Annotated in this window: 53 protein-coding genes and 1 pseudogene (2 of these 54 cut by a window edge); 16 read left to right on the forward strand and 38 right to left on the reverse strand. The window is 69.3% G+C overall.

The genetic code is table 11. The features are described 5' to 3' along the window. The 9 genes from OSC30_RS12600 to tviB all read right to left on the reverse strand — a co-directional run. On the reverse strand, positions 1–2,230 hold the 5' end (the start) of the coding sequence (locus OSC30_RS12600) for a non-ribosomal peptide synthetase (RefSeq protein ID WP_267172211.1). The gene continues 2,756 nt to the left of window position 1, outside the view; the window shows 2,230 of its 4,986 coding nt (coding positions 1–2,230); the start codon lies at positions 2,228–2,230; the stop codon falls past the left edge of the window. Positions 2,231–2,541: 311 nt separating this feature from the next. Further along, entirely contained in the window at positions 2,542–8,997 is a 6,456-nt protein-coding gene (locus OSC30_RS12605) for a non-ribosomal peptide synthetase (RefSeq protein ID WP_267172212.1), read from the reverse strand. Then, positions 8,994–16,283 carry a hybrid non-ribosomal peptide synthetase/type I polyketide synthase gene (locus tag OSC30_RS12610; protein ID WP_267172213.1) on the reverse strand — a complete coding sequence of 2,430 codons (7,290 nt, stop codon included), beginning with the start codon at positions 16,281–16,283 and terminating at the stop codon, positions 8,994–8,996. The genes OSC30_RS12605 and OSC30_RS12610 overlap by 4 nt, the downstream gene beginning before the upstream one ends. A gap of 222 nt (positions 16,284–16,505) precedes the next feature. Continuing rightward, a complete protein-coding gene (locus OSC30_RS12615; RefSeq protein ID WP_267172214.1) occupies positions 16,506–17,333 on the reverse strand; it encodes a hypothetical protein in 828 nt (275 codons plus the stop codon). Positions 17,334–17,433: 100 nt separating this feature from the next. Further along, positions 17,434–18,225 (reverse strand): TIGR04325 family methyltransferase, encoded by a 792-nt coding sequence (locus tag OSC30_RS12620; RefSeq protein ID WP_267172215.1) that lies wholly within the window; start codon positions 18,223–18,225, stop codon positions 17,434–17,436. 140 nt (positions 18,226–18,365) lie between these two features. Beyond that, positions 18,366–19,763, reverse strand: a complete 1,398-nt coding sequence (locus OSC30_RS12625; protein WP_267172216.1) for a TIGR03013 family XrtA/PEP-CTERM system glycosyltransferase — start codon at positions 19,761–19,763, stop codon at positions 18,366–18,368. A gap of 141 nt (positions 19,764–19,904) precedes the next feature. Then, a complete protein-coding gene (locus OSC30_RS12630; protein WP_267172217.1) occupies positions 19,905–20,705 on the reverse strand; it encodes a 4'-phosphopantetheinyl transferase family protein in 801 nt (266 codons plus the stop codon). Between the two features lie 16 nt (positions 20,706–20,721). Continuing rightward, positions 20,722–21,783 carry an SDR family oxidoreductase gene (locus tag OSC30_RS12635; protein WP_267172218.1) on the reverse strand — a complete coding sequence of 354 codons (1,062 nt, stop codon included), beginning with the start codon at positions 21,781–21,783 and terminating at the stop codon, positions 20,722–20,724. Continuing rightward, complete coding sequence (gene tviB, locus OSC30_RS12640) at positions 21,783–23,060, reverse strand: Vi polysaccharide biosynthesis UDP-N-acetylglucosamine C-6 dehydrogenase TviB (RefSeq protein WP_267172219.1); 1,278 nt, start codon at positions 23,058–23,060, stop codon at positions 21,783–21,785. The genes OSC30_RS12635 and tviB overlap by 1 nt, the downstream gene beginning before the upstream one ends. Before the next feature lie 332 nt (positions 23,061–23,392). Between tviB and OSC30_RS12645 the strand changes: the two genes are divergently transcribed. From OSC30_RS12645 to OSC30_RS12665, 5 genes are all read left to right on the forward strand, one after another. Further along, on the forward strand, positions 23,393–24,169 hold the full coding sequence (locus OSC30_RS12645) for a ferredoxin--NADP reductase (protein ID WP_267172220.1): 777 nt from the start codon (positions 23,393–23,395) through the stop codon (positions 24,167–24,169). A 328-nt stretch (positions 24,170–24,497) separates the two neighbouring features. Then, complete coding sequence (locus OSC30_RS12650; RefSeq protein WP_267172221.1) at positions 24,498–25,589, forward strand: DUF3182 family protein; 1,092 nt, start codon at positions 24,498–24,500, stop codon at positions 25,587–25,589. Then, the gene (locus OSC30_RS12655; protein WP_267172222.1) at positions 25,576–26,349 is read left to right on the forward strand and encodes an alpha/beta hydrolase family protein; all 774 of its coding nucleotides are present in this window, start codon (positions 25,576–25,578) and stop codon (positions 26,347–26,349) included. The genes OSC30_RS12650 and OSC30_RS12655 overlap by 14 nt, the downstream gene beginning before the upstream one ends. Positions 26,350–26,535: 186 nt before the next feature. Further along, the gene (locus tag OSC30_RS12660) at positions 26,536–27,015 is read left to right on the forward strand and encodes a DUF456 domain-containing protein (protein ID WP_267172223.1); all 480 of its coding nucleotides are present in this window, start codon (positions 26,536–26,538) and stop codon (positions 27,013–27,015) included. Between the two features lie 69 nt (positions 27,016–27,084). Next, a complete protein-coding gene (locus OSC30_RS12665) occupies positions 27,085–28,860 on the forward strand; it encodes a DUF885 domain-containing protein (RefSeq protein ID WP_267172224.1) in 1,776 nt (591 codons plus the stop codon). Between the two features lie 452 nt (positions 28,861–29,312). Here OSC30_RS12665 and trhA read toward each other — a convergent pair whose 3' ends face one another. Both trhA and OSC30_RS12675 read right to left on the reverse strand, forming a co-directional pair. Then, positions 29,313–29,978 carry a PAQR family membrane homeostasis protein TrhA gene (gene trhA, locus OSC30_RS12670; RefSeq protein ID WP_267172225.1) on the reverse strand — a complete coding sequence of 222 codons (666 nt, stop codon included), beginning with the start codon at positions 29,976–29,978 and terminating at the stop codon, positions 29,313–29,315. An 88-nt stretch (positions 29,979–30,066) separates the two neighbouring features. Continuing rightward, the gene (locus OSC30_RS12675) at positions 30,067–30,507 is read right to left on the reverse strand and encodes a hypothetical protein (RefSeq protein ID WP_267172226.1); all 441 of its coding nucleotides are present in this window, start codon (positions 30,505–30,507) and stop codon (positions 30,067–30,069) included. Positions 30,508–30,680: 173 nt separating this feature from the next. Between OSC30_RS12675 and OSC30_RS12680 the strand changes: the two genes are divergently transcribed. The 3 genes from OSC30_RS12680 (at position 30,681) to OSC30_RS12690 (ending at position 33,438) form a co-directional block, all read left to right on the forward strand. Beyond that, positions 30,681–31,349 carry an energy transducer TonB gene (locus OSC30_RS12680; RefSeq protein WP_267172227.1) on the forward strand — a complete coding sequence of 223 codons (669 nt, stop codon included), beginning with the start codon at positions 30,681–30,683 and terminating at the stop codon, positions 31,347–31,349. A gap of 89 nt (positions 31,350–31,438) precedes the next feature. Continuing rightward, the gene (locus tag OSC30_RS12685) at positions 31,439–32,011 is read left to right on the forward strand and encodes a cupin domain-containing protein (protein WP_267172228.1); all 573 of its coding nucleotides are present in this window, start codon (positions 31,439–31,441) and stop codon (positions 32,009–32,011) included. A gap of 23 nt (positions 32,012–32,034) precedes the next feature. Continuing rightward, positions 32,035–33,438, forward strand: a complete 1,404-nt coding sequence (locus OSC30_RS12690; protein WP_267172229.1) for an FAD/NAD(P)-binding protein — start codon at positions 32,035–32,037, stop codon at positions 33,436–33,438. A gap of 49 nt (positions 33,439–33,487) precedes the next feature. Here OSC30_RS12690 and OSC30_RS12695 read toward each other — a convergent pair whose 3' ends face one another. Then, positions 33,488–33,856 carry a hypothetical protein gene (locus OSC30_RS12695; RefSeq protein ID WP_267172230.1) on the reverse strand — a complete coding sequence of 123 codons (369 nt, stop codon included), beginning with the start codon at positions 33,854–33,856 and terminating at the stop codon, positions 33,488–33,490. 93 nt (positions 33,857–33,949) lie between these two features. Between OSC30_RS12695 and pncA the strand changes: the two genes are divergently transcribed. After that, a complete protein-coding gene (gene pncA / locus OSC30_RS12700; RefSeq protein WP_267172231.1) occupies positions 33,950–34,564 on the forward strand; it encodes a bifunctional nicotinamidase/pyrazinamidase in 615 nt (204 codons plus the stop codon). A gap of 85 nt (positions 34,565–34,649) precedes the next feature. Here pncA and OSC30_RS12705 read toward each other — a convergent pair whose 3' ends face one another. Beyond that, positions 34,650–34,838: a CPXCG motif-containing cysteine-rich protein gene (locus OSC30_RS12705; RefSeq protein ID WP_267172232.1), complete on the reverse strand. Its 189-nt coding sequence runs from the start codon at positions 34,836–34,838 to the stop codon at positions 34,650–34,652. Between the two features lie 90 nt (positions 34,839–34,928). On the opposite strand from OSC30_RS12705, the gene OSC30_RS12710 reads away from it, so the two are divergent. Next, the gene (locus tag OSC30_RS12710; protein WP_267172233.1) at positions 34,929–35,192 is read left to right on the forward strand and encodes a hypothetical protein; all 264 of its coding nucleotides are present in this window, start codon (positions 34,929–34,931) and stop codon (positions 35,190–35,192) included. On the opposite strand, the gene OSC30_RS12715 is transcribed toward OSC30_RS12710, so the two are convergent. The 7 genes from OSC30_RS12715 to OSC30_RS12745 all read right to left on the reverse strand — a co-directional run bounded on the left by OSC30_RS12715 (position 35,165) and on the right by OSC30_RS12745 (position 39,939). Beyond that, a complete protein-coding gene (locus OSC30_RS12715) occupies positions 35,165–35,689 on the reverse strand; it encodes a putative toxin-antitoxin system toxin component, PIN family (protein ID WP_267172234.1) in 525 nt (174 codons plus the stop codon). The two genes, OSC30_RS12710 and OSC30_RS12715, sit on opposite strands and share 28 nt — an antisense overlap. A gap of 22 nt (positions 35,690–35,711) precedes the next feature. Beyond that, positions 35,712–36,443, reverse strand: a complete 732-nt coding sequence (locus OSC30_RS12720; RefSeq protein WP_267172235.1) for an HAD family hydrolase — start codon at positions 36,441–36,443, stop codon at positions 35,712–35,714. Positions 36,444–36,530: 87 nt separating this feature from the next. Next, complete coding sequence (locus OSC30_RS12725; RefSeq protein ID WP_425474752.1) at positions 36,531–36,686, reverse strand: DUF3309 domain-containing protein; 156 nt, start codon at positions 36,684–36,686, stop codon at positions 36,531–36,533. A gap of 571 nt (positions 36,687–37,257) precedes the next feature. After that, positions 37,258–37,632, reverse strand: coding sequence for a YciI family protein (locus OSC30_RS12730; RefSeq protein WP_267172236.1), 375 nt, complete (start codon positions 37,630–37,632; stop codon positions 37,258–37,260). A 161-nt stretch (positions 37,633–37,793) separates the two neighbouring features. Then, on the reverse strand, positions 37,794–37,985 hold the full coding sequence (locus tag OSC30_RS12735; RefSeq protein ID WP_267172237.1) for a KGG domain-containing protein: 192 nt from the start codon (positions 37,983–37,985) through the stop codon (positions 37,794–37,796). 558 nt (positions 37,986–38,543) lie between these two features. Continuing rightward, positions 38,544–39,119 (reverse strand): OmpA family protein, encoded by a 576-nt coding sequence (locus OSC30_RS12740; protein ID WP_267172238.1) that lies wholly within the window; start codon positions 39,117–39,119, stop codon positions 38,544–38,546. 283 nt (positions 39,120–39,402) lie between these two features. Continuing rightward, a complete protein-coding gene (locus OSC30_RS12745; protein WP_267172239.1) occupies positions 39,403–39,939 on the reverse strand; it encodes a hypothetical protein in 537 nt (178 codons plus the stop codon). 196 nt (positions 39,940–40,135) lie between these two features. On the opposite strand from OSC30_RS12745, the gene OSC30_RS12750 reads away from it, so the two are divergent. Next, complete coding sequence (locus OSC30_RS12750; RefSeq protein ID WP_267172240.1) at positions 40,136–40,345, forward strand: hypothetical protein; 210 nt, start codon at positions 40,136–40,138, stop codon at positions 40,343–40,345. 13 nt (positions 40,346–40,358) lie between these two features. Here OSC30_RS12750 and OSC30_RS12755 read toward each other — a convergent pair whose 3' ends face one another. After that, the gene (locus OSC30_RS12755) at positions 40,359–40,580 is read right to left on the reverse strand and encodes a hypothetical protein (RefSeq protein WP_267172241.1); all 222 of its coding nucleotides are present in this window, start codon (positions 40,578–40,580) and stop codon (positions 40,359–40,361) included. Between the two features lie 255 nt (positions 40,581–40,835). Between OSC30_RS12755 and OSC30_RS12760 the strand changes: the two genes are divergently transcribed. Then, positions 40,836–42,983, forward strand: a complete 2,148-nt coding sequence (locus OSC30_RS12760; RefSeq protein WP_267172242.1) for a hybrid sensor histidine kinase/response regulator — start codon at positions 40,836–40,838, stop codon at positions 42,981–42,983. Between the two features lie 30 nt (positions 42,984–43,013). On the opposite strand, the gene OSC30_RS12765 is transcribed toward OSC30_RS12760, so the two are convergent. The 5 genes from OSC30_RS12765 to OSC30_RS12785 all read right to left on the reverse strand — a co-directional run bounded on the left by OSC30_RS12765 (position 43,014) and on the right by OSC30_RS12785 (position 45,226). Further along, positions 43,014–43,568, reverse strand: coding sequence for a GNAT family N-acetyltransferase (locus OSC30_RS12765; protein ID WP_267172243.1), 555 nt, complete (start codon positions 43,566–43,568; stop codon positions 43,014–43,016). After that, positions 43,565–43,765, reverse strand: coding sequence for a hypothetical protein (locus OSC30_RS12770; RefSeq protein WP_267172244.1), 201 nt, complete (start codon positions 43,763–43,765; stop codon positions 43,565–43,567). Before OSC30_RS12770 ends, OSC30_RS12765 begins: the two co-directional genes overlap by 4 nt. Further along, positions 43,743–44,231 (reverse strand): hypothetical protein, encoded by a 489-nt coding sequence (locus tag OSC30_RS12775; protein ID WP_425474753.1) that lies wholly within the window; start codon positions 44,229–44,231, stop codon positions 43,743–43,745. Before OSC30_RS12775 ends, OSC30_RS12770 begins: the two co-directional genes overlap by 23 nt. A 59-nt stretch (positions 44,232–44,290) precedes the next feature. Beyond that, positions 44,291–44,500, reverse strand: a complete 210-nt coding sequence (locus OSC30_RS12780) for a hypothetical protein (RefSeq protein ID WP_267172245.1) — start codon at positions 44,498–44,500, stop codon at positions 44,291–44,293. Between the two features lie 258 nt (positions 44,501–44,758). After that, on the reverse strand, positions 44,759–45,226 hold the full coding sequence (locus OSC30_RS12785) for a DUF1203 domain-containing protein (RefSeq protein WP_267172246.1): 468 nt from the start codon (positions 45,224–45,226) through the stop codon (positions 44,759–44,761). Positions 45,227–45,408: 182 nt separating this feature from the next. On the opposite strand from OSC30_RS12785, the gene OSC30_RS12790 reads away from it, so the two are divergent. Then, on the forward strand, positions 45,409–45,597 hold the full coding sequence (locus tag OSC30_RS12790; RefSeq protein ID WP_267172247.1) for a hypothetical protein: 189 nt from the start codon (positions 45,409–45,411) through the stop codon (positions 45,595–45,597). 120 nt (positions 45,598–45,717) lie between these two features. Here the strand turns inward: OSC30_RS12790 and OSC30_RS12795 are convergent, their stop codons facing one another. Continuing rightward, positions 45,718–46,113 (reverse strand): hypothetical protein, encoded by a 396-nt coding sequence (locus OSC30_RS12795; RefSeq protein WP_267172248.1) that lies wholly within the window; start codon positions 46,111–46,113, stop codon positions 45,718–45,720. A 221-nt stretch (positions 46,114–46,334) separates the two neighbouring features. Between OSC30_RS12795 and bla the strand changes: the two genes are divergently transcribed. Continuing rightward, positions 46,335–47,210 (forward strand): class A beta-lactamase, encoded by an 876-nt coding sequence (bla, locus tag OSC30_RS12800; protein WP_267172249.1) that lies wholly within the window; start codon positions 46,335–46,337, stop codon positions 47,208–47,210. Here the strand turns inward: bla and OSC30_RS12805 are convergent. Then, positions 47,207–48,130 (reverse strand): M14 family metallopeptidase, encoded by a 924-nt coding sequence (locus tag OSC30_RS12805; protein ID WP_267172250.1) that lies wholly within the window; start codon positions 48,128–48,130, stop codon positions 47,207–47,209. The genes bla and OSC30_RS12805 overlap by 4 nt on opposite strands. Before the next feature lie 228 nt (positions 48,131–48,358). Here OSC30_RS12805 and OSC30_RS12810 point away from each other — a divergent pair. Continuing rightward, positions 48,359–48,514: pseudogene (locus tag OSC30_RS12810) on the forward strand (HupB); the annotation flags it as partial. Here OSC30_RS12810 and OSC30_RS12815 read toward each other — a convergent pair. Both OSC30_RS12815 and OSC30_RS12820 read right to left on the reverse strand, forming a co-directional pair. Continuing rightward, the gene (locus OSC30_RS12815; RefSeq protein ID WP_267172251.1) at positions 48,514–48,933 is read right to left on the reverse strand and encodes a hypothetical protein; all 420 of its coding nucleotides are present in this window, start codon (positions 48,931–48,933) and stop codon (positions 48,514–48,516) included. The pseudogene OSC30_RS12810 and the gene OSC30_RS12815 sit on opposite strands and share 1 nt — an antisense overlap. 65 nt (positions 48,934–48,998) lie before the next feature. Continuing rightward, positions 48,999–49,397 carry a hypothetical protein gene (locus OSC30_RS12820; RefSeq protein WP_267172252.1) on the reverse strand — a complete coding sequence of 133 codons (399 nt, stop codon included), beginning with the start codon at positions 49,395–49,397 and terminating at the stop codon, positions 48,999–49,001. A gap of 136 nt (positions 49,398–49,533) precedes the next feature. Between OSC30_RS12820 and OSC30_RS12825 the strand changes: the two genes are divergently transcribed. Next, positions 49,534–50,061 (forward strand): DUF4405 domain-containing protein, encoded by a 528-nt coding sequence (locus OSC30_RS12825; RefSeq protein WP_267172253.1) that lies wholly within the window; start codon positions 49,534–49,536, stop codon positions 50,059–50,061. A gap of 54 nt (positions 50,062–50,115) precedes the next feature. Here OSC30_RS12825 and OSC30_RS12830 read toward each other — a convergent pair whose 3' ends face one another. The 8 genes from OSC30_RS12830 to pspF all read right to left on the reverse strand — a co-directional run. Beyond that, a complete protein-coding gene (locus OSC30_RS12830; protein WP_267172254.1) occupies positions 50,116–50,904 on the reverse strand; it encodes a hypothetical protein in 789 nt (262 codons plus the stop codon). Between the two features lie 98 nt (positions 50,905–51,002). Continuing rightward, positions 51,003–51,599: an OmpH/Skp family outer membrane protein gene (locus OSC30_RS12835; RefSeq protein WP_267172255.1), complete on the reverse strand. Its 597-nt coding sequence runs from the start codon at positions 51,597–51,599 to the stop codon at positions 51,003–51,005. 251 nt (positions 51,600–51,850) lie between these two features. Then, positions 51,851–52,330, reverse strand: a complete 480-nt coding sequence (locus OSC30_RS12840; protein ID WP_267172256.1) for a hypothetical protein — start codon at positions 52,328–52,330, stop codon at positions 51,851–51,853. Between the two features lie 73 nt (positions 52,331–52,403). Continuing rightward, on the reverse strand, positions 52,404–53,165 hold the full coding sequence (locus OSC30_RS12845; protein WP_267172257.1) for an ABC transporter permease: 762 nt from the start codon (positions 53,163–53,165) through the stop codon (positions 52,404–52,406). After that, on the reverse strand, positions 53,165–54,127 hold the full coding sequence (locus tag OSC30_RS12850; protein WP_267172258.1) for an ABC transporter ATP-binding protein: 963 nt from the start codon (positions 54,125–54,127) through the stop codon (positions 53,165–53,167). The genes OSC30_RS12845 and OSC30_RS12850 overlap by 1 nt, the downstream gene beginning before the upstream one ends. 205 nt (positions 54,128–54,332) lie before the next feature. Beyond that, entirely contained in the window at positions 54,333–55,244 is a 912-nt protein-coding gene (locus OSC30_RS12855; RefSeq protein ID WP_267172259.1) for an alpha/beta hydrolase family protein, read from the reverse strand. Positions 55,245–55,462: 218 nt separating this feature from the next. Continuing rightward, positions 55,463–56,353 carry an acyltransferase gene (locus tag OSC30_RS12860; RefSeq protein WP_267172260.1) on the reverse strand — a complete coding sequence of 297 codons (891 nt, stop codon included), beginning with the start codon at positions 56,351–56,353 and terminating at the stop codon, positions 55,463–55,465. 108 nt (positions 56,354–56,461) lie between these two features. Then, positions 56,462–56,507, reverse strand: the 3' end of a protein-coding gene (gene pspF / locus OSC30_RS12865) for a phage shock protein operon transcriptional activator (protein WP_267172261.1). It continues 1,004 nt past the right edge of the window; only the last 46 of its 1,050 coding nucleotides appear in the window; the start codon falls outside the window, past its right edge — the gene reads right to left on this strand; it ends in the stop codon at positions 56,462–56,464.

The following is a 56,507-nucleotide window of genomic DNA, read 5'->3' on the forward strand; positions in this document are numbered from 1 at the left end:
AGGCCATCGACCAGCCGTCCATGACCAGATGATGGGCGATCACGTGCAGCGCATGATCCGCCTCGCCAAGCCGTACGAGGGCGAACCGCACCAGCGGCGCCGCCGTCAGGTCGAACGGCCGGCCGGCCTGTTGTTCGCAGAACTCCCGCAGTCGTTCTTCGGCCTGCCCGTCGGCATAGTCCAGCAGTGCCAGCGGCAGGGTTGCCCCGGCCTCGAATCGCTGGCTGCTGCCGTCGCCGGCAACACTGAAGCGAAGCGCTTCATGGCGCTGCCAGACCGTGGCAAGCGCGCGCTCCAGCGCCGTCCTGTCCAGCGTGCCGCGCAGGCGGAGCAAGGACGATTCGTTGAAGGCGAGCGACGCCGTTTCGCCAAACTGGCACGCGAACCATTTCTCCATCTGTGCTTCGCTGAGCGGCAGCGCGAGGGGAAGATCCATGACCGGATCGTTTTGCGCCACCGGCGTTGGTGCATCGGGCGCGGATACCGTGCCGAGCGCGCGCGCCTGCTGTCGCGGCGTCGGCAGGTCGTACACCGTTTGTGCGGCCAGCGTCGCGCCGGCCAGTGCGCGCAGCCGGGTGACGAAAATCATGACCTGCAGCGAGTCGGCACCCAGATCGAACACGTTGGCGTCGACATCCACCGCGGGCACGCCCAGCAGTTGGGCCCAGAGGTCGGCGATGCGCACCTCGACCGCTTCGTCGCCTGGCGTGCCGACCGCCGCCATGGCAATGGTGGACTCGGCTTCCAGCCGGCGGCGGTCGATCTTGCCGTTCGGCGTGCGCGGCAACGTTCGGCGTACCACAACGCGATGAGGCCGGGCGAAGGCGGGCAGCCGCTCAGCCAGGTGTCGCCCGAGCTCGGCCTGGACCGATTCGGTGGAGACTGCGAGGTCATCCAGCAGGACATGAGCGACCAGACGCCGTCCGGCGGAGCCCGCGGGAGCCACCACCGCCACCTGGCTTACCGCCGCGTGAGTGGCCAGGACGCCTTCCACCTCTGCCAGCTCGACACGATGTCCGGCAATCTTCACCTGATCGTCCGTCCGGCCGAGAAACGTGAGATGGCCATCAGCCGCGCGGCGCACCCGGTCGCCGGAGCGGTACACCCGCTCTGGCGCGGCGCCCGCGGCTTCCAGGTGCACGAAGCAACCGGCACTCGGGATGGGGCGGTTGATGTAACCGTCGGCCAGGCACGCACCTGCGATCAGCAACTCGCCGTCGGCGCCGACTGGTACCGGTTGCATCGCTTCGTCCACCACATGCAACCGCACGGTCGGTCGCGGTTGGCCCAACGGCGGACGGTCCGGCCATTGTGCCGGATCACCGGCGAGCGAATGGCTGGTAACGAATACGCTGGCTTCGGTGGGGCCGTACTCGTTGTGGAGAACGGCTCCAGGCATGGCGGCAAACAACTGGCGGATGGCCGGCGTGATCACCAGCGCTTCGCCACCGGTAGTCACATCGCGCAGCGCCTGCGGTCGTGCGCCGCCCTCGGCGTGGGCCTGCGCCATGGCAAACAGCGAGACATAAGGCAGCGATATCCGCTCGATGCGCAGCCTGCGCAGGTGTTCCAGCAGGCCGAAAGGGTCTTGGCGAAGTGTTTCGGGCGCGATCATCAGCGTCCCGCCGGTCGCCAGAGTCGCGAAGACATCGCGCACGGCCGGATCGAAGCCAAGGGGCACGTACTGTAGTACGCGCGCTGGCCGGCCCAGGCGCGGATGGTTCACGTGCCAGGCCACCAGGTCATCGAGCGCACGGCGCGGCAGCACCGCGCCCTTGGGCTGCCCGGTCGAACCCGAGGTGAAGATCACATAAGCCGGCTGATCGGCCGCCGCGGCCACGGCATCGATCGGGGCGCCGGCGACGGTCGACTCCAGCACGGGCAGCCCCAAGGCCTGCAATGCCCCACCATGCATGTCGGGCCCGGCCACGATCAGCCGAGGCCGCGCGTCTCGCACCATGCTGGCCAGGCGGGCAGGCGGGTGGGACAGGTCCAGCGGCAGCCAGGCCGCGCCGGCGCAGTACACCGCCAACATGCTCACGATGCTTTCGACCGAACGGTCGCAGGCCACGCCGACGATGTCTCCCGGTGCGGCCCCCTCCCTCCGCAGGCGCCCCGCTAGCGCCAGCGTGCGCGTACGTAGCGTGGCGTAGTCGAGTTCGCACTGGTCGTCCGACAAAGCCAGGCGCGCGGGATCCATCTCGGCCCAATGCAGAAAGCCGAGCGCCATGTGATCAGCTTGCATCCTTCCCCCTAACGATCGAATTCCCGTTCGTTCAAAGCAGCAAAGCAGTCATTGCACAGCCTGGATCCGGAAAGTACCGCAATTGCCAAATGCGTACCAATGCGCGTCATCGCGGCCATTTTTTTGATAGGAGCGCGCGCGATCCCGTGCGGACAAGGAGTGCCGTTCCCGCTGGGCAAATGCGGCGACCGGACGGCGTACATGCGGCCCGTTCAAATGGCGCGGACGGGGCACGTCACGCCACCTGCGCCGCGGCGACGACCCGCGGAGGCGTCCAACACCGCGAACCATCGCCCTCAATCGGACCTGCCAATGCCCAGCAGACGGCGCAGCCGTGAACCTATCGCCGTCCGCGAATCCGCCGGCGGCTGTGGCACCGAGGCGCCCCCTTCGGGAAGCGCAGCGGCGAGCGCGGCCAGCGTGCCGGTGGCGATATCCAGCAGATTGATGCGCACGCCGGTTTCCCTGCGCACGCGCGCCGTCAGCTCCATCGCCAGCAGCGAATGCCCACCCACGTCGAAGAAATTGTCGCTTGGCTGGACCTGGGCCACTCCGATGAGTTCGCACCACAGCGTCGCCAGATATCGCTCGCGCGGCTCGGCATCGGCCAACCAGCCGGCACGGTCTTCTGCGGGCGTCACCCCGGTGCGCAACTGCGGCATGGGCAACGCCTTGCGGTCGACCTTGCCGTTGGGTGTGCGCGGCAACGCCGGCAGTGCCACCAGGTACTGCGGCTGCATGTAGCCTGGCAGTTGCGCGGCGAGCCGGCCGCGCAGGCGCGGCAGCAGGCTGGTTTCGGCTTCGCCGGAGGCGACGTACAGCAGCAGCCGGCGGTCCTGCGCATCGACGTCGTGGATGGCCGCGACACATTCGTCGACCGCCGGATCCTCCCGCGCGATCGATTCGATCTCGCCCAGCTCGATGCGGAAACCGCGCAGCTTGATCTGGAAATCGAGCCGGCCCAAATGTTCCAGCGTGCCGTCGCTGCACCAGCGTCCGCGGTCGCCGGTGCGATACATGCGCGCGCCCGGGAGCCCCGCGTATGGATCGGCGACGAAACGTTCGGCGGTCAGGTCGGGCCGATGGCGATAGCCCAGCGCGACGCCGGCACCGCCGATCCAGATTTCGCCGGGCACGCCCACGGGACAACGCTGCCCTTGCTCGTCGCGGATCCACACTGTGGTGTTGGCGATCGGCTTGCCGATGGCGATGCGCTCGCGCGGGTGCTCGACGCGCCAGCAGGTCGACCACACCGTGGTCTCGGTCGGGCCGTACAGATTCCACACTTCGCTGCAGCGGGCCAGCAATTGGGCAGCCAGTTCCGGCGACAGCGCCTCGCCGCCGCACAAGGCGCGGAAGCCCGGGGTGCCGCACCAGCCCGCCTGCAACAGCGCCTGCCAGGTGGCCGGCGTCGCCTGCATCACGGTGGCGTGGCTCGCCATGAGCAAGCCCTTGAGCGCCTCGCCGTCCATCGCGTCATCGCGCCGGGCCACCACGACCTCACCACCGACGCTCAACGGGCCGAACAGCTCCAGCACGGCGATATCGAAAGACAACGTGGTCACCGCCAGCAGCCGGTCGTCCTCGCGCAGGCCGGGACGGGCCGCCATGGCGGTAAGGAAATTCACCGCCGCCCGGTGCGCAATCTCCACGCCTTTGGGCTTGCCGGTGGAACCGGAGGTGTAGATCACGTAGGCGATCGCATCGGGAGAGACCTGCGCTTCGACCGGCAGCGGCATCGCGGGCAGATCCTCCATCGCCGCCGATTCGTCGAGCAGCAGCACCTCGCACTCGCAGGCCGGGAAACGCGAGAACAGCCGCTGCTCGGTCACCAGCACCGCCAGCCCGGCGTCCTCGAGCATGAAGGCCAGCCGCCCGGCCGGGAACGACGGGTCCAGCGGCACATAGCCCGCGCCGGTCTTGAGCGCGCCCAGCAGCGCGGCGACCATGTCGAAGCCGCGGTCCAGCGCGATGCCGACCAGCGCGCCCGACCCCGCGCCGCGCGCGCGCAACGCATGCGCGATGCGGTTGGCGCGGGCATCCAGTTCGGCGTAGGTGAGTCGCGCATTGGCGCCGCGCAGGGCGATGCGTTGCGGGGTCCGCCGGGCCTGGGCCTCGACCAGGCCATGCAGGCTCTGCGCGGGAATCTCCGCGGCAGTGGCATTCCAGCGTTCCAGTTGCGCGATCTCGTCCGGCGGCAGCAGCGCCAGCCGGCACACCGGCTGGTCCGGCTCGGCCAGCGCCGAGGCCAGCAGCGCTTCGTAGTTCCTGCGCAGGCGCGCGGCGGCCTCGGTATCGAAAAGATCGGTGCTGTAGGTCAGTCCACCAAGCAGGCCGTGGTCCTGTTCGATGAACCACAAGCCCAGGTCGTCGGCGGCGCCGCGCTGGAACACCGGCAGGTGCTCGTGCCTGAGCTGCGCCCAGCACAGGTTGCGGTGGCGCACGTCCTGGAACGAGAAGCTGGCCTGGTAGATCGGCGAGCGGCTTTCGTCGCGCGGCACGCGAAGGTCCCTGACCAGTCGTTCGAATGGCACGTCCGGGCAGGCGAAGGCATCGAGCACCACGCCGCGCACCTGTTGCAGGACGGTGTTGAACGAGGCCTGCGGATCGATCTGCAGCCGCAACGGCAGGGCGTTGACGAAGAAGCCCATCACCGATTCGAGCTCGGCCGTCTCCCGCCCGCGCACGGGCACGCCGACGATCAGGTCGCGCTGGCCGCCGCTGCGGTGCAGGAACACGTAATAGGCCGCCAGCAACACCATGAACGAAGTGGTGCCGGTGCGCTGGCCCAGCCCGCGCACCGCTTCCATGCCCTCGGTCGACAGCCGGATCCACTCGGTGGCGCCGGCGCCCGACGGCCGTGGCGGGCGTGGGCGGGCCGCGGGCAGCTCCAGCGGTTCGAGCGGGCCGGCCAGGCGTTCGCGCCAGTGCGCAAGCTGGCGCTCCAGTTCCGGGCCCTGCATCCAGTCGCGCTGCCAGGCGGCAAAGTCGCCGTACTCGACCGCCGGCGGCGGCAAGGCCATCGGCCGGCCTTCGCAGGAAGCGGTATAGGCCTCCGACAGCTCCGCGTACAGCAGATCGAATGACCAGCCGTCCCAGATGATGTGATGGGCCATGAAGAAGAACACGTGGTCCTGCTCGGCGAGCTTGAACAGCCGCACGCGGAACAGCGGCGCAGCGGCCAGGTCGAAGGGCTCGGCGATCATTGCATCGAGCCGCTGCATGAGTGCCGCCTCGCGTTCCCGCAGCGACGCGCCCGGCAGCGTCTCGACGGGCAGCAGGCGCACCTTCAGCGTCTCGTGGATGCGCTGCACGGCCGCGCTGTCATCCTGCTCGATCGACGTGCGCAGGATGGCCTGGCGATCGACCACCTGCTGTAGCGCACGCTCGAACGCGGCCTCGTCCATCGGCCCGCGCAGGCGATGCGCCGAGGGCGTGTTGTAGACCACCCGCCCCGGGTGCAGTTGTTCCAGGTACCAGAGCCGCTGCTGCATCAACGACAGCGGGGCGCGTTGGCGGTCGGGCAGCCGCGGGATGCGCCTGCGATCGGTGGCCGCGCCGCCCTGCCCTGCGGCGCGGATGGCCTCGGCCAACCGCGCCGCGGTCTGCGCTTCGAACACCGTGCGCATCGGCAGTGCCAGCTCCAGCTCGCGATTGAGCCGGGCGACCAGTTGCGCCGCCAGCAGCGAATGCCCGCCGCGTTCGAAGAAGTTGTCTTCGACGCCCGGCTCGCTGCCGAGGACGGCCGCCATGGCCGTCACCACGCGCTGCTCGAGCGCGTCGCGCGGGGCGACGCGGCCGGCTTCTGCGGGAGATCCCTCCTCCGGGACCGGCAGCCGTGCGCGGTCGATCTTGCCGTTGGGCAGCCGCGGCAGCGCCGCCAGCACGACGAGGTGCTGCGGGATCATGTAATCGGGCAACGCCTCGCGCAGGTGTGCGCGGAGCGCCGCTTCGTCGACGGTGGCACCGGGGGCCGCCACCACGTGCGCGAGCAGGCGCACGTCGCCGGGACGGAGTTCGCGCGTGGTGGCCAGGGCATCGGCGACGCCGGGCAGGCTCAGCAGGCGCGCCTCGATCTCGCCCAGTTCGATGCGAAAACCGCGCAGCTTGACCTGGAAATCGAGCCGGCCCAGGTGCTCAAGCGTGCCGTCCGGACGCCAGCGGCCGCGATCGCCGGTGCGGTACATGCGGGCATCCGGCGTTGACGCGAACGGATCGGCGAGGAAGCGTTCGGCGGTCAGTTCCGGCCGATGGCGATAGCCCAGTGCGACGCCGGTTCCGCCAATCCAGATCTCGCCCGGCACCCCCAACGGGCAAAGCTGGCGCTGCTCGTCGAGGATCCACACCACCGTGTTGGCGACCGGCGTGCCGATGGCGATGCCCTCGCGCGGATGCTCGACGCGCCAGCAGGTCGACCACACCGTGGTTTCGGTCGGGCCGTACAGGTTCCACACCTCGCCGCAACGGGCAAGCAATTGCTCCGCCAGGTCCGGCGCCAGCGCCTCGCCGCCACACAGTGCGCGGAAGCCGGGCGCCGGCGCCCAGCCGGTTTCCAGCAGCATGCGCCAGGTGGCCGGCGTGGCCTGCATCACGGTGGCCTGGCTCGACTCGAGCAGGCGTTTGAGTGCTTCGCCGTCCATCGCCTGCTCGCGTCGGGCCATCACCACCTCGCCACCGACGGCGAGCGGCCCGAACAGTTCCAGCACCGCGATGTCGAAGGACAGCGTGGTGACGGCCAGCAGCCGGTCGTCCGCGTGCAGCCCCGGTCGCCCCGCCATGCTGGCGAGGAAGTTCGCCGCCGCCCGATGGGGAATCTCCACGCCCTTGGGCTGGCCGGTGGAACCGGAGGTGTAGATCACGTAGGCGACCGCCGTGGCATCCACATCGGCATCGTCAGGGCGGGACGCCGGTGCTGCCGCGAGCGCATCGCCGGCCTGGTCAAGCGCCAGCACCGGGCGACCGCGCAGATCGAAGCGCCCGGCATGCCGCGCCTGGGTGACCAGCACGGCCAGGCTGGCATCGCTGACCATGTAGTTGAGCCGCTCGGTGGGAAAGCCCGGATCGAGCGGCACGTAGCCTGCACCGGCCTTGAGCACGCCGAGCACGGCCGCGAGCATGCCCACGCCCCGGTCCAGCGCGATGCCGACCAGCGCGCCGGCACGCACGCCATGGCCGCGCAGCACGTGCGCGATGCGATTGGCAAGCGCGTCCAGTTCGGCGTAGGTCAATGCCTGTTTGCCGAAGTGCACGGCGGTCCGCCCGGGATGGCGATCGCACTGCGCTTCGAACAGTTCGTGCATCCGCTGCGTCGCGACCGGCGTGGGCGCCGGCTGCAGCGCGAGCAGGGCGCGGCGCGCGGCCTCGTCGACCAGCGGCAATGCGCCCAGCAGCGCTTCCGGTTGCTCGGCCGCGGCACGCAGCAGCGTTTCGTAGGCGCCCAGCCAACGCGCCACCGTGGCCCGGTCGAACAGGTCGCGGTTGTACTGGCACTCCAGCCGCAGCCGGCCTTGCTCCTGCACCGCGTTGATGAACAGCTCGAAGTTCTCGAAGCTGCGCGGCGTGCTGGCGAAATCCATCGCCAGGCCCGGGAAGGCGGTGGCCTCGTGGTCGAGCGCCTGGTCGATGTTGAACAGCACGCTGACCAGCGGCAGCCGGCTGGGGTCACGCGGCACGCCGAGCTTCTTGAGCAGGGTGCCGAAGGTGTAGCGCTGGTGGTCCAGTGCGTCCAGCAGAGTGGCTTGGGTGGCGTCGAGCAGTTGCGCCAGGGGCGCGGCCGGGTCCGGCGCGCAGCGCAACGGCAGCAGGTTGACGCAGTGGCCGACCAGGCCGTCGTGGCCGTCGACCGATTGCGCGGCGGCCGGGATACCCACGACCACCTCGTGCTGCCCGGCGAGCCGGGCCAGCACCGCGGCAAAACCGCCAAGCAGGGTCGCGAACAGGCTGGCGCCGCGTTGCGCGCCCAGGCGCTTGATGGCGCTCACCAGCGTGGCGTCCAGGACGTGGTCGATCCGCGCCGAGGCGAAACTGCGCCGCAGGGGGCGGGCGCGGTCGGTCGGCAGATCCAGCGGTGCCGGCGGGTCCGCAAAGCGCGCCAGCCAGTACGACTCGTCGGCGGCGAGTGTCTTGCGGTCGGGCTGGCGTGCCGCCGCCAGGGCGTAGTCGGCAAACGATTCGGCCGGCGGCAGCGGCTCGCCCTGCGCGCCGGTGCGCGCGCCGTAAAGCGCCGCCAGTTCGCGCACCATCACCCACCACGACCAGCCGTCGCAGATGATGTGGTGCGCGGTCAGCAGCAGGCGGTGGTCGTCCATGCCAAGCCGTAACAGTTCGGCGCGCAACAGCGGCCCCTGTTCCAGTTCGAAGGGCATTTCCACCACCGCGCGCAGCCGCTGGGCCAGGGCCGCCTCGCGCACGGCATCGTCCAGCGTGCCGAGGTCGGCCAGCGGCAGCGGCAACTCGAGCCGCTCCTGCACGCACAGGGTCTCGCCATCGGGCCCGAAGGTCGCGCGCAAGGCATCGTGGCGCCCGGCCAGGTCGCGCAGTGCGCCATGCAGCGCGTCGACGTCGAGCGGGCCGCGCAGGTGCAGGCTGACCGACTCGTTGTAGGCCAGCGAGGCATCGCTGCCCAGCTGCGCGGCGAGCCAGATTTCGCGCTGCGCTTCGGTGCTGGGCACCACGCGCGACAGCGCCACGGTCGCGAACGGATCGTAATCGACGGCCGTCAAGGCGGCCGGCGCGTGCAGGTCAGTGTTCATGCGCCCACCTTCAGGTACTTGCCCGGTTGCTCGGGGTTGGGCACGAACCAGCACGGGTTGCCCTGGGGATCGCGGCCCAGCCGCGCGTCGGGGCGCGGCGGGCGACCGGCCTCCATCACCGTGCGCGAGGTCGCCGCGCGGCGCGGCAGGAAATCGCACTCCTGAAGCTCGACCACCGATTCCTTGTAGGCCTGGGCGATCGCCGCGAAATCCGCTTCGCTGTGCGCGCTGGTGAAGAAGCAGGGGAAGTTGTCCAGGATGTGGATGCCGCGGCTGCGCATCATCGCGAACAGCAGGTCCTGCAGCGGATGGTCCTCGAGGAACTGGGTCTTCCACACCGAGGCGAACTGCTTGACCAGGATCGGCGCGCCGCGCTCGTCGCAGAACGCGTTGAGTTCGGCCGCCAGCGCCGCGGTGCGCTGGTTGAGGCGCTCCTGCAACGCGGGTCCTTCGCGTTTCATGTGTTCCAGCGCCGCCTTGGCCGCGGCCAGGGCGAGGGGATGGCGCACGAAGGTGCCGGCGAAATAGGTCACGCCCACGGTCGGCTGCGAATCGTCGCCGAACTGCCACGCGCCGCCATCCAGGGCGTCCATGTACGGGCGCTTGCCGGCGATCACGCCGATTGGATAACCGCCACCGACCACCTTGCCGTAGGTGGCGATGTCCGCCTGGATGCCGAACAGGCCCTGCACGCCGGCCGGATGGGCACGGAAGCCGGTGACGATCTCGTCGAAGATGCACAGCGTGCCGGAAGCGGCGGTGATCGCTCGGACCTCCTTGAGGAAGTCGACGGGCTGGAAGTCCGGGCGCCGGCTCTGCACCGGCTCGATCAGCACGGCGGCCAGCTCGTGCGCGCGCTCGCGGATGATCTGCAGCGATTCAGGCGTACCGTAGTCCAGCACCAGCACGTTCTCGGCGGTGTTGCGCAGGATTCCCGGCGCCGCCGGCACTGCCTTGAGCTTGCGCGTGCCGCGCACGATCACCTCGTCGATGATGCCGTGGTAGGAACCGGAGAACAGCACCACCGTCTCGCGCCCGGTGACGGTGCGTGCGATGCGCAGGGCACCCAGCACGGCTTCCGAGCCGGTATTGCACAGCGCCGCGCGACCGTGTCCGGTGAGCTCGCAGACCAGCCTGGCCACTTCGCCGGCCAGCGGATGTTGCGGGCCGATCTCGTAGCCCAGGTCGAGCTGCTCGCGCACCGCGTCCAGCACGAAGTCCGGTTGCCAACCGAACAGGCTCATGCCGAAGCCGTTGAGCGCATCGACGTACTCGTTGCCGTCCAGGTCCCACAGGTGCGCGCCCTTGGAGCGGCCGATCACGATCTGATAGACGATTTCCTTGAGCATTGGCCGGAAGCCGTTGACCACGCGCGGGTCGGCCATGTGCGGCCGGTGCGCCTCGGTGTACTCCTTCGATTTGCGCGTGCGCGCCACGTAGCGCTGCGCGAAGCGGTCGAGCCGGGCCTGCTGGTGCGCCGACAGTTCGCAGGCGCCGGTGTCGATGCGGGCGATCGCACCGAAGGCCTTCTTGACGTCGTAGCGGGTGTGGGCGAGCGCGGCCTCTTCATCCGTGGCCGCCACGCTTGCCGCCGCCGGGCTGGCCGGCGAGGAGGACGCCGGCGATGGCGCGGCGGGCGCGACGGCGGGGATGGCCGCCACCGGTGCCGGGGCGACGGCCTGCCCGGAGAGCAACGCCAGTTGCTGCGCCATCAGCTGCATCTGCTGCGCGATCACCTGCTGCATGTAGCCGCCCGTAGTGGAGGCCTGCGGCGCCATCGCCGTCAGCGAGGTCGCCGCGGGCACCGGCGCCGGAACGGGGACGACCGTGGCGAGGGCGACCGTGGCCGCTGCCGCCGGCGGCGCCTCGGCCGGCAGTTGCCCGTCGATCAGTTCGGCCAGCCGGTCCAGCGTCGAGTAGTCGGCCATCAACTGGCGGAAGGTGACCTTGACCGGGAATACCTTGGACAGGTGCAGCGCCATCTGCGTCAGCATCAGACTGTCCAGCCCCAGTTCCATGAAATGGGTGGTGCCGTCGGCATCGGCCAGGTCCATGCCTGCGACGTCCTCGAAAGCGCTCTTCAGTTGCTCGACGATGGCCGGCCGGCGGTCGGCGCTGGGGGCTGCAACGGTCGACATCGGAAGCTCCTCGTTCTGGGATGGGGCGATCGGTTGAATGACGGATGGAACAGGCGCGGCCTCGGCCGCCGCCGGTGCATCGGCGGCGCGCGCCTCGACCCAGTAGCGCTGGCGTTCGAACGGATAGGTCGGCAACCGCAGGCGGCGACGCACGCTGCGCCGGTCGAAACGGGCCGGGTCGATGGCGATGCCGCGGCACCACAGCTGGCCCACGGCAAGGCGCACCGCCGCCGGTTCTGCCGCTGGCGTGTCCGAGAGCGAGGCCAGTGCGACGGTGTGGCTGCGTTGCGCGCCCGGATGCTGGCGTGCCAGCGTGCCCAGCGTTGCGCGCGGCCCCACTTCCAGCAGCACCCGCGCCGGCGCGTCGAGCACCCGGCCGAGCGCGGTGGAGAAGCGCACCGGACGGCGCATGTGCTCGCTCCAGTAATCCGCGGAAGTGGCTTGCGCCTCATCGAGCCAGTCGCCGGTGGCGGTCGACACCAGCGGCAGCCGCGGCGCCCGCAAGGCGATCTTCTCGACCTCGGCGTGGAACGGCGCCAGAGCCGGATCCATCATGGCCGAGTGGAACGCATGCGAGGTACGCAGCGGCCGGCAGGCGGTTCCCTCGGCCTCGAGCCGGGCCCGGAACCGCTCGATGGCCGCATGCGTGCCGGCCACGACGCAGGCGCCCGGCGCGTTCTCCGCGGCCAGCGACAGGTCCGACGGCAGGCGCGGCCCCAGCGCGGCCAGCGGCAGGCGCACCGACAGCATGCCGCCCGAGGGCAACGCCTGCATCAGCGCGCCGCGCCGGGCCACCAGCCGCAGGGCGTCGTCGAGCTCGAACACCCCGGCCAGCGTGGCGGCCACGAACTCGCCCACGCTGTGGCCAATCATCGCCGCGGGCACGATACCCGTGTCCATCCACAGTCGCGCCAGCGCGTACTCCAGCGCGAATGTGGCCGGCTGCGTCACCGCGGTCTGCCGCAGCGCCTCGGCATCGTCGGCGAAGACCTTTTCGCGCAGGTCGAAACCCAGCGTCGCGCGCAGCGTCTCGGCGCAGGCATCGAATGTCTCGCGGAACACCGGCTCGCCGGCGTACAGCGCCCGTCCCATGCCCGGGTACTGTGCGCCCTGGCCGGGAAACAGGAAGACCACGTCGCCCGGGCGGGCGGGATGGCTGCGCGCGGTCGCCGCGGCGGTCTCCAGGCTGGCCAGCTTTGCAACGGCCTCCGGCACGTCGCTGGCGACCACCGCGATCCGGTGGGCGAAGGCCTTGCGTCCGGCCGCCAGCGTCCAGCCGACATCAGCCAGGTTGATCTGCGGCTGGACGGCCAGGTGTTCGGCCAGGCGGGTGGCGGCGGCGCCGAGCGCGCTCGACGTGCGCGCCGACAGCACCAGCAGTTGCGGTCCCTCGGCCGGTTCCGACGGCGCGCGCGGCGGCGGCTCCTCCATCACCACGTGCGCGTTGGTGCCACCGACGCCGAACGAACTCACCCCGGCGCGCAGCGGCGCCTCGCCGGCGGTCCAGTCGCACAATCGGTCGTTGACCACGAACGGCGAGTTGGCCAGGTCGATCGACGGGTTGGGCGCGCGGTAGTGCAGCGTCGCCGGCAAGCGCCGCTCGGCCAGCGCCAGCGCGGTCTTGATCACCCCCGCCGCACCGGCGGCCATCACCGTGTGGCCGAGGTTGCTCTTGACCGAACCGAGGCGGCAGAAGCCGACGTCGGTGGTGGTGTGGCGGAAGGCCCGGGTCAGCCCCTCCAGCTCGATCGGATCGCCGATCGGGGTGGCAGTGCCGTGCGCTTCCACGTAGGAAATGCTGCGCGCCTCGACGCCCGCGTCGGCGTGCGCCATCGCGATCACCGCGGCCTGGCCGGCGCTGCTGGGCGCCATGAAGCTGGCCTTGGTGCCGCCGTCGTTGTTGACCGCGCCGCCGCGGATCAGCGCGTACACCGGGTCGCCGTCGGCCAGCGCGTCGGACAGGCGCTTGAGCAGCACCACCGCCGCGCCGTCGCTGAACACCGTGCCGCTGGCATCATCGCTGAAGCTACGCGTGTGCCCGTCGGCCGAGAGCATGGTGCCTTCCTGCGCCAGGTAGCCGCTGCGCGGCGGGCAGGTGATCGACGCGCCGCCGGCCAGCGCCATGTGGCAACGTCCCGCGCGCAGTGCGTCGAGCGCCTGGCAGATCGCCACCAGCGAGGTCGAGCAGGCGGTGTTGAGACTCACCGCCGGGCCGGTCAGGTTGAGTTTGTGCGCCACGCGGGTGGCGAGGAAATCCTTCTCGTTGGCGAGCATCACCTGGAACGCGCCGAGCTTGTCGATCAGGTCCGGCCGCGGCTGCAGGTGGTGCTGGAAATAGGTGGCGTTGTACATGCCGCCGAACACGCCCACCGGCATCGCGTGCGCATCCGGCACGTGCCCGGCGCGCTCCATGCACTCCCAGCACAGCTCGAGGAAGATGCGCTGCTGCGGATCCATCAGTTCGGCTTCGCGCGGCGGGATGCCGAAGAACGCCGCGTCGAACTGTTCGGCTCCGTCGATCACTCCGCGCGCCGGCACGTAGGCCGGATCGTCGCGCTGCAGCGCCGGGATCGAGCGGTCCAGTTCCTCCGGCGCGAAGAACGTGATCGAGTCCTGGCCGGCACAGAGGTTGCGCCAGAAGGTCTCGACGTCGCCGGCGCCGGGGAAGCGCCCGGCCATGGCGATGATCGCTACCGGTTCCTGCGCGGCGTTCGGGTCGCGCGGCCGGACGAGGCGCTCGGCCGCGAGCGCATGGCTGGGGCCGCCCTCGATGCCGGCGGCCACCGCGGCAGGCGTCGGGTCGCCGAAAAAGCCGGTGATGGTCGGCAGCGGCGAGAGTTCGGCATGGATGCGCGCGACCAGCTGCATCGCCAGCAGCGAGTTGCCGCCCAGCTCGAAGAAGTTGTCAGCACGGCCGATCTGGTCGAGTCCCAGCAGGTTGGCGAACAGATCGCAGACGGTCTGCTCGAGCGCGCCCACGGGCGCGGCGTAGGGATGGGCCAGCTCCGGCCGGCGGCGGTCCGGCGCCGGCAACGCGCGGCGGTCGAGCTTGCCGTTGGCGGTCACCGGCAGCGCGTCCAGCTGCAGGTAGCTCACCGGTACCATGAATTCGGGCAGGTGCCGCGCAAGCCGGGCACGCAGCGACTTCGGCGTCGGTGCCGGCTCGTCGGCCACGTAGTAGGCGACCAGGCGCTTCTGGCCCGGCCGATCCTCGCGCGCCAGCACCGCGCAGGCGCGGATGCCCTCGATACGCTGCAGGGCGGCAGCGATCTCGCCGAGCTCGATGCGGTAGCCGCGGATCTTCACCTGGTCGTCCAGCCGGCCGACGAAATCGATCCGGCCGTCGGGCAACCGGTGTACCAGGTCGCCAGTGCGGTACAGCCGCGCGGCGGAATCGTCCCAAGGATGGACGACGAAACGCTCGGCCGTCAGTTGCGGCTGCCCCAGGTAGCCGCGGGCCAGGCCCAGGCCGCCGATATACAGTTCGCCGATCACGCCGGCCGGCACCGGCTCGCCGCGCGCGTTGAGCACCTCGAGCGTGGTATTGGCGATCGGCCGACCGATCGGAATCGAGCGCTGCGTTGCGGGCAGGTCGCGCGGGATCGGGTAATGGGTGGCGAAGGTGGTGCATTCGGTCGGGCCGTAGACGCTGCTGAGCGCCAGTTCCGGCAGCGCCGCCTGCGCCCGGCGCACATGCGGCACCGACAGCGCTTCGCCGCCGGTCAGCAATTGCCGCAGGCCGCCAAGATGGCGCGCGTCGTCATCGACGATGGCGTTGAACAGGGCCGTTGTGAGAAAGGCGACGCGGACCTCGTGCCGGTCGATGGTGCGGGCCAGGCCCTTGCCGCTGGGAATGCGCTCGTCGTGCACCACGCAGGTACCGCCGTTGAGCAGCGCGCCCCAGATTTCGAAGGTCGCCGCGTCGAAGCCCAGCGGGGCGGTATGCAGCACGCGCGGGCTCGCCAACAGGTCGACGTAGTCCACCTCGCGCACGAGCCGGATGATCGCCTGGTGCGCGATCTCCACGCCCTTGGGCGTGCCGGTCGAGCCTGAGGTGTACATGACGTAGGCCAGCGCATGGCCGTCCACCGACGAGGGTGCCGGCCCGGCGGCGTCGCCGGCGCCTTCCAGTTGCGCGAGCCCGACCACGGGCGCGGCGATGCCCGGCAGCGCGGGTGTACCGGCCGTCGCGACCACCAGCGCCGCGTGGGCGTCGTTGATCGCGAAGGCCAGCCGCTCCGGCGGGTGGGTGGGATCCAGCGGCAGGTAGGCGGCACCGGCCTTCAGGATGCCCAGCAGCGCCACGATGGCGTCGGCCGAGCGTTCCAGCAGCATGGCCACCGCCGCGCCAGCGCCCACGCCGGCGGCCTGCAGTGCCGCGGCCACCCGGTTGGCGCGCGCATCGAGCGCCGCATAGGACAGCCGTCCATCCGCCCATTCGACCGCGACTTCCTGCGGGTGCTGGCGGGCGACCTGGTCGAACAGGCCATGCACGGTATCGTGCACGTTGCGGGCGATGTCCGTGGCGTTCCATTCGCGCACCCGGCGCCGGTGTTCGGCCATGTCCATCGCCTGCACCTGCGCCAGGCGGGAGGCGCAGGCCAGCCCGCGCAGCACCTGCGCCAATCCGTTCGCCAGCACCGCGGCCATCGCCTCGTCCACCACTGGCGACAGGTAGTCCAGCTGCAGCGCGTCGCCGCCGGGCGTGATCGCCCACAGCAAAGGCCGTTCCGGCGAAGACGCCTGTGCCGGATCGACCGTCCATTGGCCGATCACGCTGCACGCGGGCGGCGACGGCAGGCCGGCGTCACTGTCCGGCGCTGGATGGGTCAGCCAATGGTCGAGCGGCCCATCCTGAGGCACCTCGAAGACCGCCATGCCATCGGGCTGGCCGGGCGCGGCGATCGCGATGCGCGGTTTGCCGGTCAGGCGCGCCTCGAGCACGGCCAGCGCGGCGGTCATGATCGATGCGGGCGGAATGCCCAGCCGCGCCGCGCGCTGCGCGATCGAGTCCTGCAGGGCGGGTTCCAGCGGGCAGGCGAAGCGCCGCCGAGCCGGCTCGCCTCTGGCCGGAGGCATGCGCACCAGCGCGTCCAGCAGCGAAGCATCCACCTGCGCAGCGCGGCAACTTTCCAGAGAGATGGTCATGTCCGTGGCTTCCCGATCAGTAGCTGAGGGAATATCAGTGGCGTCCTGCGCAGACAGGTGGCGGCGCGGCGCGCGAACCGGCGCCGGCCACGGCATGCCAGCACTCCGAACTCTGCCCATCGGCGTCGATGCAGGCCTGCGTGCATGTCCATGTCCTTCCGCCCCTTGCTGCTTGTCCCCTTGATCCCGATGGCGCCTTGGCCCGCCGCCGCAACCGCCCGCCTAGCTCCCGGCCTGGAAGGCGAACAACCACAGAATGGCCCCCTGCGCCGGCGCGCCGCGCCATGTCACCCGCCAGGTACCGGCGCGATCGACCTGCCTTACCGCCACGGCACACTGCACACCGCTGCTGGGCGGCAGGTCGAGGAACCGTTCGATCACCTTGAAGCCCTGGTCGGGCACGGCGGTCATGCGGTAGACGTAGGCGTCGCCCCACCACACGGCTACCAGCGTCGCCGGCCCGGTGGTGGTGACCTCGCCGCTGGTCAGTCCGGCTCCCGGCCAATTCCGGCCCAGCTTCCTGCCGATCCGGGCGACGGTGCCGGGAGCGGGGTAACTGGTGGCGACGTCCTGCAAGACGCCGGCATTGCGGATTTCGACGAAGGGCGCGCTTATCTCGCCGGCTGGCACGCCGGGCTTGGCCAGGCTGACCCGATGGTCGCTGCCGCCCTTTGCCGGGAGCGCGACATAGGCGGCCGTACCGAACCTGCCGCTGTATCCGCGATAGGTGATGCGCGGCCCCTGCTGCACCCAGGTGTTGCCGTAGTTGTCCGACGGAAGCGCAGCGTTGCCGTTATAGCCGCCCACCAGCACGAGCAGCGCGCTGCCCGACGCCTGCGTCCGGACCGGCCCGGCGATGGCCGGGGCGCTCCCCTGACCATCCGGCTGCGCCAGCAGTGTGTGGGCCCCCAGCGACGGGCCCTGCGCGTGCTTGGGCGCCGCCGTGGCGGCGTCCACGCACGTGCTGCCGGTTGCGATGGCCATCGTCACGGCGACGGCAACCGTCGCGCCGAAGCTGCTTGCCCTGGGCCGCCGGCGATTCTCGTACACGGGTACCCCTCCCTTCCCCTGGGTTGCCGCCTCGCTAGACCGGCGGCAACGTTGGCAACGTCAATGTTCTCCAGCGCGCTTTCCACGACGGTCCGCGCCATCAGCTGAGCTGGAAATGGAACCCGTAATAGCGGTCGATCGAGTGATCGCTTTCGAACGGAATGCGCATGTAGCGTTCGAACGATTCCCAGCGATCGATCGCGGTGTAACCGGCCGCTTCCATCTCGGCCAGGAACCCCGGCAAGGCCATGACCCGATAGGGGCAGCTGCTGAAGCCGATCTGCTGCAAGGTGAAGAAGCTGCGGCTCGGATGCAGGGGCGTCACGTTGATCAGCACGTGGCGCGGCGGTTCGCGCAACGCGCGCAACATCTCCGGCAACGGGAAGCCCAGGTACTGCAGCACGCCGCTGGCCAGCAGGATGTCGCAGCCGTCGGCATCACCGCGCGACAGGGTGAACTTCAGCCTGCCGCCCGCGTCGTGCTCGCTGGCCCACGCGCGCCCGGCAGAAACCACCTCGGGCAGGTCGTACACCGTCCATTGCAGGTCGTCGGGATAGTTCAGGTACGACTGGAAGCCGTAATAGCTGATGCCGATATGGCCGCCCAGGTCGAACACCGTCCGGTGGCCGGACATCAACAACTGGGACAGCCAGAAGACCACCGGGTAATCGCCGACCAGGATGGTGTCCAGGCGGTCGCGGTAGAGTGCTGCGGCACGCGGAAGGTCGAAGCCGGTGGGCATGGTCTTCGGCGCCTGGGCAAGCGCCTGCTCGAAGCTGGCATATACGCCGAAATAGCTGTTGTTGGGCAGCGTCCCGCGGTCGAACAACTTGCGGTACATCGGCTTGGCCAGCAACCGCAGGCCGGGCAGTTCCGCGCCGTCGTGCGCCATGCGCCGGAGGTTCCCGGAAAGGCCTTTCATCGGCATAAGCGTGGTCCCCCGCATGGGTTTCGGTTCACCGGCCCGGAAGCGCTTCGCTGGCGGGCTCCCGCAATCTCGAACATGGCGCTCGAAACGAACGGACTGCCGTCCTAGCGCGCACCCTTCCCGAACAGCACCACTTCCACGGTCTGGATCAGGATCAGCATGTCGAACAGCAGGTTGTGGTTCTTGACGTAGTACAGGTCGTACTTGAGCTTCTCGGCCGCGTCCTCCTCGGACGCGCCGTACGGGTAGCGCAGTTGCGCCCAGCCGGCCAGGCCCGGCTTGAGGCAATGGCGCAGGTTGTAATAGGTGATCTTCTTGCCGAGGTCGGCGACGAACTGCGGGCGCTCCGGACGCGGACCGATGAAGCTCATCTCGCCCTTGAACACGTTCCAGATCTGCGGCAGCTCGTCGAGCCGCACCTTGCGGATCAGCCGGCCCACGCGGGTGACACGGTCGTCGCCGGCCTTGGCCCAGCGCGCCACGCCGTCCATCTCGGCATCGGTGCGCATGCTGCGGAACTTCACCAGCCAGAACGTGCGGCCGCGCGCGCCGACGCGCTCCTGCCGGTAGAACACCGGCTGGCCGGGGCCTGATTCGATGCGGATGGCCAGCATCACCAGCAGCATCAGCGGCCAGGTCAGCAGCAATACCCAGAACGAGGCGATGAGATCGAAGCTGCGCTTGGTGAACAGGCGCACGGGGGTGGCGTTGAAGCCGCCCGAGTACACCAACCACGAGGGGTGGGTCAGTGACAGCTGCACGCGGCCGGCCTCGCGCTCGAAGAAAGTGGTCAGGTCGGTGACCAGGATGCCGAGCTGGCGGCACTCGAGCAGTTCCTCCATCAGCACGCTGCCGCGACGGTCCTCGACGCCGACCACGATCTCGTCCACTTCGTGCTGCTCGGCCCATTCGCACAGCGAAGGGCCCGGCGACACCAGCAGGCCGGCCGGTAACGCGACCGTCTCGCCCGGGCAGGGCACGAAACCGACCAGCGAAAAGCCCCGCCGATCGGACCGGCGGCGCAGGCGGCCGTGGATCTGCGCCGCCCGTTCACCGGCTCCGAGCACGAGGATGCGGCGCTTGAAGGCCTCCACTTCCACCAGCCGCAGGAACCCGGCGCGGAAGGCAGTCACGACGGCGAAGCCAAGCACCAGCGCAATGCCGAGCACGCCGCGGCCCACATACGCCTGCGGTACTACGTAGTAGGTCACGATCAGGGCGAAGCCGCCCAGCGCAAAGCCGATCGCCTGGCGCGCCAGCAGGCCGAACCAGTTGGCGCGCATGTAGGTCTGGTATTGGCCCAGGGCACCCAGGCCCAGCATGATCAGGACGGCGAAGACCACCGCCTGGGCGGGCAGGTACCGGATGAATTCGTCGACTTCCTCCGGTTCGCTGAAGCGCAGGTAGGTCGCCGCGTACATCGAGGCGACCAGCAGCAGCAGTTCGGCGATCCCCAGCAGAAGCAGCCAGCGTACGGTCTGTCGGTGCAGGAAACGAAGCATGTCCCTATCCCCGTTCGCGTTACGTACAGCGGGGAGGGAACGCTACATCCGGTTGAGGTTGCTGTCCATAGCATTAAGTAAATATTTTTTCAATACACGAAATTGGGCATTCGTTCACGTTTTGGCAACCTCGACAATGATTCACCTGCCCGGCCCGCTCCCGCCAAACCCGTCTGCGCCCGCCGCCCGGCCCGCCCCGGAGGGCAGGTAGAGCCGGTAGCGCACCGTCTCCAACGAGGTCGCGAGCGAGCCAAGCCGGTCGCCGGGAAGCGCCAGGTCGAAGGCGCGGCAGGGCGGCTCGCCGCTGTTCGACGGCGGCACCACCGGCTCCCCGGGCACCACGCCGAATGCCGCGGGCGCCTGCGCCAGCCCGGTGCCGAATGCCTTGAGCACCGCCTCCTTGCGCGTCCACAGTTGCAGCAGCGCCCGCTCACGCTGCGCGGGCGGCAGTGCGTGCATGGCTTGGGCCTCCTCCGGCGTGCAAATGGCCGGCAGCAGCCCGTCCATGGACGCCCGTGGCGGCCACCGCTCCAGATCCACGCCCAGCAACCGCGTCGCGCCCACGGCAACGAGCACGTCCGGGCCGCTGTGGCTCAGGCTGGTGGCCAGCGGCGTGCCGGGAAGGTTCGGCTGGCCGGAAGGAAGAAAGCGCAACGGGACCCCGTCCGGATTTCGCTCGAGGCAGACCGCCAGCACCACCCGCCACAGCGCATGGGCGAGCACGTAGGCGTGGCGATCGCGGTCGAAGCGGAAGCGCGCCGCACGGCTGCGCTCCCCCGGATCGAGCAGCCCGGCGGCGGCTGTTTCGAAGGCGCTCCACGCGGTGGTGTCGAAAAACACCACGCTGACGTCACTGCCCTGGCGCGGTGCCAGGCCGGAGGCCAGCAAGGCCCGCCGGGCGTGGCCGGCAAAGTCATCCGGGCCGGCGGTGGCCTGGATCATCGCCGGCAGCGTGGCGTCAGCCGGCGCGGCATGCCGCCTGCTGCGCGATGAATTCCAGGTACCACGGCATCGCCTCGCGCAAGCCTTCGGACAGGGTGTGGGTGGGCGCATAGCCCAGGCGCGTTCCGGCGCGGCCGATGTCGGCCAGCGAATGACGCACGTCGCCGGCACGGAAGTCGCGATACACCGGCCGCCGCCCGTAACGCACGCCCTCGCTCGCCAGTTGCGCCACCAGGCCATCGAAAAGCTGGTTCAGGCTGGTGCGCTGGCCGACCGCGACGTTGTAGACCCGGTCGCGATGCTCGTCGGCGGCCAGCGCGGCCAGCAGGTTGGCCTGCACCGCGTTAGCGACGTGGCAGAAATCCCGCGTGGTCTCGCCGTCGCCGTTGATGTAGACCTCCTCCTCGCAGATCATCGTGGCGATCCACTGCGGGATCACGGCGGCATAGGCGCCGTGCGAATCCTGCCGCCGGCCGAACACGTTGAAGTAGCGCAGGCCGATGGCCGAAAAGCCGTAGCAGCGGGCGAACACTTCCGCGTAAAGCTCATCGAACAGCTTGGTGGCGGCGTAGGGCGAAAGCGGCCGGCCGATCACATCCTCGACCTTGGGCAGGCTCGGCTCGTCGCCGTAGGTGGAGCTGGAGGCGGCATAGGTGAAGCTGCCGACCCCCGCGTCGCGGGCGGCCACCAGCATGTGCAGGAAACCGGTGGCGTTGGCGCCGTGGGTGGCCAGCGGATCCTCGATCGAGCGCGGCACCGAACCCAGCGCGGCCTGGTGCAACACGTGGCGCACGCCGGCGCAGGCTTCGCGGCAATCCTCCAGCTGGCGGATGTCGCCGCGGATGAAGCGGAAGCGCGACCAGGCCTCGGCCCCGACCAGCCGCTCCACTTCGTCCAGGTTGCGCTGGTATCCGGTGGCGAAATTATCCAGCCCCACCACCTGCTGGCCCAGCCCCAGCAAGGCCTCGACCAGGTTGGAACCTATGAAGCCCGCCGCGCCGGTGACCAGCCAGGTACCATCCTGTTCCCGCACGCGCGCCTGCACCTGACGCGGCAACCATGCATCCAGCGTAGCCATCAGAGCCTCCCGTCGACTGCCTCGCGCGGCAGCACGTACTTGACGTCATAGACCACCGACGCCGGCTTGCCGAACGCACGCACGCCCTCGGCCCCCAGCGCCACGAACTGTCTGTGTCCCACCGCCACGATGACCGCGTCGTAGCCGCCCGGCGTGGGCTGCTCCACCGGTACCAGGCCGTACTCGTGGTGGGCGTCGTCGGCGTTCACCCAGGGATCGTGCACGTCCACCTGCGCGTTGTAGCTGCGCAGCGCCTGCACGATGTCGACCACGCGCGTGTTGCGCAGGTCCGGGCAGTTCTCCTTGAACGCCAGCCCCAGCAGCAGCACCCGCGCGTTCACCGGATTGATGCCCTTGCGCACCATCAGCCGGATCACTTCGCTGGCGATGTACGGCCCCATGCCGTCGTTGGTGCGCCGGCCGGCCAGGATCACGTCCGGGTGGTGGCCGACCTCCTGCGCCTTGTGGGTGAGGTAATAGGGATCGACGCTGATGCAATGGCCGCCGACCAGCCCGGGCCGGAACGGCAGGAAGTTCCACTTGGTGCCGGCCGCCTGCAGCACCTCCAGCGTGTCGATGCCCAGTTTGTTGAACAGGATCGCCAAATCGTTGACCAACGCGATATTGAGATCGCGCTGGGTGTTCTCGATCACCTTGGCCGCCTCGGCCACCTTGATGCAACTGGCCCGATGGGTGCCGGCGGTGATGATCGAGCCGTACAGGCGGTTGACGAAATCGGCGGCCTCCGGGGTCGAGCCGGAGGTGACCTTGAGGATGCCGGTGACGCGGTGCTGCTTGTCGCCGGGGTTGATCCGCTCCGGGCTGTAGCCGGCGAAGAAATCGCGGTTGAAGGTCAGCCCCGACCCGCTGGCGAGGATCGGCACGCAGACCTCTTCGGTGCAGCCCGGATATACGGTCGACTCGTACACCACCACGTCGCCCGGCTTGAGTACCTGGCTCAGGGTCTGGCTGGCACGGATCAGCGGCGTGAGGTCGGGCCGCTTGGCCGTGTCGATCGGCGTGGGCACGGTGACGATGTAGACGTTGCACTCGCGCAGGTCGTCCAGCCGCGTGCTGAAATCCAACCGCGTGGAAGCGGCCAGCTCGGCCGCGTCCACCTCGAGCGTGCTGTCGCGGCCGGCGCGCAGCTCGTCCACCCGCGCGGCGTTGATGTCGAACCCCAGGGTCGCGTAGCGCTTGCCGAATTCCACCGCCAGCGGCAGCCCGACATAACCCAGTCCGACGACGGCGATCTTGCTGTCTTCCAGAGTCTGCATGCGATACGTCCCTGACGAATGCTGCACCCGACAGCCGGATGGCGTGCCGGAAAAAACGGAAGCAGGGTGATGCGATGTCCGAGGATGCGCCGGGAGCGTCCCGGCCCGGTCGCGCAAGCGCGCGACCGCTGGCGATGCGAACCCCTCGTCCCCCTGTACTGACCGCCAACGCTGGCGTCCGGTATACAGCCGCAATGAGCCGGTTATCAAGTCCTCCCGCTGACGCCGCAACGGCCCGGCTGGCATAATGGGCGGCCCGAATTCCCCCAGCGCGCCTCCGATCGACGCCGATGCGTCCGGCAGGCTGCGCTCCCAGACCGGACGGTATTTCCATGGTGGCGCTTGCAACCGAGCACGTGATCGACGTGCGGCACTGGAACGACAGCCTTTTCAGCTTCCGCACGACGCGCGACCCCGGTTTCCGCTTCGAAAGCGGCCAGTTCGTGATGATCGGCCTGGAGGTCGACGGGCGGCCGCTGATGCGCGCCTATTCCATCGCCAGCGCCAACTGGGAAGAGCACCTGGAGTTCTTCTCGATCAAGGTGCCCGACGGCCCGCTGACCTCGCGCCTGCAGCACCTGAAGGCCGGCGACCCGCTGGTAGTCAGCCGCAAGCCCACCGGCACGCTGGTGCTGGACGATCTCAAGCCCGGCAGGAACCTTTACCTGCTCGGCACCGGCACCGGCCTGGCGCCGTTCATGAGCGTGGTGCGCGACCCGGCCACCTACGAGCGCTACGAGAAGATCGTGCTGGCCCACGGCGTGCGCCGCGTCGATGACCTGGCCTACGCCCACCACATCGAGAACGAGTTGCCGCAGCACGAATACCTGGGTGAGCTGGTGCGCGAAAAACTGCTCTACTACCCCACCGTCACGCGCGAGCCGTTCCGCCATCGTGGCCGCATTACCGACGCCATCGTCGACGGCGTGATGAGCCAGGCCACCGGCCTGCCGCCGCTCAACCCCGCCACCGACCGCGTGATGCTGTGCGGCAGCCCGGCGATGCTGGACGACCTGTGCGCGCTGCTCGACGGTCGCGGGTTCCAGGCCTCGCCGCGCACGCGCGAGCCGGGGGATTACGTGATCGAGCGGGCATTCGTCGAGAAGTAGGCCGGCGCAGCGCGCCCCTCCGCCAGTTCGACGTCCGGACACTTCCAGCAACTGCAGGAGCCCGCTTGCGGGCGATGTTCCCGCTCCGGTGGACACCCTTCCAGAAGCATCGCCCGCAAGCGGGCTCCTGCAAGGATTCCGCCAGGCGGGACCGAGCGCGCTCCTGGCGGAAACGGGGGATGACCGCCGCGGCTTCAACAGCCCATCCACACCACCGCCACTAGCCTCCCTGGCGATCCGGCGTCGCCCGACCGACGCCCCTGTTCGGGAGACCCGTGTGGCATCCAGCGTCCCGCCTCATCCAACAGCAGGCCCGGCACGCGGCAATGTGGTCCTCGGTGTGGGCCGCGATGCCGCCCATTCGACGCACGAGGCCGCCACGCACGCGGCCATCGCGCGGCAACTGGCCGACCTGCTCGACTACGATTTCGCCGGCGCCTGGGTGCCCGGGCGAAGCTATCCGGGTCCGGTCTACTTCGTGCCGGGCGACGTGCTGACCGGGTTGGACGCCGCCGATGCCTGCGGCATCCGCGGCCCGGGCGATCTGTTCGGCGGCGTGGTGCCCGATCGCGTGGTGGCCTCCAAGGCGATCACCCATCCGCTGGTCGATTCGCCCACCCGCGCGCCCGAGGGCTGGTGCGGCGACTTCGCCGAGCGCGTGCGTCCGGTGGTGTTGCCGGGCTACAGCGCCTACGCAGCGGCCGATGCGCGCCGCGCCGGCCGCGCCCTGCTCCATCTCGGTCCGGTGCGCATCAAGCCGGCGCACGGCAACGCCGGCCGCGGGCAGCGCGTGGCAACCGACATCAGCGAACTGGACGCGATCGTCGAGAGTTTCGACGAGGACCTGCTGGCCAGCGACGGCATGGTGCTGGAGGCGGACCTGCTCGACCTGACCACCTGGAGCGTGGGTCAGGTGCGCGTGGACCATCACACCATCGCCTACTACGGCACGCAGTGGCTGACCCGCGACAACGCCGGCGACGTCGCCTATGGCGGCTCCAGCCTGCGCGTGCACCGCGGCGGCTTCGACGCGCTGCTGCGCGAGCCGCTGCCGCCGCCCGTGCGCGAAGCGGCGGCGCAGGCGCAGCTCTACGACGAAGCCGCGCGGCAGTGCTTCCCGCGGATGTTCGCCTCGCGCCGCAACTACGACGTGGTGCAGGGCAAGGATCACCGCGGCCAGCCGCACGCCGGCGTGCTCGAGTCGTCCTGGCGCATCGGCGGCGCCAGCGGCGCCGAGGCGGCCGCGCTGCTGCGCTTCCGCGACGACCCCGGCCGCCGCTGGCTCGACGCGCGCACCGAGGAACACTACGGCGCCGACGCCACCCCGCCCGCCGGCGCCACGGTGCTGTTCCACGGTGTCGACCCGGCCTGCGGGCCGTTGCTCAAGTGCACGCTGGTGGAGGACGATGACCACACGTAGCGAGAACATCGACATCGCCGTCGACGGCGCCCGCCTGGCCGGCACCGTGCTGGCGCCCGGCTCGACCATCCCCGGCGTGCTGTTCGTGCATGGCTGGGGCGGCTGCCAGGAACGCGACCTGGGACGCGCGCAGCAGATCGCCGCGCTGGGTTGCATCTGCCTGACCTTCGACATGCGCGGCCACGTGCGCACCGAATCCCTGCGGCAAAGCGTGACCCGCGAACAGAATCTCGCCGACGTCGTTGCCGCCTACGACCAGTTGCGCATGCAGCCGCACATCGACCCGGATTCGATCCTGGTCGTCGGCGCCAGCTACGGCGGCTACCTTGCCTCCATCCTCACCTCGCTGCGGCCGGTGAAGTGGCTCGCCCTGCGCGTGCCGGCGCTGTACCGGGACGCAAACTGGGACGAGCCCAAGCGCTCGCTGCCGCGCGAGGAACTGGACGCCTACCGCAGCCGCGTACTCGAAGCGGAAGACAACCGCGCCCTGCGCGCCTGCCGCGATTTCGCCGGCGACGTGCTGATCGTCGAATCCGGCCACGACCACCTGGTGCCGCACCCGGCCATCGTCAGCTACCGCAATGCCTTCGGGCGCTCGCACTCGGTCACCTACCGGATCATCGACGAGGCCGACCACGCGCTTTCCAGCACCGATTGCCAGCGCGCCTATACCTCGATGCTGCTGGGCTGGACCACCGAAATGGTGTTCGGCGCGCGCGCCGGCGGCGCTCCCGGCCAGGCCCCGCCGCGCTCCCCGTAGGGAGGGCTTCAGCCCTCCCTGCGGCATCGGAGCCGGTGGGCTGAAGCACCCTACGGGGAGCCACGTCGCATCCGTTCGATGCGCCCGGAGCCGCCGATCATCGCGCAAACTGACGCCCATCCGGTCCCGGCTTGCCCGCAGGCGCGTGCGACCGCACATTGTGGAGGGTCCCGAGGAGAAGGCTTGATGGAAATCGCGCTCTACCTGCTCGCCGCGCTGCTCATCCTCGGCGGCCTCGCCGGTTCGGTGCTGCCGGTGCTGCCGGGCATCCCGATGATCTTCGGCGGCATCTGGCTGGCCGCCGCGGTCGATGGCTACCAGCATCTGGGCACCGGCTGGCTGTTGGTGATCGGCGCCCTGGGCGCGCTCGGCGTGCTGGTCGACTTCGTCGCCGGCGCGATGGGCGCCAAGCGGGTCGGCGCCAGTCCACGTGCGCTGTGGGGTGCCACGATCGGTACCGTGGTGGGCATGTTCCTGGGCATCCCGGGGTTGATCCTCGGACCGTTCGTGGGCGCGCTGCTGGGCGAACTCTCGGCCGGCACCAGCGTGCTGCGCTCGGCGCACGTGGGCGCCGGCACCTGGGTCGGGCTGCTCGCCGGCACACTGGTCAAGCTGGTGATCTCGTTCCTGATGGTGGGGCTGTTCGGGCTGGCGATGTTGCTCTAGACCTCCGGCACAGGCAGGCTCCGCTGACGCCCGCGTACGCTGCGCCGGCCGCCCAAGGAGCAAGACGCCATGCCCAAGTCCCTCGCCCTCGTCCTGGCCGCCGCGCTGGCCACCACCGGATCGCTGCACGCCCAGTCCGCGCCCGCCGCCTGGGTCGCGCGCAGCGACGCCGACGCCAAGGTGTTGCTGGACACCATTGCCCGCTTCAGCCCGGAGTTCGCCACCCAGGTCGGTCTGTCCGGCTACGACAGCCGCGTTTCCGATCTCAAGCCGGGCATCGACGAACGCTCGCGCGCCGCGCTGGTGGAGGCCAAGGGCAAGCTCGAGAAGCTGCTCGCCAGGGAGCAGGACGCAAACGTGCGCGAGGACCTCGCGATCATGATCGAGGCCACGGCCCAGCAGATCGAGGGCATCGACCTCAACCACAAGTACCTGCTGCCCTACACCGATGTCGGCTCGCTGATCTTCAGCGGCGAATTCGCCCTGCTCAAGGACGACGTCGACGCCAAACGCCGTCCGGCCGCGCTCGAGCGCCTGCAGTGCTACGTCGGCACGGCGCCCGGCTGCACCCCGATCACCCACCAGGCCAGGGCGCTGATGATGGCGCGGCTGGGGGACGCGGCGCTGCTGGGCCCATACAAGGGCGAGGTCGAGCAGAAGCTCGCCAATACGCCGCGCTACGTCGAGGGCATCCGCAAGCTGTTCGCCAAGTACAAGCTCGACACCGCCGAAGGCAAGGCCGCGCTCGATGCGCTCGACGCGCAACTGAAGTCCTACGACGCCTGGGTGCGCAGCACCGTGCTGCCGCGCGCGCGCACCGACTTCCGCCTGCCCGAGCCGCTGTACGCCTACAACCTCAAGCAGGTCGGCATCGACATCCCGCCCGAGCAGTTGATGAAGCAGGCCGAGCTCGAGTTCATGGAACTGCGCGGCATGATGCAGGCGATGGCGCCGGTGGTGGCCAAGGCCGAAGGCATCGACGCGACCGACTACCGCGACGTGCTCAAGGCACTGAAGAAGCAACAACTGACCCGCGACCAGGTGGAACCGTGGTACCACGAGGTACTCGGCCACATCGAGGACACTATCCGCGAGAAGAACATCGTCACCTTGCCCAAGCGCAAGATGCAGATGCGCCTGGCCTCCGAGGCCGAGGCCGCACAGGTGCCCGCACCGCACATGGACCCGCCGCCGTTCCTCAACAACCACGGCGAGCGGGGCACCTTCGTGCTGACCATGGGCAACCCTGGCAACGGCAAGGACAACAGCCAGTCCTACGACGATTTCACCTTCAAAGCCGCCGCCTGGACGCTGACCGCGCATGAGGGGCGTCCCGGCCACGAGCTGCAGTTCGCGGCGATGGTCGAGCGCGGCGTGTCGCTGGCGCGCAGCCTGTTCGCCTTCAACAGCGTCAACGTCGAAGGCTGGGCGCTTTACGCCGAATCGGAAATGCTTCCCTACGAGCCGCCGGCCGGCCAGTTCGCCGCCCTGCAGGCCCGCCTGATGCGCGCCGCCCGCGCCTACCTCGACCCGATGCTCAACCTGGGCCTGATCAGCCGCGAGCGCGCCCACGACGTGCTGACCGACGAGGTGGGCCTGTCCGAAGCGATGGCGCGGCAGGAACTGGACCGCTACACCTTCGACAGCCCCGGCCAGGCCACCGCCTACTTCTACGGCTACCTGCGCCTGCAGCAACTGCGGCTGCAGACCGAACTGGCGCTGGGCAAGCAGTTCGACCGCAAGGCCTTCAACGACTTCGTGATCGGCCAGGGCCTGCTGCCGCCAGCCCAACTGGCCGAGGCAGTGAAGACCCAATTCGTTCCGCAACAGGAGCGGAAAGACTAACCACGCGCCGGCGCCCTCTCCTGCATCGCAGGGGAGGGCTGGCGAACGGTCGCCCCACAACGCCGGCGCAAGAAGCGCGCCGTTGGCCACAGGGGCCTCCAGTGTGCGCCGCGTAGCGCAAACAAACCCCTGCTCTTCTTCCGCGGCTCCCGAGCGACCGCGGCAAAGCGGCGGCAGCTCCTCTATGAGCCGGCGCCCACCAGACAAAGCGGGAAGGTACCTAGCTCTTCCCCCACCCCGCGCTCCACAGACCCTTTCTTTTGGTTACTTTTCTTTGGGTCCGCAAAGAAAAGTGACTCGAGCGCCGACAGGCGATCGAAAGCCCGCCGCAGGCGAGCCGGGTCGCGGGAAGGTCACGACCGGGAGAAGACTCCAGGAGAGTTCCCCGCGAGCCCCGACCCCTCACCCCAACCCTCTCCCCGGAGGGTAGTGGGACCCAAAGGCCGGCGCGCTCAGTCGGGAATGACGTAGAGCAGCACGGCCAGGTAATGCAGCACGCTGCCGGCCAGCACGAAACCATGCCATACCGCATGGTGGAACGGCAGCCGGCGGCACAGATAGAACGGCACGCCCAGCGTGTAGGTGGCGCCGCCGGCGATCAGCAGCGCCAGCCCGCCCGGCGCCAGGTGTGTGCGCAACGGCTCGAACGCCACCAGCGCCACCCAGCCCATCGCCACGTAGATCGATACCGCCAGCCAGCGCGTGCGGATGCGTTGCAACAGGCCCAGCTCCAGCGCACTGCCGGCCAGTGCCAGCGCCCAGATCGTGCCGAACAGCCCCCAACCCCACGCGCCGGGCAATACGATCAGCGTAAACGGCGTATAGGTGCCGGCGATCAGCAGGAAGATCGCGATGTGGTCCAGCGTGCGCAGCACCCGCCGCGGCAGTTCGCCGGGCACCGCGTGATAGAGCGTGGAGGCGGTGTAAAGCAGGATCAGCGTGCTGCCGAACACCGCGCAGGCGACCACCGCCCGCGCGTCGCCGCGCAAGGCGGCAAACGCCACCAGCGTGGCCAGGCCGGCAATGCTGAGCAGGATGCCCACCGCGTGGATCAGCGTGCTGGCCAGCTCATCGCCGAAGCGGTAGCGCGGCGGGCTGACGACGGAAGGCACGGACATGGCGAGGCTCCAGACAAAGGCCTGGTGGCACCTTACCATACCCGCGCGTACTGTCCATCCACGGACGTCTGGACGTCCGTTTTGGCGACTACTGCTCGATGATGAACGCGCCGAAGGACACGCCCAGGTTCCAGCCCTCGCCCTTGCCGCTGAGCGCCAGCCCCACGTTGCCCTTGGTCAGCGCCTGCGCCCCGGCCGCCTTGCCCGCGCCGGCGTGCGCCTCGGCGTTGGCATAGTGGCCGAGCACCTCGTGGATGTCGTACACGCCGGTGAACTTGCCGATGCCGTTGTCGATGTGGGTCTTGCCGAAGGTGAGCCCGCCGCCCTTGGTGCGCAGCTTCACGTGCATGGTCTGGCCGTTGCTGCAGTGGACCGTGCCGCTGCCCTTGGCGGTCTTGTAGAACACCGACCAGCCCGACAGCGAGAACGTCATCTTGCAGGAGATCTCGCCCGCGTGTGCGGCGGCCGGCAGCATGGCCAGTCCGCCCACCAGCAGCGCCAGCGCGCCGAGTTTGTTCCAGATCGTCATGACTGCCTCCCGGCGGCCGCCACGGCCGCATCGTCCGATTGTGCGGCAAACGGCACGGCGGCGGGAATGCTTGCGCCCGGTCGACCGCCGGGCCTAGGCTGGAACCGCGCCGGCACGATTCCCTCTGCGCCAAGCAGCGTGCCCGCGCCACGCCAAGCACAGGAGGATCGCCCATGTCGTCCGCAACCCTGGCTTCACCCCGCACGCACGCCCATCCCGATCTGGTCCGCATCACCGCGCTCAGCGCGGCCATGACCATCAACTTCGCCGTACTCGTCGTCGCCCTGCGGCCGCTGCCGCCGATGGCGATTCCGCACCTGGCCGCGCCGAGCCTCGGCGTGCGCCTCATCGACAAGCCCGAGCCCAAGCCACTGCCGCCGCCCCCGCCACCGATCAACGTCAGGCCGCTGGCGCACACCACTGCGGCGCCCATCCTCGCGCCGCCGGTGGCCACCACGCCCATCGTCACGGAGGAAGGCCGGCTGGCCGAGCCGCCGATCCCGTTGCCCACGATCGTGCCGCCGGTTGCGGGGACCATGCCCACGACCTTGCCGGGGCCGCCGATCGAGGCCACTCTGGCCTACCGCAGCGCGCCGTTGATCTTCCCGCGGCAGGCGATCCGCCTGCACATGCACGGCACGGTGCTGCTGCGCGTCCTGGTCGATGAGCAAGGCAAGCCGATGCAGGTGATCGTCGCGCAGAGCAGCGGCCATGCGCTGCTCGACCGCAGCGCGCGCCAGCAGGTGCTCGCCGGATGGCGTTTCCAGCCGGCCGTCGTGGATGGCCACGCGGTACGCGCCTGGGCGCAGGTGCCGGTGAATTTCGAGCTGCGCCAGCTTTAGAAAGCCCTCAAGCATCTCCCATCGTCGGGTTACGGATGCTTAACGGCGCCCATGATCCACTGGGCGCCGTCTTTCGTACGGTTTCGCGCATGGCCAATCACAGGCAAAGCTTGAAGGCGCTGCGCCACATCGCGCTGGCGCACTGCCGCGGGGGCCACCCCGACCTGGCCGCCCTCGCCCGCGAACTGGGCAGCGCGGTGCGCTGCCATGCGGACGGCCTCGATGCACTCGCCGCGCGGGCACGCGTCGGCGGCACCCCGCGGGTCCGGCCGCTGCGCACCGGCGCTGCGGACCTGCAACTGTTGCTGATCGCCTGGCCGGCCAATCACGTCTCCGCGCTGCATGACCACGGTGCGCGCTGGGGGCTCGAAATTCCCCTGCACGGTGCGCTGCAGATCGAGGCCTGGCGCCGCCAGGTCGATGGCGGTGATCCGCTGGCGCACGGGCGCCACTGGCTCGGTCCGGGCGACGCACTGTGGTTCGACGCCGACCAGTCGCGCCTGCATCGCTGCCGCAACCTTTCCGGTCGCGAAGCGGCGCTCAGCCTGCATCTGTTCGGCGGCACACCTTGCCAGGGCCTGGCCTATGCGCCGGCCGCATCCTCCCCCCGGCAGCGGATGCCCCCATCGCGCCCGGCGATCGCCGGACCGCTGCCGGGCTGACTACCCGACGCTGGAGAACCGCCATGTTTCGACGGGTCGCCATCATAGGCGGCGGCGCGGCCGCCGTCGCTTTGCTCAGCGAACTGGTCGAGCGCGCGCACGCGCCGCTGCACCTTGACTGGTACACCGGCGGCGTCGCCCGCCCGGGCCGCGGCACCGCCTACGGCACGTCCTCGCCGCGGCATCTGCTGAACGTGCGCGCGGCCACCATGGGCATGTTTTCGCGCCGGCCGCACGGCTTTCTCGACTTCGCCCAGCGCGCCGACCCGCAGGCGGCCGGCACTGACTTCCTGCCGCGCCGACTGTACGGCGATTACCTGGAAGACGAAGCGACGCGCGCGCTGGCGCAGTCGCGCAGCCGCGGCGTCGACGTGCGCATGGTGCCGTTCGCGGCCGATGCGCTGGTACCGGAAACCGACGGCGCCACGGTGATCCAGGGCGAACGCGCCAGCCGCGTGGATGCCGCGGTGCTGGCGCTCGGCGCATTACCGGTACGGCCGCTCGCCGGTGTCGACGCGACCGTGCTGGGCGATGGCCGTTACGTGATCGATCCGTGGTCACTGCTGGCGGGCGCGACATCCGACGACGCCGCTCGCGAGGTCGCCCTGGTCGGCCTGGGGCTGACCGCCGTGGACGTGCTGCTGGAACTGGCCGAGCGCTGGCCCCATGCGCACTTCACCGCCGTCTCGCGCCATGGCCGGCTGCCCGCCTCGCACCTGCCCGCATCGGCGGTGCCGGACGATGACGGCGGCGCGCTGGTCGAGGCCATGCACGATGCCCCGGAAACGCGCCGCTGGCTGCGCCTGCTGCGCGAGGCGATCGATGCCAGCGACGACTGGCGCGTGGTGATCGACAGCCTGCGCCCGTACACGCCGGAGCTCTGGGACGCCCTGCCCGCGCCGGAGCGGGCCCGCTTCCTGCGGCATGCGCGCTGGGCGTGGGAGCGTGCGCGCCATCGCATGCCGCCACAGGTCGAGCGCCAGGTGCAGGCGCTCGAGCGCGACGGCCGGCTGCAGCGCGTGAGCGGACGCGTCACCGGCGCGGGCGCGGCGCAGCAGCGCGTGCAACTGTCGGTATGCCGCGCCGGCCACTGCGCGCCGCTCGTGGCCGATCTGGCGATCCAGACCATCGGCCTGGATACCGACGTGCGCGGCACCGCGCACCCGCTGATGCGCCAACTGGTCACCAATGGCCACGTCACGCCCGATCCCTTCGGCCTCGGCTGCCAGGCCACGCTGGACGGCCATCTGTGCCGCGACGGCGTGCCGTGGCCCAGCCTGTACGGCGTCGGCAGCCTGTTGCGCGGCGCGCGCTGGGAATCGGTGGCCATGCCCGAGATTCGCCTGCAGGCGCGCATGCTCGCCAAGCGGTTGCTGGATGCGACTGGGCCCTCGGCGCGCCGGCGGCTGGCTTCGCAGGCGGGCTGAGCGGCGCGGAAAAGGCCGGTGGGCTGAAGCCCACCCTACGGCCCGCCGGTTATTTCCGTCGCGTGGCCCACTCGGTGGCGAACCAGGCCACGCCGATGCCGACCGCCACCCCGGCCAGCTCGCACAGCACACGCGTGCCCAGGCCATCGGGGTCGTGCACTTCGGCCAGCTTGGCGCGTAGCAGCTGCAACGACTGCAGCCGCGCGTAGTTGAAATAGAACAGGTCCGCCAGGTCGCCGCTGGCGGCCAGGATCACGCCCAGCACGTAGGACCAGGCCATCTGCGCGCCATGGCTCCAGACCTTGCGCGTGCGCCAGTGGAACAGCAGGAACAGCAATCCGCCCGCCAGCGCCGCGATCAACCCGGCCTGCAGCCCGCCGATCCAGCCGTAGCCCATCCAGGTTTGGTCGTAGTGCATGCAATCATCCGTCAGGGTGACGGCGCATTATGCCCGGCATCGGTCGGTGCAGCGGCAAGCGCCCGGCGGCACCATCGCTTTTAGACTGTGCCGATGAACGAACTCCCCTCCGACACCGCCCTCATCCTCGTCGACGTGCAGCCGGATTTCATGCCCGGCGGCCCGCTGGCCTGCCACGAGGGCGATGCGATCGTGCCCGGCATCCAGGCGCTGCTGCGCACGCGCGCCTACCGCCACGTGGTGGCCACGCAGGACTGGCATCCGCGCGCGCACGTGTCCTTCGCCGCCAACCATGCCGGCCAGGCGCCGTTTGCGCAGATCACCCTGCACGGCCAACCGCAGACGCTGTGGCCGGTGCACTGCGTCGCCGGCACGCCGGGTGCGGCGTTGCACCCGGCGATCGACTGGACAGCGCTGGACCTGATCGTGCGCAAGGGTGCCGACCCGGCGGTCGATTCCTACAGCGCCTTCCGCGAGAACCATGGCCCCCACGGCACGCGCCCGCCCACCGGCCTGGCCGGCTGGCTGCGCGAACGCGGCGTCGTCGAGGTGCACGTGTGCGGGCTGGCGCGCGACGTGTGCGTGTTGTGGACCGTGCAGGACGCGCGGGCGCTCGGGTTTCGGGCACGCATGCTGTGGGAGCTCACGCGGCCGGTGACGCCGGAAAGCGACGAGGCCACCCGCTCGGCGCTGGCAGCGCTGGGGTAAGCCGCCAACGCTCGAAGGTCCGCCGCCGCGAATCCGCTCCCCGGCGTCCTTTCCCAGGCGTGGACGGTTCAGCGGCGCGGGCCGCTCAGGCCTCGTTCTCGCCCGCGACGTTCGCCTGCGCGTGACCTCGATCGTCCACGGTTACCGTCACGCTGATCGGCCGGCAACACACCTGGCAGTCTTCGATGTAGTGCTGGTCGCCCGCCGAGGCGTCGAGCAAGAGCTCGATCGACTCGCCGCAGTACGGGCAGTGCGTGGTTCGGGATGTGAGCACGGTTTGTCTCCGGTTCGGCCCGAGCCGAAGGCGTGCGCGGACCGTGGGTGTGGGGCGGGATATACTGCCGTTCCGCTTCCAGTGACCACCATGGCAGAACGCCACTTCGACCGCTATGTGATCCGCTCCGGCGCCAGCGCCGAAGGCTCGCGCTACACCGCCTGGCTGGCGGTATCGCCGCAGGACGGGCGCGGTTTTCCGGTGTACTACGCCATCTGCGAGAACCGCAGCTTCCGCGAGCAGGCCAAGGCCGAGCAGGCCGCCGTCGACGCGCTGGCCGCCGTGCTTGCGCTGGAAGAGGACGGCACGCCGGTGTTCCCCGAGGACTACACGGGCTTCGCGGACAGCCCCTGAACCGGCCGGCCGGCGTCGCGCCCGGCGGATACGCATGCATCCGGGGCGGACGCGATCCACGCCTGCGGCGTGAGCACGCCGAAGCCGCCGTGGCGCAGGCAGCGCCGATGCAGCTCCAGCAAGGCGCTGTCGCGGCTGAGCAGCCATCGCGCGCCAGCGCGCGCCGCAAGCACGAGAAATTTCTGGTCGTCCGGATCGGCACAGCGCGGCAGCCGGGCCGGGCCCGCCGCCGTGGGCCGCAACCGCCGTACCCGCGCCTCGAAGGCAGCCATCGCGCGGACCCTTGCTGCTTCATCCAGGGCAAGCTGCGGATAGGCGAGCACGGCCCGCCATTCCTGCTCGCAGTCGGTACAGGTCACTGCCTCGACCGTGCCCGCGCGCAGCGCTTGCTCGAGCCTGGCGCAGTGCGGGTCGGCGAACACGAACAGGTCCAGGCACACGTTGGTGTCCAGCACCACGCGCGGCGGCGACGCCCTGCGCGGGTCGCTGGCGGTCACGCGCGCACCGCGTCGACGCGGCTCACGACACCGCCACCGAGGCCGCGGCCAATCCGCGCAGGTGTTCCACCGCATCGGCGATGCCATCGGGCGATTCGACCGCCAGCACGCGCGGCTCCTGCCCGCTCAGGCCATTCTCGAGCTCGTGTGCCCAGGTCACGTGGTAGGGCATGTGGACGCCCCAGCCACCCATGCGCACCACCGGCTCGATGTCCGAGCGCAGCGAATTGCCGACCATCGCGAATTGCGCCGGCGCCAGGTCGAATTCACCCAGCACGCGCCGATAGGTCGCTTCGTTCTTTTCCGAGACGATCTCGATGCGGCCGAACAGGTCGGCCAACCCGGACTGGGCGACTTTCTTCTCCTGGTGCGCGAGGTCGCCCTTGGTGATCAGCACCACGGCGTGACGCGCGGCGACCGCCTCCACCGCGGCGCGGATGCCGGGCAGCAGTTCCACCGGATGCTCCAGCACGCTCTTGCCCAGCTCGACGATGCGGTGGATGTCGCGCGCTTCGATGCGCGCGTCGGTCATGGCGATGGCTGTTTCCACCATCGACAGCGTCATGCCCTTGGCGCCATAACCGAACAACCCCAGGTTGCGCCGCTCGGTGGCCAGCATGCTGTCCTGCACGTGGCGGTCGGCGACGTCGACGTAGCGGCCAAGGATGTCCTTGAACGCCGCGCCTGCCGCCTGGTAGTAGCCCTCGCTGTGCCAGAGGGTGTCGTCGCCGTCGAAGCCGATCAGTTCCAGCATGGGTATGCGCCGTGGTGGGGCCGTCCATTCTCCCACGCACGGCACTCGCCCGGGCCATCGGTCGCGGCCCGTTTCCGGCACGGGTCGTCAGTGGAACACGCCCAGCAGCCACAGCACGATCACGATCACGATGATCAGGCCCAGGCCACCGCTCGGGCCATAGCCCCACGAACGCGAGTAGCCCCAGGTCGGCAGGCCGATCAGCGCGAGAATCACCAGAATGACAAGGATGGTAATCAGCATGGGACACTCCTTGCGGCCACTATTGGCGCTTGCCATCGTGCGCGCGGCACCCGTCTAGGGCGTGTGAGCCGGCCGAGCGCACGGCGTGCAGACGCCCGGCTGCCTGGCCGTTTCGTCAAGGAAGTTTGATGGGTGTGAAGCGGGCGGCAAGGTCGGTCGACGGCGCGCAAGGCTGAGACAACCCGCCCTTCGACTTTGGCCCTGCGGGCCTACGCTCAGGGCGGACGGTGGGGAGGAAGCGTCTACTTTGACGCGTGGGCGCGTCCGAATCCCTGAGACGCGCGCCGCCTATCGTGTCTGGGTCGTCGGTCCTCCGCCGCCGGCACCGATCTACTTGGCAGTGGTCGGCTTCGACTTGCCGCGCTCCGACCGGGGCGCGGCTTTTTTTCATCTCGCCTTACCGGAGATGGGAGCCTTTCGGCTTCCGCAGGAGCGCACAAGTGTGCGCGACCACCATGCCGAAACGGTGCCGCACGGTCGCGAACAAGTGCGCTCCCACATGACGCGCAGCGGTCGCGTGCGGTGCAGCAGGCCCGGTCGGCCCTTTCCAGCGAACCCGCGAAGAACTCTCTCAGGCGCCCACGCGGCGGCGCACGGCATCCATGTCCCTGACCGGGCGTACCTCGATGGCGCCGACGCGCGCCCAGGGAAAGGTCTGCGCGATGCGCATGGCGTGATCCAGGTCGTCGGCCTCGATCAGGTTGAACCCGGCCAGGTACTCCTTGGTTTCCGCGAACGGGCCGTCGAAGACGGTAGTGCGCTGCTGGCGCACGCGGAAGGAACGGGCTGTGGCCGGTGGCTCGAGCTGCTGGGAGTCGAGCACGCAGCCGGCCTGATGCAACTCGTCGGCGTGCGCCAGGCATCCGCGCATCAAGGTGTCGAATTCGCCCTCGGGCAAGGCCTGCATGAGCGCGTCATCGACATACACCATCATCAGGAATTTCATGGAGCCTCCGGCCGGCAGGGATTCGGCCGATTATGGCTGTCCCGTCCGGCGGGCGCAGCCCGGGCGGCATGCCCTGCCACCCTCGCGGCAACTACCGCGGCACCAGACAAGCGAAAGGCGGCCTGGTGGCCGCCTTTCGCTTGTCTGGTGGTTGTACGGGGTCAGTCGTTCTTGTGGCTCTGCTCGCCGGCCCTTACGTGCTGCTCGTGCGTGCCGCCGCTGCTCTGTTTGCCGGCCTGCACATGCTGCTCGTGCGAGGCGTGGTCGCCGCCACCGGCCTTGCCGCCCTTGCTGGCGATCTCACGCTGCTTGTCTTCGTCCATCGAGCCGAAACCGCGCTTGTCGTTGCTCATCGTGTTCTCCTGTTGAGAGGGGGAAAGTCCGCCCAGCTGGCGAACGGTTTCCATGCTAGCGACGAGCCCATAAAGAACCCCTGATCCGACGGTCAACGGGCTCCTCTACATCCATTCGTTCAACTTCGGGTGCGGGCATCGCTTCATGCGCGGAATGCCTTCTGGTCGCGGCCGAGCACTCGCGCATCGGCAGGCCTCCATTTCTTTCCAACGACGGCGCGCGGCCCGCGCCAATGGGTCGGCACGGGTTTCCAACAGCTGCTCCGGAGGGAGATGGTGAGCGGTCCGATGCGGGAGCTGGCAGGCGCCAGGCGGCTACAGAAGACGCTTTGCACGTGACGAAGGAATCGCTGTTGCGCCACGCGTTGCCCGAGAAACGGCGGGGCGTTTCATTCGGCACACCTTACCCGGCAAGCGGAAAGGCAGGCTCGCGCGGCGCCGATCATTACCCGCTTGCACGGACCGACAGGCGACTCATGAAAAAAGCCCCTCCTCCGTTGAGCGGAGGAGGGGCCCGAATGCGGATGGGAAAAGCGCGAGGCAGCCCGCGCTTGCGCGTCAACCCGCGGCGGCACCGTTGTATGCATCGCCCGTGGACGACTGACCGGCGAAATCCACCACCAGCGTCACGCGACGGTTGGAGGCACCGGCCTCACGCGTCTGGCCACGCTCGACCTGACGATTGCTCGCCTCGCCGTAGCTGACCGCGCGCAGGTGCTCGCCCGACAGGCCATTCTGCGTCAGGTAGTCGCGTACGGCTTCGGCGCGGCGCTCGCCCAGGCGGCGGTTGTAGCTGGCCGAACCGGCCGGGTCGGCAAAGCCTTCCACGGTGATCACCGCGTCGGGGTAATGCTGGCTGATCACCTTGGCGAAGTCGTCCAGCAACGGCTTGTCCTGGTCGCGCAGGGTGGCGTCGTTGAAGGCGAAATGCGCGGCGGTATCCAGCCGGACGCGGCCCGCGAGCTGGGAGATCTGCGCGTCGTACTTGGCGAAGCGCTGCTGCATTTCCTGGGTCAGCGAATCCAGTTGCTGTTGCTGCTTCTGGTCGTTGGCGCGCAGCTCGGCAATCGCCGAATCGAAATCGGCTTTTTTGACGTAGCTGGTGCAGCCGCCCAGGGCAAGCGACGCAACCATCGCCGCTCCCGCCGTCCATCGGAATGTCGAATTGAGCATTGCACCTTCTCCTTGCTAGCTAACGGGCACTTGGCGGGTGTCTGCCCCTCGGGCGGCCACCAGCCGTGTCGGCCCAGAGGTTTGGACCCTAGCACCGCTTTTGGCCCGATACCTTGACGTTTCCTGACTCGCACGACGGAGCGTGCGCCACGGCACGGTCCGCCACATTGCCGATTCCCTCGGGATGGCGATCCATGGCAGGCACCATCGGGGAACGCTGGCGGCAGCAAAAGCGCTTAAACGGCTAGATCTGCTGGTCGCGCTGGGCATCGTTGCCACTCTGGCCGCCCTGGATCACGCCCTCGTCCGTTTCCTGTCCCGGCACGTGCGCCGACGCCGTGCGTGCCGGGCCGCCGGGCGAACCGGCCGTACCGCCGCGATTGGGCGTGTCGGCGCCGGTGGTGCGGTCGGCCGGGTCGCGTGGAAGCCCATGCACGCGCGCGTCCTGCTGCGCGCCCAGGCCGGCCGCGGCGCCGAGGTTGCGCGAAGCCGGCACGCCGGTGCTGTCGGACGGCACATGGTCGCCATCGTCGCCGCTGAAGCCCTGCCCGGCACTGCCCTTGTCGCCCCGGCCACCCTGGTCCAGCGACATGCCCGGCGGATCGACCCTGGGCAAGCCGCCCGGCAGCCCCGCGGCGGGGTCGAAATCCTCGCGCGCGGAGCGGGCCACCTTGTGGCTGATGCCGCCCTGGCTTTGCGTGTTGGAGCCAGCGGTCTTGCCTTCGGCGTCGGGGGCCATCGGCCCGCCGATCGGTTCGCGCTTGTCGTGTTCGTTGCCCATGGCGCCGTCCCGTTGCTGATTTGTCACAGTGTCGCGCGGGGCCCGTCAGGGCAGCGTCGATGGCGCCGGGCGGGCTCATCGCCACGGTCATAGCTTTCGCATTACGGGCAGCTAACACGGTTCGGTGCACATTCAGCGTCCGGGCAGCGAACCGCGCGCCGCCACGGCTCCCGTTTCGAGTTCCAAGGATGCGCATATGAACAGCCATGCACAGCTTCCCCACCACTCCGTGTGGCCCGCGGGCAAATGGCGCCAGCAGGCGATCCGGCTCGGGCGGTACCTGGGCCTGATTCCGAACGAAGCGCCGATCATGCCGCCGACCCGCCGCCAGCTGCTGCTTGCGGCGCAGGACCGGCGTCGCGCCGAGCAGCGCCAGGCAGCCGAACTGGCGCGCGCGCGCCGCTGATCTTGGCCGTCCTTCAGGACTCGCACACCCAGTAATAGAAATCCTTCGCAATGGTCGCGTCCGCGGCATCGCCCGGATAGCCGAAGCGTGCCTGTTCGCCGCGCGCCACGATCTGGCGGGCGAAGGCATCGGCCAGGCGCCGGGTCGGGTCGCGCCCGAGCAGGAACGTGCGGAAGCCGTCGTAGCGCAACCGCTCGGTCTTGGCGTTGGCCTGGATCAGGTGGTCGGCATCCAAATCTGGACTCCCGCACAGTAAGGGCGGACCGGCGCAAACGCCCGGGCTCGCCACTGGTGGGGCCAGCCTACGTTGGGCACAGTGAAGTTCCCGCGCGCGTGCGGTCATCATCGTCTCGATCCGCCTGACGCGGGAAAAAGCGCGTTGAACGGAACCTACACATCGGCTTGCCGGCGGCAATCACACGCTCGGCCGGCTTGCGCATTTCTCGTGTCCGCGCGAGTGCACGCCGATGACACGCTCGCGCCCGGGGCGATGACTGCGAACCGCGAACCCGATGATCCCGACCGCCCGGAACGCGAAGCCGCCCTCGAAGCTGAGAACGCGCGCCTGCGCGCCGCGCTGGTTGCCAGCCAGACCGCGTTGCAGGAAAGCCGCAAACGGCTCGATGGCCTGTTCGCCATGCGCACGCTCGGCGTGACCCTGTGGGCGCCGGACCTCACGCTTACCGACGTGAACGAAGGGTTTCTCCTGATGACCGGCCTGTCCCGCGAGGGGGCGCTGGGCCTGCCATGGCAGCAGCTGACGCCGGAGGAATTCCACGATGTTTCGCGGCACGCCGCCAGGCAGTTGCAGGCCACCGGTGAGAGCACCCCTTACGAAAAACAGTACTTCCGCAAGGACGGCTCGCGCTGGTGGGGTCTGTTCGCCGCGCGCAAGGTCGGCGAGGAGATCATCGGCGTGGTGGTGGACGTCACCGCCCGCCGACAGGTGCAGGAGACGCTGCGCGAAAGCGAGGAGCGGCTGCGCCTGATCGTGCAGGGCGCCCGCGACTACGCCATCCTCACCATCGACGTCCAGGGGCGCATCACCGAATGGCTTCCGGGCGCAGCGGCGATCTTCGGCTGGTCGGCCGAGGAGGTGATCGGCCAATCCGGCGCGGTCATCTTCACGCCCGAGGACCGCGAAGCCGGCCGGCCCGAAAAGGAAATGGCCATAGCCCGCGAACAGGGCGTGGCGCCGGATGTGCGCTGGCACGTGCGGCGGGATGGCTCGCGCGTATTCATCGAAGGGCACCTGGTCGCGCTGCGCAACTCGCTCGGAGAGTTGAGCGGGTACTTCAAGATCGGCCAGGACATCACGCAGCGCTGGATGGCGCAGGAAAAACTCCGCGAGGGCGAAATCGCACTGCGCCACCTCAACGAAACGCTCGAGGCGCAGGTGGACGCGCGCACCGCCGAACTGCGCGACGCCGTGGATGCGCTGCACGCCGAGGCCCTCGATCGCGCACAGACGGAGGATGCACTGCGCCAGGCGCAGAAGATGGAAGCGGTGGGCCAGCTCACCGGCGGCCTGGCGCACGATTTCAACAACCTGCTGGCGGGCATTGTCGGCAGCCTGGATCTGCTGCACCGGCGGGTGAACCAGGGCCGCTACAACGACGTGGACCGCTACCTCGCCGCCGCGCGCGGCGCGGCCGACCGCGCCACGGCGCTGACCCAGCGCCTGCTGGCGTTCTCCCGGCGGCAGACGCTCGAACCGCGGCCGACCGGCCTCGACGCGCTCGTGCACGGCATGACCGAGCTGCTCGGGCGCACCATCGGCCCACACATCGATCTGGAAGTGGCCGGCGCCGACGACCTGTGGACCATCCTGTGCGATCCCAATCAATTGGAGAACGCACTGCTCAACCTTTGCATCAACGCGCGCGACGCCATGGCCGAGGGCGGGCGGTTGACCATTGCCACGGCCAACCGCCACATCGATGCCGCGGCGGCGAAAGAGCTGGACATGGTGCCCGGGCCCTACGTGGCGCTGCACGTGACCGATACCGGCACCGGCATGCCGCCGGAGGTGGTTGCGCGCGCGCTCGACCCGTTCTACACCACCAAACCGCAGGGCCGGGGCACCGGGCTGGGGTTGTCGATGGTGTACGGCTTCGCACGGCAGAGCGGCGGCCAGGTACGAATCGACTCCAGCCCCGGCCGCGGCACCACGGTGACGATCTACCTGCCCCGGCACGAAGGCCGCCCGGAAATGGGCACGCGCGGAAGCGACCCGGCAGACGCGCCGCCGGCCAGCGCCGACGAGTGCGTGCTGGTGGTCGATGACGAACCGACGGTGCGCATGCTGGTCGGCGAGGTGCTGCGCGAGTTTGGCTACACGGCGATCGAAGCCGCCGACGGCGCGTCGGCGCTGCGCGCGCTCGCCTCGCAGGTGCGCGTGGACCTGCTGGTGACCGACGTGGGCCTGCCGGGCGGCATCAACGGGCGGCAGCTGGCCGACGCGGCACGCGTCACGCGCCCGGGACTGAAGGTGCTGTTCATCACCGGCTACGCCGAAAACGCCGCGCTCGGCACGCTGCAGCCGGGCATGCAGGTGATGGCCAAGCCGTTCGCGATGGAGTCGTTGGGATCACGCATCCGCGCCATGCTGGGCGCTGGCACAGATACCGGCGGTTGAGCGGTGCTGCGTTCGCCCCGCCGGCGTCGCTCAGGGAATGGGCCCGGCCGACGGACCGATTCCCAGCTCGAGGCTGAAACCGAACACCGCCAGATCCCCCTGCATGAAATCCAGCGCCGGCGCACGCGCGAAACCCAGCCGCTCGTACATGCCCCAGGCGACCTGCATCGCCCGCGTCGTGTGCAGCACCACGCGCGCGTGGCCGCGCTCGCGCGCCCGAAGAATGCAGGCTTCGGTCAATGCCCGTCCCACGCCCATGCCACGCGCCGCCGGTGCCACGCCGAGCAGGCGGATGCCGGAAGCTTCGGTGAGCGTTCCGGCGATGCCGCCGGAACCGTAGTGCGCCATGTCGCCGAAATACACCACGCCGCCCAGCAGGCGGTCTTCCGTGTCGTGCGCCGCCAGCAGCTGCACCTGCGGCTTGCGGGTGAATTGGCCGATGTTCGCCAGCAGGGCGTAATAGCGCGGCTGCTCGTCCGGGCCGGGAAAACCCTCCAGCCGCGTGTAGACGTCCACCAGCAGTTGCCCCAGCGCGTCGAACTCGTCCGCACGCGCCGCGCCGATGCGCAGCCTGCCACCGCTCACTGGTCGCTCGAGCGCACCAGCGCCAGTCCCGCGGGCGTCAGCTCCAGCACCGGCGCGCCCTCGCAGACGTGCCCGGGACGGCGCACCACGCCTGCCTGCATCAGTCGCCTCACCGCCGCCTCGGGCAGGTCGGCGCCGCGTCCTTCGGCCACGCGGGCCAGATGGACCAGGTCTTCAAGGTCGAGCGGGTCGGTCATGTTCGGCATCCCCGGGGGCAGCGCCCAGTGTGCGCCAGCGGCGTCTTTCGCGCGACGGCGCAAAGGGCCACCAGCCGCGACCGTGGCTCGCGTAGCGATCGGCCGCCCGTTCGAACCGGTTGCGCACGCTCACGCCGCCGCACAGCAGATAAAGCGGCAGGAACAGCGGACCCAGCGCCATGTACTGGTAGACGTGAGCGCGCTCGTGGTCGACGAGCGATACACACGGCTCGACGGCCCATCCCGCGCGATGAGCGTAGGTGTGGCAGGCCACGTCGAGGCTCTCGCCGGTGTGCAGGACCACGTTGCCCAGGGTCAGCGCACCTGGCGCCGGCCATCGCATCCGGGCGAACACCAGCGCCCGCGCGCGCGGTTGCCATCGCATCCGCGCGCCCATCGCCAGGCCGAAGGCGCCGGCGAACAAGCCAAGCAGGGTGTTGGGCGAGGTCCACGCGATGCCAAACACGAGCCATGGCCAGCCCTCGCGCGTCCGCGCGACCGCGGGCCGCTGGCGGGCATGGAAACCTAGCAGGATCCCACCAGCTCGTGCGCGAACGATGTGGCCGCGGCCAGCGCCTGGTCCTCGCTGCCGAAGTGTTCGCCCGGCACCACGCGCAGGGTTCCGTCCGGAAGGCGCACGGTGGCGCTCAGCAGGCCGTCGGGCTGTTCGTTGAGGATCGCCACGAACTGCTTGCCGCTGTCCTCGAAAGTGCGCTCATGGTGAGTGTGCTGCATGGAGGGGCTCCTCGTGGGTGGGGACGGTTCGATCTTGCGGCCGCGGCGCCTCAACGCAAGCAGGCGCGACCGGCCGGATCGGCGGGCACCGCGGTTGCGCCGGCACGGCGTGCTGCGTGCCGGCGACGCCCATGGTGGACGCAGCAGGCATCACGCGAAGATGAATTCGCCTCGGTGTATCGGGAAACGCCACCGGTCGAGCGTGGCCGTTCCAGCCAGCCGCGACACTCACGAGGGGACGCATCCGCGCGGCTCGGGCTACGCGCGTTCGATGCGCGCCGCATAACAGCCCGGCCTGGCGTAATGCGCATGCAAGTAGGCCACGGCGGGGTCGGCGAACATGCGCTCGATCGCGTCTTCCAGGTCGTCGCCCGGCACCAGCCCGGCCTCGACCATCATGTGGTCGCTATCGAAGGCGCGCAGCGAGATCGGGCGGATGCGGATCGCCTCGGGCACCTGGTCGACCACATCGCAGGCCATCGTGGCGCCCTCGCGCACGAAGATCGCGTGGCTGGCACGGAACGGCGTGTCGGCTGGCTGGTGCGTGTAGTTCAGCAGCAGCGCCGTCTCGCCCGGTTGCAGGTCGCGTACCTCGATGCGATCGGGCACGCCCGGCGCGTGCTCGACCACGTGGCGGCGCACGCCGACGGCGGCCAACGCGGCGGCGTCCAGGCCGAACAGGTGACGGAAAGGCTCGGGCGAAAGCCCGCGGATGCGGAAAGCCATGACGTTTACTCCAACTTTCGGTGGAGCAAGCCTGGGCTGGTGGCTCCCACGGCGCCATCCGTTTGTTGCGCCACCACCGGGCGGCCGCCTGGGGCTCCGCATGGCCTGGCGCTCGACGCATCGCTCACGCGCGCTTTCGGACCCCCGGCCAGAATGGCCGCGGATTCCCGCAGGAGAAACGCATGAACACATCCCACCCAGGCAAAGGCAACGGTCCCGACCATGACAAGCGCGCCGGCGGCAGCCCGGGCGAGGAAGTGCCCAAGCATCCCGGCGACACCAATGCCAGCGGCGAGGCGAAGAACGACACCGGCGAGGACAACCAGCGCCAGAAAGGGGAGCGACCGGCCGACGATTACGTGCGCCGCTGACGCCCTCCCGTTGCCGCCCGCCTGCGTTCACGCCAGTCTGAAGCCCAGGCTTCACCACCCGGCGGGCAGCCTTGGCCTTGCCCCGAACTGTCGCGAACGGGGCGCAGCTCTCGGCCTAGGTCATTTTGCCTTTTTCGCATTGCGGCCCAGGAAATCGATCAGCAGTTGGTCGGCAGCCAGATAACGCTGTTCCTTGAGGGCAATCTGCATCATCTGGGCGACTTCCTGGTTGCTCTTTCCGTTCAACGACGCATGCGGCATCCGGGCGGCGCGTTCGGGATCATAGGCATCGGCGACCAGCTTGGCGGCCTGGGGCGACATGCCCATGCCCTGCCACGCCTGTGCCAGGTTGACCCGCAGCTCGTCCAGATTGGCCATCGAGTTGATCCAGGCCTGGTGATTGCCCCAGCCAGCCTCACGCGTGTTGGTCATGGCGTCATGGCTGATGATTTGCTGGGCGAATGCCATTGGCGCGAGCAGCGCCAGCATGGGTACCAAAAACAGAGCTCTGTTCATTACGCTCCCTCCGGTTGCGCCGGCCCTACCCGCCGGCCATTGAACGTCCATACCAACCTTCGCTACCGCACCCCGCAACCGAGCGTAGGCCCATCACGGATCGCTTGCAACGCTTCCCGCCGGCAGGCATCCGGTGCCCCGGCGGTGCCCGGGGCCCGCCTGCAAAACGGCACGTCGTCCGGGCAGAATCGGTAACCGATACCTGCCACAAGGGCTCATCCATGAAACGCCGGGATTTCATCAAGGGCAGCCTGCTGGGCGCCCTCCTCCCCGCCTCGCTGGCGAAGGCTGCCGCAAGCACCGCACGCGAGGCGGATCCCGTCCGTCGGCTCGCCGCGCTGGAGCAGCGCCATGGCGGGCGGCTGGGCGTGGCCATCCTCGATACCGGCGACGGAGGCCGCGTCGCACACCGCGGCAGCGAGCGGTTCCTCATGTGCAGCACGTTCAAGGTGCTGGCGGTGGCCGCGGTGCTGGCGCGGGTCGACCGCGGCGACGAATCGCTCGAGCGGCGCGTCGTGTTCGGACGCGACGTGTTGCTGAGCTACGCGCCGGTGACCCGCCTGCGTACCGGCGCGCCGGGCATGCGCCTGGAGGAACTGTGCGCGGCCGCGATCACCGTCAGCGACAACACCGCAGCGAACCTGCTGCTGGCGGCGCTGGGAGGGCCCACGGCGGTCACTGGCTTCGTGCGCGGCCTGGGCGATCAGGTGACCCGGCTGGACCGCATCGAGCCGGACCTCAATGTCACCCACCCCGGTGACCTGCGCGATACCACCTCACCCGACGCCGCGCTGGACACCCTGCACCGGCTGCTGCTCGGCAACGCGCTCTCGCCCGCGTCGCGGGCGCGGCTGCTGGACTGGATGCGCGGCTGCCTGACCGGCACCGACAAATTGCGCGCCGGCCTGCCGCCGCTCTGGAGCGCCGGCGACAAGACCGGCAGCGGCGCCCAGGGCGAGAGCAACGACGTGGCCATCGTGTTTCCGCCCGACCGCGCGCCGCTGCTGGTTACCGCCTACTACGCCGCGCCCGATGTCGACGCGCGCGTGCGCAGCGAGGTACTCGCCGCGGTCGGCAGGATCGCCGCCGCGAGCTAGCCGCTACTCACCAGCGCGAAATCGATCGCCGCGCAAACGGCCGCCACCTGGGCCTCGTTGCATTGCTCCGCGCTCGCGCGCGGGCTGTCCGGGTAGACCTCGGTGGTGGTCTTGAAACGCGCATTCGTGACGCTGGCGCACAGGCCCAGCTGCGTGAGCGGATAGTTGATCACGCCGGGCGCGACCATTGGCGAGCCGATGATTTGCCCATGGGCGTCGGCCGGCGCGATGTGGGTGACCCCGGCCACAGCCGCGATCACCGCCTGCTGGAAGTCCGCCTGCGGGTTCTCGCTGTCGCCGACCAGGTAGAACCCGTCGGGGATGTCGCCCGGCTCGTAGGCCACGCCGTCGCGCGCAGCCAGCGCCGGGCGGAACTCGGACTCGTCGGTGTCGGTGGTCTCGTGCAGATCGACGTGCACCAGCACGCGGTCGCGCAGCGGCTCGACCAGGCGCATGAGCGCGGCCGATTCCTGCGCCGGGCTGTCCTGATGGAACGAGCGGTTCGGGTCGATCGCGTGCGCATTCCAGCGGTGGATCCGCTCGTAGGCCCACGGGCTGACGCACGGCACGATCATCAGATTGGCGCGACCGGCATAGCGTTGCGCATGGCTGTCGACGAACCGCAGCGCGCCATGCACGCCGCTGGTTTCGTAGCCATGCACGCCGCCGGTCACCAGCACGCAGGGCAGCTCGTCGCGCCACTGGCGGCTCTTGATCGCGAACAGCGGATAGCTGTCGGGCCGGTAATCCAGGCTGCCGTACTGCTCCACGTCGAAGCGCGAACGCAACCCCTCGACCGCCTCCAGCACGTCGATCTGGTAACTGCGCTTGCGGCTCTGTCCGGACAACCAGGTGGCCACTTCCGCGGGCCCCCAGGGCGTGCCGGGCGTACCGATCGGGTAGGTCGCTTGGGTCGTCATCAGGTCGCTCGCTCTGCAGCCGCGGAAGGAAAGCGACGCACTGTATCACCCCGTGGGAATGCGCCCGGACCCGCGATGGCCGCTCCACAGGCGCCCGGCAGCGGGCGGCCAGATCGCGCGGCGCCTGGGCGGGGCCGTGATCGCGTTTACATGGCCGACGGCCGGCGGAGACCTTGCGTTAACCGCCAGGGCACTAACTTGGAGGCAACCGTCACAGGAGCCAAAGCCATGTCCCAGGGCGACAAATCCTCGTATACCGACAAGCAGAAGCGCGAGGCTCACCACATCGAAGAGAGCGAGAAGAAGGAAGGCAAGTCGCAGGACACCGCCGAGCGCATCGCGTGGGCGACGGTGAACAAGCAGGATGGCGGCGGCAAGAAATCCTAGTCCAGCGGTCCGGCCCGCCTATGCGCGGGCTGGACGTGTGGCCGATGATCCTCGGCCGTCGGTGGCAGGACCATCTGCGACATGTCGAAGTGGATCGTCAACACGTGGCCGCCGGCATCGCGCACCGGCCAGGCATGCAGGAACCTCGTGGTCAATCCCGGCAACAGCACGGTTCTGGTCTGGACGCCCTCGATGCGCGTGTACGCGTGCCCATCGAGCCACGCGAGTTCGGCCATGACGAACACCAATGGACCGCCGCGCACCGGTCCGAAGCGCACAGCAGTCTCCGGCTGGCGGCCGTCGCCCGTTGCGTGGGCGGCAAGCGCCACCCCCGGCTCGCGTGGATGGATGGCACAGCCACCCACGAGCATCCATGCAAGCGCGACGACCACGCGTTCTGCACTGATCCAGTCCATCTCACTCCCTTTCGACGAACACACGCGAAACCCAGCGGCGCGGCAGTTCCCCCCGCCCCGTAGCGCTAGCTGCCGATGTATTCGTTGCGACGAAAGCGCAGCGCGGACCAGTCGTCGTCGATCGCCACCTGGCGCACGCTATCGAACCCCAGCCCCCGGATGACGTCCCAGCCGCTCTCCCGGTTGAATTCGCATGCGTACCGCTTCGACGTCTTCTTGGGATAGGCAAACCACAGCACTGCGTCGCCGCGCGCCTTGGCCGCCAGGGCCTCCGATACCGCGTCGAGTTCCGCCTGCCGGGTCACGAATGCCAGCGCAAACGAAACGTCCGATGCCTGGCGCAGATCGCGCAACACAGCCACGCCCTCGAGCGCACGCAGCTCCGTCTCGAAGCTTGCCGGTGCGTCGAGCACCAGGACGGCGGTCTGTTGTTTGAGGTTGAGCTTGGCGAAAACGGATGGCACGGGTTCTCCGGCTGCTTGCGCTGGAATGCAGGCGCCTGGCGAAGGTACTCCATCGAAACGAACCCGACCTGGCCACTTGCAGATAATGCGAATAAATATCATTATCGAAGGCTCGGCACGACACGGAAGCACTCCCTTGGGCAACTTCATGCACCGCTACGGCACGCCGCTCACCGCGGGGCTGTTCCTGGTCTCCACCGTCTCCGGCGTCGCACTCTTCTTCCATTGGGCGCCGCGCACGTTCCACGCCATGCACGAATGGCTCAGCCTCCTGCTGCTGGCGCCCTTCGCCCTGCACCTGTGGAAGAACTGGAAGCCGTTGCTGGCCTACGCCAGGCGCAAAACCCTGCTGATTCCCCTGCTGTTGTGCGTGATCGGCGCGGTGCCGTTCGCGCTGACCGCCGGCAAGGGCCGAGGCGGCAGTCCCTCGTCGCAGACCGTGGCGCTGATGACCCGGGCCAGCCTGGCCGAGCTCGCCCCGATGCTCGGCGCGACTCCCCGGGTGCTGCTGCAGCAGTTGCAAGCGCGAGGCTACAAGGCCACATCCGTGGATCAGACGATCACGGCCATCGCCGCCGCCTCGTCGGTGCGGGCGACCGAAGTGCTTTATTCGATGACCGCGCCTGCCTCTGCGTCCGACAGCAAGGCGTCCGGACGCAACTGACGCGCCGTGCCGCGCTGTTCATGGCGTGCGGCGCCAGGACGGCGGCGCGAATGCCTAGCGGCCGGGCGCCCGGCCCGCGGTAAGCGGCATGGTGGCCGCCAGATCGATCTTCGACATCGACACGGCTGCCTCCATCGCCAGGCGCAGCGCCAGGCCCGGTTCCAGCACCGGCTTGGCGGCCACGATGACTTCCTGCACCGACAGGCTCACTGCCACCGGCCAATGGCCGGGATCGGCGCAGTACCGCGCGAGGATCGGCTGGAGCTCCGGCCACCAGCGCGTGACGTAGCGGACGGGCGTATCGTGCGGCCGGTGCTGCTCGGGCAGGCGCGGGATGCCGAAAGCCGGCGTGCCCACCGCGCCGGCCACGTATTCGAAGATCTCGTCCATGTCCGGCAGGTCGTTGCAGCCTGCCGGCTGCGCGCCGCCGGCGGCGACGCCCCAGACCGAATAGCGCGCATGCACCAGCAGACGGTTGAGCTCATCGCCAAAGAACAGGATGCCGCCCTCGGCGGTTTCGACGCGCACCAGCGCGGCCGCCCCGTCCAACCCCTGCGAAACCGCCGCCGCCCGCGTGGCCGCCTGGCAGGCGTAGCCGGCGAGCCCGCCGAGCGCACACAGCAGCGATTCGACGTGGATGCCCTGCCCGGTCTTCATCGCATCCATGAGCCGCCGCGTGACGGCCTTGGCGGCGACCTTCGCTCCGATCAGCGGATCGGCGCCGCTTTCCTCGGCAATGACGCGCAGCAGGGCTTCTTCCGCCGGATCGGCAGCTTTCGGCGCGACGGGCGCGGCTGCCTGCGGGCTACCGCTTCTGAACCTGGCGAAGAGCTTGCCGATCATCGGCGTCCCTGCGGGGGCCGGGCAACCGAAGGGGCGGGTCCCGGCCCGCCCCTTCGACTACCGCCTGCCTGGTGATGCCGCGGCATCGACCGGCGTGCTTACTTGCCCGAATTGCTGGGCAGCGGCTCCAGGTTGAAGCTGATCGTGGTGACCTTGCCATCCAGGCCCTTGATCACATCGGGCGTCAGGTCGTTGGTCATGTTGCCGCCCAAGACGGAATCGCGGTCCAGCAGCAGGCCGCAATGGTGGCTCTTGTAGGTGCTGGCGACGAGCGGCTCGGCATCCTGGCCGATGCGCTGCATCGCCTTGGTACGGGTCAACTGGATGCGCTGGTTGAGCTCGCCGGCCTGGCCCTGATACGTCTGCACGCGCTTCTGCAGGGCTTCGCCCTGCTGCTTGCGCTGCGCCTCGCTCAACGATTCGGCCTTCTGCTGGAAGCTCTTCAGGTCGGTATCGAGCGGCTTGCGCTGGTTGTCCAGCTGCGTGCGCGCCTGCTGCGCCAACTGGCCCAACCGCTGGCTCGCCGCCTGGCCCACCTTGGACTGTGCGAAGACCGCCTCGCGCGAAAGCAGGCACACACCCGGCACGGCGTTGCCGCCGAGGCTCTCCGCGGCTTGCGCGGCGGACATCGGGACGATGGAAAGGCCGGCCGCGGCGACCAGCGAAGCGACGAGCAGCGAACGATGCAGATTCATGTCGTGGAAATCCTGTCTTGGCTGATGCACATGGTCCGTGGACCCCGGCGGCGGGCCGTCGGTTCCCCAGCATAACCAATCCTTGCCCGCGCCACGCGCAACTCGCGAATGATCGCTACCAGGTAGCCGGCGGCCACAAGCGCGCGCCGTTGGCGCAGACCACAGAAGAGGCATCGGCGGCTACCGTGGACGAAAACCACAGGGAAACCCAGGCACGCCGGGGCTCCGGAAGACATCGTGGAGCGATCGAGTCAGTCCGGCTTGGCTCCCTCGGCCTCATGCACGGTGTCTATGCCAGCCTTGCCGGCCGGCCTGAACCGGCGACTGAACAGCCCCAATACATACGCGACGCCGTACACGCATGCCCACCAGGCCAGGCGCATTTCGATCACCGGCAACACTTCGGCTTTTTTCGCCTGAAAGACGGAAAGCCAAGGCACCGGCATGGGCAGGGCACTGGCACCGGAATCGACAACGGGCGTCACGACAGTGAACACAACGAAGAGCGGAATGCCCGCCCACAGCGCCCGCCGGGGAGACCAACGGCTCTGTACGCCGGCATAGGCGGCAACCAGTGGAGTCGCCACCCATTCCAGGCCCAGGTACGCAACGATCAATAGCCCAAAGCCGAGAACGACCGTGACGACCTGCAGCATTTTCCCCAGCACCAGGCACATGACGGCATAGCCGAAAATCGCCTTGTAGAGGGTCTTCAGCCGTGGCCTATCCATGGAGCCGCCCTGGTTCGATCATCGGCAGGTGAGCCGAGTCCCGCATTATGGGGTGTTCGGCAGCCCGCCGGCGTCAGCTCTTGAGCTTGTACCCGGTGCGAAAGATCCATCCGATGGTGACCAAACAGGCGACGAGGAAACCGGTGATGGCCGCCAGGCTGGCGCCGACGCCGACGTCCGCCAGGTCGTAGAAGCTCCAGCGGAAGCCGCTGACGAGGTAGACCACCGGGTTGAGCAGGGTGATCTTCTGCCACAGCGGCGGCAGCATGTGGATGGAGTAGAAGCTGACGCCGAGGAAGGTCAGCGGCGTGATCACCAGCATCGGGATCACCTGCAGCTTCTCGAAATTGTCCGCCCAGATGCCGATGATGAAGCCGAACAGGCTGAAGGTGATCGCCGTCAGCAGCAGGAACGCGGCCATCAGGAGCGGATGGGCGATGTGGTAGTCCACGAACAGGCGCGCGGTGGCCAGGATGATCACCCCGACGATCACCGACTTGGTCGCCGCCGCCCCCACGTAGCCGGCGATGATCTCCACGAACGACACCGGCGCGGAATGGATCTCGTAGATGGTGCCGGTGAACTTGGGGAAGTAGATGCCGAACGAGGCGTTGGACACGCTCTGCATCAGCAGCGACAGCATGATCAGGCCCGGGATGATGAACGCGCCGTAGCTGACGCCCTCGACCGAGGTGATGCGCGAGCCGATGGCCGAGCCGAACACCACGAAGTAGAGCGAGGTCGAGAGCACCGGCGAGGCGATCGACTGCATCAGCGTGCGCCGCGTGCGGGCCATCTCGAAGTTGTAGATGGCGCGGATGGCATACCAGTTCATCAGCGGCTCCTCACCAGGTCGACGAAGATTTCTTCCAGCGTGTTCTGGCGCGTGCTGATGTCGCGGAAGCGGATGCCCGCCGCGGCCAGGTCGCCAAGCAAGGCGGTGATGCCGGTGTGCTCGGCCTGGGTGTCGTAGGTGTAGGTCAGTTCGCTGCCGTCGGCGGACAACGCCAGCGCATGGGCCGAGAGCGACGGCGGAATCGCCGCCAGTGGATCGTGCAATTGCAGGGTGAGCTCCTTCTTGCCCAACTTGTGCATGAGCGTGGCGGTCTGTTCCACCAGGATCAGCTCGCCCTTGTTGATCACGCCCACGCGATCGGCCATGTCTTCGGCCTCCTCGATGTAGTGCGTGGTCAGGATGATGGTGACGCCGCTGTCGCGCAGCCGCCGCACCAGGTTCCACATGTCGCGCCGCAGTGCCACATCGACGCCGGCGGTGGGCTCGTCCAGGAACAAGACGTTCGGCTCGTGCGCCAGCGCCTTGGCGATCATCACGCGGCGCTTCATGCCGCCGGAGAGGGTCAGGATCTTGTTGTCCCGCTTGTCCCACAGCGAAAGGTCACGCAACACCTGCTCGATGTGCGCCGGCTTGGGAGGCAGGCCGAACAGGCCGCGGCTGAAGCTGGCGGTATTCCACACCGTCTCGAAGGCGTCGGTGGTCAGCTCCTGCGGCACCAGGCCGATGCGCGAGCGGGTGGCGCGGAAATCGCGCACCACGTCGTGGCCGTCCACCGTGATCGAGCCGTTGCCGGGGTTGACGATGCCGCAGATGATGCTGATCAGCGTGGTCTTGCCCGCGCCGTTGGGGCCTAGCAGCGCGAAGATCTCGCCGCGACGGATGCTCAGATCGATCGGCTTGAGCGCCTGGAAGCCGGAGCCGTAGGTCTTGTCCACGCCTTTGACGACGATGATCGGATCGGCCGTCACAGGCGCGGACGCCTCGGTATGCAGCAGGGTCATCGGCGGACACCCCGCCGCGTTGCGCGATGCGTGCTCATGGCGTTCCTTTGGGGATGGGGAGCGATATCGTCCGCGGAGGCCCGCGTCGTCGGGGCATCCTAACGCGAGCTGTCGGTCGATGCAGTCCGGGCACCCGCAAAACGCCCGCCAGGCAAGCACGGCATGCGTGAAGCGGCCCGCGAGAGCCGGTCTTGGCCGGCCCGAGCTACGGACGATCGAAGCGCCTGAACCAGGCGACCGCATCGCCGTCCCGTTCCGCGGCACGACCGGTCAGGACGTGGTTCGCACCGTGGAATATCTTCAGTTCGTAGGGGTTGCCCGCCCGCATGAGGGCGCGGGCCATATCCAGCGCCTGGGTCGGCGGTACGGTTTGATCGTCCGCGCCATGCATGATCAGCACCGGCGCGTCGATGCGGTCGGCCCATCGCACCGGCGAGCGGGTCTCGACGATGCGTGCTTCCTCGCGGCCGAACTGCGGCCAGATGTTCGGAGCAAGGCTGCGACCGGGCGTGCCCGGGCCGATCAGGATCGAAAAATCCGCTGTCAGGCCATATACGGCGATGGCGCGCGCCGGGAAATGGCGACGCGCGGCGATCATGCTCATGATGGCACCGCGCGATTCGCCGTAAAGGAACAGGCGATCGGTATCGGCGTAGCCCAGCTCCTTCAGCACCGGCACGATATTGAAGATGTCATCGACGTCGGCGCCGCCCATCTCGTCATGGCCGGGCGCGCCGCCGCTGCCGCGAAGCATCGGCGCGATCACCAGGTACCCCTGCCCGGCCAGCCGGTGCGCCGGCATCAGAAACTCCGGCGAAAAATCATCGCGGACGTAACTGCCGCGGTTGAAAACGATCACGGGCAGCTTTTGCCCCTCGGGCACCGAACGTGGGCGATACAGGTACGCGTAGACCCGCAGGCCATCGCTGCTGTAGGTGACCCGTTCCATCACGAAGCGGGGGTCGTCCCGGGCCTCTCGGTAGGACTCGACGGTGGGCGCGTAGTGCTCGATGTGTTTGTAGTCGGCATAGCGTGGCAAGGTCACCGGCGCGAATTGCAGGCGTTCGGTCGACGCCGCGCGGGCCCGGTCGCCGGGCAGCAGCGCCAGCAACAGCAAGGTGATGAGCCCGATGCGGTATGCCATGGTTCGCTCCGACAGCGTGCGGGCAGGCCTCGGCGCCACATGGCTCCGGCCGTGTCTGATCTTTTAGGCTCAACCGTCGGGCGTCGCCATGCGCCGTTCGTCATGCATCGCCGTGGGTTGCGGCGCCCCCCCCCAACTTTCGCCCAATTTGATGCCCGCTGGACCCCGACCGGCTCGCCCCCGCTGCCTTCCTATTGCGCCAGCAACCGCTTCACTTCGGCGTCTTTCTCCGCCCACAGCGCATTGACCCATGCCTGGAAGCGCTCCCGGAAGGCCGGGTCGTTCTCGTAGTCGCCGCGCAGCCCCGAGCCGATGGCGCGCTGGCGGACATGCACGCGGATGTCGCGGATGCGTCCGGCGATGAGATCCATGAGGGACCCGGCGTCCTGCGCATAGACGATGGTGACATCGAGGATGGCGTGCAGGCCCTCGCCCATCGCGTCGAGCACGAACGCGACGCCACCGGCCTTGGGCCGCAGCAGGTGGCGATACGGCGAACCCTGCGCGTCGTGCTTGGCGCGGGTGAAACGCGTGCCCTCCACGAAGTTCATCACCGACACCGGCAGGTGGCGGAACTTTTCGCAGGCGCGGCGGGTGGTTTCACGGTCCTTGCCGGCAAGTTCCGGGCGCTTCGCCAGCGCCTCGCGGGAGTGCCGCTTCATGAAGGGAAAATCCAGCGCCCACCAGGCCGGGCCAAGCAACGGCACCCAGATCAGCTGGCTCTTGAGGAAAAAGCGCAGGAACGGGATGCGCCGGTTGAAGATCTTCTGCAGCACCGGAATGTCGACCCAGCTCTGGTGGTTGCAAAGCACCAGATAGTTGCCGTCGCGCTCGAGCCCCTCCACTCCCTCGATGTGCCAGCGGGTGCGGGTGAACAGGTCGAACAACGCGCTGTTGACCCCGATCCAGCTCTCCGCGATCGCCACCAGCGCGCGCGACAGCACCACGCGCGCGCCGTGCAACGGCAGCAACAGCTTCACGAGGGTGAGCGCGAACAGCACCACCACGTGCAGCACGGTGTTGACGATCAGCAGCAGGATGGCGAGCGGAACGCGCAGCAGCGCCGGAATCGAAGCGAACATGGACAAGGGGGCCGTCGTGGGGAGGCCGCAGCGTAGCGCGTGGACGCGAACGCCGCTTGACGAGCGTCAGCCATACGCAGAAGTGGCGGTGCGGCTGTCCCGCGCCGATCAGGCAGCGGTCGGTCCGGTCTGGCTGCCACGCGGCTTCACCATG

It is taken from the genome of Frateuria hangzhouensis (assembly GCF_026410505.1).
Lineage (GTDB): Bacteria > Pseudomonadota > Gammaproteobacteria > Xanthomonadales > Rhodanobacteraceae > Frateuria_A > Frateuria_A hangzhouensis.

Coding starts and splice junctions, on each gene's coding strand:
- OSC30_RS12605 (WP_267172212.1), bottom strand. CDS start 8,997: ATGAACACTGACCTGCACGCGCCGGCCGCCTTGACGGCCGTCGATTAC.
- OSC30_RS12610 (WP_267172213.1), bottom strand. CDS start 16,283: ATGACCATCTCTCTGGAAAGTTGCCGCGCTGCGCAGGTGGATGCTTCG.
- OSC30_RS12620 (WP_267172215.1), bottom strand. CDS start 18,225: ATGGCGCACGACGGCGCGGAACTGCCCGGCCTGCGGTTGCTGGCCAAG.
- OSC30_RS12625 (WP_267172216.1), bottom strand. CDS start 19,763: ATGCTTCGTTTCCTGCACCGACAGACCGTACGCTGGCTGCTTCTGCTG.
- OSC30_RS12630 (WP_267172217.1), bottom strand. CDS start 20,705: ATGATCCAGGCCACCGCCGGCCCGGATGACTTTGCCGGCCACGCCCGG.
- OSC30_RS12635 (WP_267172218.1), bottom strand. CDS start 21,783: ATGGCTACGCTGGATGCATGGTTGCCGCGTCAGGTGCAGGCGCGCGTG.
- tviB (WP_267172219.1), bottom strand. CDS start 23,060: ATGCAGACTCTGGAAGACAGCAAGATCGCCGTCGTCGGACTGGGTTAT.
- OSC30_RS12645 (WP_267172220.1), top strand. CDS start 23,393: ATGGTGGCGCTTGCAACCGAGCACGTGATCGACGTGCGGCACTGGAAC.
- OSC30_RS12655 (WP_267172222.1), top strand. CDS start 25,576: ATGACCACACGTAGCGAGAACATCGACATCGCCGTCGACGGCGCCCGC.
- OSC30_RS12660 (WP_267172223.1), top strand. CDS start 26,536: ATGGAAATCGCGCTCTACCTGCTCGCCGCGCTGCTCATCCTCGGCGGC.
- OSC30_RS12665 (WP_267172224.1), top strand. CDS start 27,085: ATGCCCAAGTCCCTCGCCCTCGTCCTGGCCGCCGCGCTGGCCACCACC.
- trhA (WP_267172225.1), bottom strand. CDS start 29,978: ATGTCCGTGCCTTCCGTCGTCAGCCCGCCGCGCTACCGCTTCGGCGAT.
- OSC30_RS12675 (WP_267172226.1), bottom strand. CDS start 30,507: ATGACGATCTGGAACAAACTCGGCGCGCTGGCGCTGCTGGTGGGCGGA.
- OSC30_RS12680 (WP_267172227.1), top strand. CDS start 30,681: ATGTCGTCCGCAACCCTGGCTTCACCCCGCACGCACGCCCATCCCGAT.
- OSC30_RS12685 (WP_267172228.1), top strand. CDS start 31,439: ATGGCCAATCACAGGCAAAGCTTGAAGGCGCTGCGCCACATCGCGCTG.
- OSC30_RS12690 (WP_267172229.1), top strand. CDS start 32,035: ATGTTTCGACGGGTCGCCATCATAGGCGGCGGCGCGGCCGCCGTCGCT.
- OSC30_RS12695 (WP_267172230.1), bottom strand. CDS start 33,856: ATGCACTACGACCAAACCTGGATGGGCTACGGCTGGATCGGCGGGCTG.
- pncA (WP_267172231.1), top strand. CDS start 33,950: ATGAACGAACTCCCCTCCGACACCGCCCTCATCCTCGTCGACGTGCAG.
- OSC30_RS12710 (WP_267172233.1), top strand. CDS start 34,929: ATGGCAGAACGCCACTTCGACCGCTATGTGATCCGCTCCGGCGCCAGC.
- OSC30_RS12720 (WP_267172235.1), bottom strand. CDS start 36,443: ATGCTGGAACTGATCGGCTTCGACGGCGACGACACCCTCTGGCACAGC.
- OSC30_RS12725 (WP_425474752.1), bottom strand. CDS start 36,686: ATGCTGATTACCATCCTTGTCATTCTGGTGATTCTCGCGCTGATCGGC.
- OSC30_RS12730 (WP_267172236.1), bottom strand. CDS start 37,632: ATGAAATTCCTGATGATGGTGTATGTCGATGACGCGCTCATGCAGGCC.
- OSC30_RS12735 (WP_267172237.1), bottom strand. CDS start 37,985: ATGAGCAACGACAAGCGCGGTTTCGGCTCGATGGACGAAGACAAGCAG.
- OSC30_RS12740 (WP_267172238.1), bottom strand. CDS start 39,119: ATGGTTGCGTCGCTTGCCCTGGGCGGCTGCACCAGCTACGTCAAAAAA.
- OSC30_RS12745 (WP_267172239.1), bottom strand. CDS start 39,939: ATGGGCAACGAACACGACAAGCGCGAACCGATCGGCGGGCCGATGGCC.
- OSC30_RS12750 (WP_267172240.1), top strand. CDS start 40,136: ATGAACAGCCATGCACAGCTTCCCCACCACTCCGTGTGGCCCGCGGGC.
- OSC30_RS12760 (WP_267172242.1), top strand. CDS start 40,836: ATGACTGCGAACCGCGAACCCGATGATCCCGACCGCCCGGAACGCGAA.
- OSC30_RS12770 (WP_267172244.1), bottom strand. CDS start 43,765: ATGACCGACCCGCTCGACCTTGAAGACCTGGTCCATCTGGCCCGCGTG.
- OSC30_RS12780 (WP_267172245.1), bottom strand. CDS start 44,500: ATGCAGCACACTCACCATGAGCGCACTTTCGAGGACAGCGGCAAGCAG.
- OSC30_RS12785 (WP_267172246.1), bottom strand. CDS start 45,226: ATGGCTTTCCGCATCCGCGGGCTTTCGCCCGAGCCTTTCCGTCACCTG.
- OSC30_RS12790 (WP_267172247.1), top strand. CDS start 45,409: ATGAACACATCCCACCCAGGCAAAGGCAACGGTCCCGACCATGACAAG.
- OSC30_RS12795 (WP_267172248.1), bottom strand. CDS start 46,113: ATGAACAGAGCTCTGTTTTTGGTACCCATGCTGGCGCTGCTCGCGCCA.
- bla (WP_267172249.1), top strand. CDS start 46,335: ATGAAACGCCGGGATTTCATCAAGGGCAGCCTGCTGGGCGCCCTCCTC.
- OSC30_RS12805 (WP_267172250.1), bottom strand. CDS start 48,130: ATGACGACCCAAGCGACCTACCCGATCGGTACGCCCGGCACGCCCTGG.
- OSC30_RS12815 (WP_267172251.1), bottom strand. CDS start 48,933: ATGGACTGGATCAGTGCAGAACGCGTGGTCGTCGCGCTTGCATGGATG.
- OSC30_RS12830 (WP_267172254.1), bottom strand. CDS start 50,904: ATGATCGGCAAGCTCTTCGCCAGGTTCAGAAGCGGTAGCCCGCAGGCA.
- OSC30_RS12835 (WP_267172255.1), bottom strand. CDS start 51,599: ATGAATCTGCATCGTTCGCTGCTCGTCGCTTCGCTGGTCGCCGCGGCC.
- OSC30_RS12840 (WP_267172256.1), bottom strand. CDS start 52,330: ATGGATAGGCCACGGCTGAAGACCCTCTACAAGGCGATTTTCGGCTAT.
- OSC30_RS12845 (WP_267172257.1), bottom strand. CDS start 53,165: ATGAACTGGTATGCCATCCGCGCCATCTACAACTTCGAGATGGCCCGC.
- OSC30_RS12850 (WP_267172258.1), bottom strand. CDS start 54,127: ATGACCCTGCTGCATACCGAGGCGTCCGCGCCTGTGACGGCCGATCCG.
- OSC30_RS12860 (WP_267172260.1), bottom strand. CDS start 56,353: ATGTTCGCTTCGATTCCGGCGCTGCTGCGCGTTCCGCTCGCCATCCTG.